47 protein-coding genes (1 of these 47 running past the window's edge) are annotated in these 57,671 nt (G+C 47.1%); 27 read left to right on the forward strand and 20 right to left on the reverse strand.

The features are described from left to right. The 4 genes from rsxC to MHM89_RS00020 all read right to left on the reverse strand — a co-directional run. The coding region (gene rsxC, locus MHM89_RS00005) for an electron transport complex subunit RsxC (protein WP_239407784.1) at window positions 1–2,530 on the reverse strand (2,530 nt) is incomplete at its 3' end. A 10-nt stretch (window positions 2,531–2,540) separates the two neighbouring features. Continuing rightward, window positions 2,541–3,095 carry an electron transport complex subunit RsxB gene (gene rsxB, locus MHM89_RS00010; protein WP_022946146.1) on the reverse strand — a complete coding sequence of 185 codons (555 nt, stop codon included), beginning with the start codon at window positions 3,093–3,095 and terminating at the stop codon, window positions 2,541–2,543. A gap of 1 nt (window position 3,096) precedes the next feature. After that, window positions 3,097–3,678, reverse strand: a complete 582-nt coding sequence (gene rsxA, locus MHM89_RS00015) for an electron transport complex subunit RsxA (RefSeq protein WP_022946147.1) — start codon at window positions 3,676–3,678, stop codon at window positions 3,097–3,099. Between the two features lie 121 nt (window positions 3,679–3,799). After that, window positions 3,800–4,828 carry a LacI family DNA-binding transcriptional regulator gene (locus MHM89_RS00020; RefSeq protein WP_022946148.1) on the reverse strand — a complete coding sequence of 343 codons (1,029 nt, stop codon included), beginning with the start codon at window positions 4,826–4,828 and terminating at the stop codon, window positions 3,800–3,802. A 487-nt stretch (window positions 4,829–5,315) separates the two neighbouring features. Between MHM89_RS00020 and pgi the strand changes: the two genes are divergently transcribed. The 5 genes from pgi (at window position 5,316) to MHM89_RS00045 (ending at window position 14,573) form a co-directional block, all read left to right on the forward strand. Continuing rightward, window positions 5,316–6,956: a glucose-6-phosphate isomerase gene (gene pgi / locus MHM89_RS00025; RefSeq protein WP_239407785.1), complete on the forward strand. Its 1,641-nt coding sequence runs from the start codon at window positions 5,316–5,318 to the stop codon at window positions 6,954–6,956. A 439-nt stretch (window positions 6,957–7,395) separates the two neighbouring features. Continuing rightward, complete coding sequence (gene zwf / locus MHM89_RS00030) at window positions 7,396–8,868, forward strand: glucose-6-phosphate dehydrogenase (RefSeq protein WP_022946149.1); 1,473 nt, start codon at window positions 7,396–7,398, stop codon at window positions 8,866–8,868. After that, a complete protein-coding gene (gene pgl / locus MHM89_RS00035) occupies window positions 8,868–9,578 on the forward strand; it encodes a 6-phosphogluconolactonase (protein WP_239384257.1) in 711 nt (236 codons plus the stop codon). The genes zwf and pgl overlap by 1 nt, the downstream gene beginning before the upstream one ends. 758 nt (window positions 9,579–10,336) lie before the next feature. Beyond that, on the forward strand, window positions 10,337–12,985 hold the full coding sequence (locus MHM89_RS00040; protein WP_022946151.1) for a TonB-dependent receptor: 2,649 nt from the start codon (window positions 10,337–10,339) through the stop codon (window positions 12,983–12,985). 67 nt (window positions 12,986–13,052) lie between these two features. Then, window positions 13,053–14,573 carry a tryptophan halogenase family protein gene (locus MHM89_RS00045; RefSeq protein ID WP_239407786.1) on the forward strand — a complete coding sequence of 507 codons (1,521 nt, stop codon included), beginning with the start codon at window positions 13,053–13,055 and terminating at the stop codon, window positions 14,571–14,573. On the opposite strand, the gene MHM89_RS00050 is transcribed toward MHM89_RS00045, so the two are convergent. Both MHM89_RS00050 and MHM89_RS00055 read right to left on the reverse strand, forming a co-directional pair. Beyond that, a complete protein-coding gene (locus MHM89_RS00050) occupies window positions 14,570–16,117 on the reverse strand; it encodes a tryptophan halogenase family protein (protein WP_239407787.1) in 1,548 nt (515 codons plus the stop codon). The genes MHM89_RS00045 and MHM89_RS00050 overlap by 4 nt on opposite strands. 17 nt (window positions 16,118–16,134) lie before the next feature. Next, on the reverse strand, window positions 16,135–16,830 hold the full coding sequence (locus tag MHM89_RS00055) for a DUF6445 family protein (RefSeq protein ID WP_239407788.1): 696 nt from the start codon (window positions 16,828–16,830) through the stop codon (window positions 16,135–16,137). Window positions 16,831–16,998: 168 nt separating this feature from the next. Between MHM89_RS00055 and MHM89_RS00060 the strand changes: the two genes are divergently transcribed. The 3 genes from MHM89_RS00060 (at window position 16,999) to hemH (ending at window position 19,641) form a co-directional block, all read left to right on the forward strand. Continuing rightward, a complete protein-coding gene (locus tag MHM89_RS00060; RefSeq protein ID WP_138549017.1) occupies window positions 16,999–17,712 on the forward strand; it encodes a SapC family protein in 714 nt (237 codons plus the stop codon). A gap of 180 nt (window positions 17,713–17,892) precedes the next feature. Next, the gene (gene adk / locus MHM89_RS00065; RefSeq protein WP_022946156.1) at window positions 17,893–18,537 is read left to right on the forward strand and encodes an adenylate kinase; all 645 of its coding nucleotides are present in this window, start codon (window positions 17,893–17,895) and stop codon (window positions 18,535–18,537) included. 99 nt (window positions 18,538–18,636) lie between these two features. Beyond that, window positions 18,637–19,641, forward strand: coding sequence for a ferrochelatase (hemH, locus tag MHM89_RS00070; protein ID WP_239407789.1), 1,005 nt, complete (start codon window positions 18,637–18,639; stop codon window positions 19,639–19,641). 52 nt (window positions 19,642–19,693) lie between these two features. Here the strand turns inward: hemH and tpx are convergent, their stop codons facing one another. Next, window positions 19,694–20,281 carry a thiol peroxidase gene (gene tpx / locus MHM89_RS00075; protein WP_022946158.1) on the reverse strand — a complete coding sequence of 196 codons (588 nt, stop codon included), beginning with the start codon at window positions 20,279–20,281 and terminating at the stop codon, window positions 19,694–19,696. A 213-nt stretch (window positions 20,282–20,494) separates the two neighbouring features. On the opposite strand from tpx, the gene MHM89_RS00080 reads away from it, so the two are divergent. After that, on the forward strand, window positions 20,495–21,499 hold the full coding sequence (locus MHM89_RS00080; protein ID WP_022946159.1) for a response regulator: 1,005 nt from the start codon (window positions 20,495–20,497) through the stop codon (window positions 21,497–21,499). 3 nt (window positions 21,500–21,502) lie between these two features. After that, window positions 21,503–22,468: a diguanylate cyclase gene (locus MHM89_RS00085; protein ID WP_022946160.1), complete on the forward strand. Its 966-nt coding sequence runs from the start codon at window positions 21,503–21,505 to the stop codon at window positions 22,466–22,468. Here MHM89_RS00085 and MHM89_RS00090 read toward each other — a convergent pair whose 3' ends face one another. The 4 genes from MHM89_RS00090 to MHM89_RS00105 all read right to left on the reverse strand — a co-directional run bounded on the left by MHM89_RS00090 (window position 22,469) and on the right by MHM89_RS00105 (window position 28,047). Then, entirely contained in the window at window positions 22,469–23,977 is a 1,509-nt protein-coding gene (locus MHM89_RS00090) for a SpoVR family protein (protein ID WP_239407790.1), read from the reverse strand. It lies immediately after the preceding gene. Window positions 23,978–23,992: 15 nt separating this feature from the next. Next, window positions 23,993–25,279, reverse strand: a complete 1,287-nt coding sequence (locus MHM89_RS00095; RefSeq protein WP_045980312.1) for a YeaH/YhbH family protein — start codon at window positions 25,277–25,279, stop codon at window positions 23,993–23,995. Window positions 25,280–25,308: 29 nt separating this feature from the next. After that, window positions 25,309–27,231, reverse strand: a complete 1,923-nt coding sequence (locus MHM89_RS00100) for a PrkA family serine protein kinase (RefSeq protein WP_022946163.1) — start codon at window positions 27,229–27,231, stop codon at window positions 25,309–25,311. A 231-nt stretch (window positions 27,232–27,462) separates the two neighbouring features. Continuing rightward, a complete protein-coding gene (locus MHM89_RS00105; protein ID WP_022946164.1) occupies window positions 27,463–28,047 on the reverse strand; it encodes a Fe-Mn family superoxide dismutase in 585 nt (194 codons plus the stop codon). 354 nt (window positions 28,048–28,401) lie between these two features. On the opposite strand from MHM89_RS00105, the gene MHM89_RS00110 reads away from it, so the two are divergent. The 5 genes from MHM89_RS00110 to MHM89_RS00130 all read left to right on the forward strand — a co-directional run bounded on the left by MHM89_RS00110 (window position 28,402) and on the right by MHM89_RS00130 (window position 36,819). Next, a complete protein-coding gene (locus MHM89_RS00110; RefSeq protein ID WP_022946165.1) occupies window positions 28,402–28,740 on the forward strand; it encodes a Grx4 family monothiol glutaredoxin in 339 nt (112 codons plus the stop codon). Window positions 28,741–28,935: 195 nt separating this feature from the next. Continuing rightward, window positions 28,936–29,850, forward strand: a complete 915-nt coding sequence (locus tag MHM89_RS00115) for a transporter substrate-binding domain-containing protein (protein ID WP_239407791.1) — start codon at window positions 28,936–28,938, stop codon at window positions 29,848–29,850. A 337-nt stretch (window positions 29,851–30,187) separates the two neighbouring features. Beyond that, complete coding sequence (gene gltB / locus MHM89_RS00120; protein WP_138549011.1) at window positions 30,188–34,645, forward strand: glutamate synthase large subunit; 4,458 nt, start codon at window positions 30,188–30,190, stop codon at window positions 34,643–34,645. 8 nt (window positions 34,646–34,653) lie between these two features. Next, a complete protein-coding gene (locus tag MHM89_RS00125; protein WP_151172491.1) occupies window positions 34,654–36,069 on the forward strand; it encodes an FAD-dependent oxidoreductase in 1,416 nt (471 codons plus the stop codon). Between the two features lie 141 nt (window positions 36,070–36,210). Then, window positions 36,211–36,819 (forward strand): LysE family translocator, encoded by a 609-nt coding sequence (locus tag MHM89_RS00130; RefSeq protein WP_045980315.1) that lies wholly within the window; start codon window positions 36,211–36,213, stop codon window positions 36,817–36,819. A gap of 91 nt (window positions 36,820–36,910) precedes the next feature. Here MHM89_RS00130 and recN read toward each other — a convergent pair whose 3' ends face one another. The 3 genes from recN to nadK form a co-directional block, all read right to left on the reverse strand. Further along, window positions 36,911–38,584 (reverse strand): DNA repair protein RecN, encoded by a 1,674-nt coding sequence (gene recN, locus MHM89_RS00135; RefSeq protein WP_239407792.1) that lies wholly within the window; start codon window positions 38,582–38,584, stop codon window positions 36,911–36,913. A gap of 69 nt (window positions 38,585–38,653) precedes the next feature. Further along, window positions 38,654–39,199: a hypothetical protein gene (locus MHM89_RS00140; protein WP_200860099.1), complete on the reverse strand. Its 546-nt coding sequence runs from the start codon at window positions 39,197–39,199 to the stop codon at window positions 38,654–38,656. A gap of 112 nt (window positions 39,200–39,311) precedes the next feature. Further along, window positions 39,312–40,196: an NAD(+) kinase gene (gene nadK, locus MHM89_RS00145; RefSeq protein ID WP_022946172.1), complete on the reverse strand. Its 885-nt coding sequence runs from the start codon at window positions 40,194–40,196 to the stop codon at window positions 39,312–39,314. 88 nt (window positions 40,197–40,284) lie between these two features. Between nadK and MHM89_RS00150 the strand changes: the two genes are divergently transcribed. Together MHM89_RS00150 and grpE are read left to right on the forward strand one after the other, a co-directional pair. Further along, a complete protein-coding gene (locus tag MHM89_RS00150) occupies window positions 40,285–41,238 on the forward strand; it encodes an HrcA family transcriptional regulator (protein ID WP_053911515.1) in 954 nt (317 codons plus the stop codon). Window positions 41,239–41,287: 49 nt separating this feature from the next. Beyond that, complete coding sequence (grpE, locus tag MHM89_RS00155) at window positions 41,288–41,875, forward strand: nucleotide exchange factor GrpE (RefSeq protein ID WP_239407793.1); 588 nt, start codon at window positions 41,288–41,290, stop codon at window positions 41,873–41,875. Window positions 41,876–41,905: 30 nt separating this feature from the next. Here the strand turns inward: grpE and MHM89_RS00160 are convergent, their stop codons facing one another. After that, window positions 41,906–43,099, reverse strand: coding sequence for a multidrug effflux MFS transporter (locus MHM89_RS00160; RefSeq protein ID WP_022946175.1), 1,194 nt, complete (start codon window positions 43,097–43,099; stop codon window positions 41,906–41,908). A gap of 246 nt (window positions 43,100–43,345) precedes the next feature. Between MHM89_RS00160 and MHM89_RS00165 the strand changes: the two genes are divergently transcribed. Genes MHM89_RS00165 through MHM89_RS00175 form a run of 3 tightly spaced genes read left to right on the forward strand, consistent with a single transcriptional unit; the run spans window position 43,346 to window position 45,129 of the window. Beyond that, complete coding sequence (locus tag MHM89_RS00165) at window positions 43,346–44,140, forward strand: M48 family metallopeptidase (protein WP_045980319.1); 795 nt, start codon at window positions 43,346–43,348, stop codon at window positions 44,138–44,140. 19 nt (window positions 44,141–44,159) lie between these two features. Beyond that, window positions 44,160–44,723, forward strand: a complete 564-nt coding sequence (locus tag MHM89_RS00170; protein ID WP_239407794.1) for a hypothetical protein — start codon at window positions 44,160–44,162, stop codon at window positions 44,721–44,723. Then, a complete protein-coding gene (locus MHM89_RS00175; RefSeq protein WP_052698287.1) occupies window positions 44,713–45,129 on the forward strand; it encodes a hypothetical protein in 417 nt (138 codons plus the stop codon). Before MHM89_RS00170 ends, MHM89_RS00175 begins: the two co-directional genes overlap by 11 nt. 83 nt (window positions 45,130–45,212) lie before the next feature. Here MHM89_RS00175 and yeiP read toward each other — a convergent pair whose 3' ends face one another. From yeiP to MHM89_RS00190, 3 genes are all read right to left on the reverse strand, one after another. Continuing rightward, a complete protein-coding gene (gene yeiP, locus MHM89_RS00180; RefSeq protein WP_045980321.1) occupies window positions 45,213–45,779 on the reverse strand; it encodes an elongation factor P-like protein YeiP in 567 nt (188 codons plus the stop codon). Window positions 45,780–45,821: 42 nt separating this feature from the next. Continuing rightward, window positions 45,822–46,616, reverse strand: coding sequence for a nucleoside-binding protein (locus MHM89_RS00185; RefSeq protein WP_239407795.1), 795 nt, complete (start codon window positions 46,614–46,616; stop codon window positions 45,822–45,824). Window positions 46,617–46,694: 78 nt separating this feature from the next. Beyond that, a complete protein-coding gene (locus MHM89_RS00190; protein WP_022946181.1) occupies window positions 46,695–48,008 on the reverse strand; it encodes a Na+/H+ antiporter NhaC family protein in 1,314 nt (437 codons plus the stop codon). Window positions 48,009–48,384: 376 nt separating this feature from the next. Between MHM89_RS00190 and dapB the strand changes: the two genes are divergently transcribed. The 6 genes from dapB to MHM89_RS00220 all read left to right on the forward strand — a co-directional run bounded on the left by dapB (window position 48,385) and on the right by MHM89_RS00220 (window position 55,785). Further along, window positions 48,385–49,191, forward strand: a complete 807-nt coding sequence (dapB, locus tag MHM89_RS00195) for a 4-hydroxy-tetrahydrodipicolinate reductase (RefSeq protein WP_235420105.1) — start codon at window positions 48,385–48,387, stop codon at window positions 49,189–49,191. Between the two features lie 209 nt (window positions 49,192–49,400). Then, window positions 49,401–50,537, forward strand: a complete 1,137-nt coding sequence (carA, locus tag MHM89_RS00200; protein ID WP_022946183.1) for a glutamine-hydrolyzing carbamoyl-phosphate synthase small subunit — start codon at window positions 49,401–49,403, stop codon at window positions 50,535–50,537. Between the two features lie 18 nt (window positions 50,538–50,555). Next, window positions 50,556–53,774 carry a carbamoyl-phosphate synthase large subunit gene (gene carB / locus MHM89_RS00205; RefSeq protein ID WP_045980325.1) on the forward strand — a complete coding sequence of 1,073 codons (3,219 nt, stop codon included), beginning with the start codon at window positions 50,556–50,558 and terminating at the stop codon, window positions 53,772–53,774. 46 nt (window positions 53,775–53,820) lie between these two features. Further along, a complete protein-coding gene (gene greA / locus MHM89_RS00210) occupies window positions 53,821–54,297 on the forward strand; it encodes a transcription elongation factor GreA (protein ID WP_022946185.1) in 477 nt (158 codons plus the stop codon). 127 nt (window positions 54,298–54,424) lie between these two features. Next, on the forward strand, window positions 54,425–55,441 hold the full coding sequence (locus MHM89_RS00215) for a S66 peptidase family protein (RefSeq protein ID WP_239407796.1): 1,017 nt from the start codon (window positions 54,425–54,427) through the stop codon (window positions 55,439–55,441). Between the two features lie 47 nt (window positions 55,442–55,488). Further along, window positions 55,489–55,785, forward strand: a complete 297-nt coding sequence (locus MHM89_RS00220) for a hypothetical protein (protein ID WP_239407797.1) — start codon at window positions 55,489–55,491, stop codon at window positions 55,783–55,785. A gap of 156 nt (window positions 55,786–55,941) precedes the next feature. Here MHM89_RS00220 and MHM89_RS00225 read toward each other — a convergent pair whose 3' ends face one another. Then, a complete protein-coding gene (locus MHM89_RS00225; protein WP_045980054.1) occupies window positions 55,942–56,241 on the reverse strand; it encodes a hypothetical protein in 300 nt (99 codons plus the stop codon). Window positions 56,242–56,375: 134 nt separating this feature from the next. On the opposite strand from MHM89_RS00225, the gene MHM89_RS00230 reads away from it, so the two are divergent. Further along, window positions 56,376–57,242: a hypothetical protein gene (locus MHM89_RS00230; RefSeq protein ID WP_239407798.1), complete on the forward strand. Its 867-nt coding sequence runs from the start codon at window positions 56,376–56,378 to the stop codon at window positions 57,240–57,242. Window positions 57,243–57,574: 332 nt separating this feature from the next. Here the strand turns inward: MHM89_RS00230 and MHM89_RS00235 are convergent, their stop codons facing one another. Then, window positions 57,575–57,671, reverse strand: partial view of an efflux RND transporter permease subunit gene (locus tag MHM89_RS00235; protein ID WP_239407799.1) — the 3' end only. It continues 3,065 nt past the right edge of the window; 97 of the gene's 3,162 nt are visible here — the last part of the coding sequence; its start codon lies beyond the right edge, outside the window; the stop codon is at window positions 57,575–57,577.

Here is a 57,671-nt window from a genome sequence, read left to right on the forward strand (position 1 = left end):
CGGCGGCCACAGCGGCTTTTTTCTTATCCTCAGGGGAGGGTGCCTCGGTCTCGCTTTCAACATTTTCAGCTGCCTCGTCGGGCTGCTGCGCAGATGCATCGGCTTTCGCCGCCTTTTTCGCTTTGGCTCGAGCTATTGCGGCGGCCACAGCGGCTTTTTTCTTATCCTCAGGGGAGGGTGCCTCGGTCTCGCTTTCAACATTTTCAGCTGCCTCGTCGGGCTGCTGCGCAGATGCATCGGCTTTCGCCGCCTTTTTCGCTTTGGCGCGAGCAATGGCAGCGGCCACAGCAGCTTTTTTGTTATCCTCTGCAGAGGATGCCTCGGTGTTGGCCTTGCTTTCGACATTTTCAGCTGCCTCGTCGGGCTGCTGCTTAGATGCATCAGCTTTCGCCGCTTTTTTCGCTTTGGCGCGAGCAATGGCAGCGGCCACAGCCGCTTTTTTGTTATCCTCAGCAGAGGATGCCTCGGTCTCGCTTTCAACATTTTCAGCTGCCCCATCGGGCTGCTGCGCAGATGCATCGGCTTCTCGGGCGGCTTTCTTGGCTTTGGCGCGAGCAATAGCAGCGGCCACAGCGGCCTTTTTGTTATCCTCAGCAGAGGATGCCTCGGTCTCGCTTTCGACATTTTCAGCTGCCTCGTTGGGCTGCTGAGTAGATGCATCGGCTTTCGCCGCTTTTTTCGCTTTGGCGCGAGCAATGGCAGCGGCCACAGCAGCCTTTTTATCTTCTGCGGCTGTGGGCTGGCTATCACTTTGTTCACTTTGCTGGGCTTTTTTCGCCTTGGCACGAGCAACAGCAGCGGCGACTGCGGCTTTTTTGTCATCCGCTGTTGCGCTTGGCGCTTGCTCAGGCTGTTGTTTTTGTGCCTTGTATGCACGAGCTTGCTCTTTTCTTTGCGCACGAGCTTGAGCAACGTCTGAGTTATCTGGCTCAGGGGCTTCACCTTGCGCTTTTTTGGCTTTGGCGCGGGCAATAGCTTCGGCGACTTTTGCCTTGTTATCACCTGGCTCTGTTTTCTTTGCTTTCACGCGAGCCAGGGCTTCAGCCACTTTTTCCTTACTTTCACTGCTTTTAGCAGCGCTTCGGCTGGGCCGTTTGTGGCGGTTGCGGCGCTCTTCTTGCTCGCGCTCTAAGCGTGCTTTTCTCGCTTCGAAGCGTTCGCGTGCACGCTCAGCTTTTACTTGCTCTATTTGTTGTTCGCGAATTTCAGCTTTTGCGACTCTGTAATACTGTACCAGCGGAATTTCACTTGGGCATACGTAGGCGCAAGCACCGCACTCAATACAATCAAATAACTTATGTTCTTCGAGTTTTTGGTACTCTTTGGTTTTGGCAAACCATTGCAGCTGCTGGGGTAATAAGCTAGCAGGGCAGGCATCTGCGCAGGCACTGCAGCGAATGCAAGCGCGCTCATCACCGGGCGCTGGCATTTCTTTGTTACTGGGAGCTAATATACAGTTGGTGGTTTTGACTACAGGTATGCGCACACTGGGCAAGGTAAAGCCCATCATTGGCCCACCCATAATCACGCGCTGCATTGGCTCAGGATTAAAACCTTGGAAAGCTAATAAATGCTTTATTTCCGTTCCCAGTAAAGCCCAGACGTTACCTTGTTGCTCAAGGGTTTCGCCCGCAAGGGTGACAACGCGTTCGATCAGCGGCTTGCCGAGCTCGACAGCTTGCTGTATCGCATATAAGGTGCCCACATTTTGTACCAGCACACCGATATCGGCGGGGATCCCTCCAGCAGGCACCTCTTTAGAGGTGAGTATCTGAATAAGCTGCTTTTCGCCGCCCGAAGGGTATTTGGTTTCAATCGCTCGGACGATAATATTGTCGTAGTCGGCGCAGGCCTGAGTCATCGCCTCAATGGCCTTTGGCTTATCATCTTCAATACCAATGATAGTCAACTCAGGGCCCAGTAAGTGCTGGATGATATGGATACCGCGCACGATTTCTTCACTGTGCGCTTGCATAAGCACATCATCGGCGCTGATATAAGGTTCACATTCGGCGCCATTAACAATCAAAATATCGATTGGCTGTTTGCTTGCGGTTTTAACATAGGTCGGAAAACCCGCACCGCCCATGCCAGAAATACCAGCATAATGAATGATGTCAACTAGTCGCTCGGCGCTAAGCTGCTGATAATTAGGGTGAGGCACAAGCTCACACCAAGTCTCTTGGCCATCGGGTTCAATAATAATACTCAGCTCAGGAATGGCTGAAGGGTGCGCCGAGGGCATAGGCGTGATATCCACTATACGCCCCGAGGTTGGTGCATGCACGGGCACTGACCAATTGGCATTGGGGCGAGTGAGAGCCTGGCCTTTTAATACCTGCTCACCTGCGTTTACTAATAACTGCCCCTCAGCACCAATGTGCTGTTTGATTGGCAGCACCAGTTTTTCGGGCAAAGGTAAGCTGTGAATAGGGAGCGAGTTCGTTTTATGTTTATGGGTAGGCGGGTGAATGCCACCAGGGCTTTGCCATAACTCACCGCGACGAATACGTGATAATAAAGAGTCCACACTACACCTCTTAATCTATCTGAGTCACGGGGATGGCATCGAGCTGCCATTTCCACGTTTGTTTACTTTGCGCTAGAGGAATCATATCTATGCAATCCACCGGGCAGGGCTCAACACACAAATCACAGCCAGTGCACTCATCTTTGAGTACGGTATGCATTTGTCGTGTTGCCCCAACAATGGCGTCAACCGGGCATGCTTGGATACACTTAGTGCAGCCAATGCATTCGTCCTCGCGAATGTAGGCAACTTTTTTCTCTGGCTCTGCTTCCTCGCCACCGGCGAGTGGCTTCGCTTCTACCCCCATTAAGTCGGCTAGCTTCTTAACAGTTGCTTCACCCCCTGGCGGGCATTTATTGACATCATCACCGTTGGCAATGGCTTCGGCATAAGGGCGACAGCCAGGGTAGCCGCATTGACCGCATTGAGTTTGTGGCAAAATGGCATCAATTTGCTCGACAACAGGATCGCTCTCAACTCGGTAGCGCACAGCAGCAAAACCGAGGATCACGCCAAAAATAAGGGCCAGTACACCCAGGGCGATTAAGGCATAAAATAAGGTCATATTAAAACGTTACCAATCCGCTGAAGCCCATAAAGGCCATCGACATAAGTCCCGCCGTTACCATAGCGATTGCTGCACCTTTGAATGGCACAGGTACATCGGCACCGGCCAAACGCTCACGCATGGCGGCGAATAAAACCAGTACCAGAGAAAAACCAACGGCAGCACCAAAGCCATATACGGCAGATTCAACAAAACTATGCTGCTCTTTGATATTTAACAGGGCAACGCCGAGTACGGCGCAGTTAGTGGTAATTAACGGCAAAAAGATACCTAACAAGCGATAGAGCGTCGGCGAAGTCTTCTGCACCACCATTTCGGTAAACTGCACCACCACGGCGATCACCAAGATGAAGCTCATAGTACGCAAAAAGGTGAGCTCTAAGGGCAGCAAAATATATTGATTAACCAGGTAGCTGGTGACGGAGGCCAGTGTCAATACAAAGGTGGTGGCCATAGACATGCCCACGGCGGTGTCCAGCTTACTTGATACGCCCATAAAGGGGCATAGGCCAAGAAACTGTACGAGCACGAAATTGTTTACCAACACGGTACTGACGAGCAGTAAGAGATATTCCGTCATAGCTACCCAAAAAACTGAAAAGAACCCGCGTATTATCCTTATTTCTCGGTCATTTCACAACAGTTGTAAGGGCTTATACGAACAATACAGCGGTGACGAGCACCGCTTTTAAGGCGTATACCTAGCTCAATGGGCCTGAGCTGTCGCGCATCACTAATGAGGGGGTAAAAGTGCGGATAATTTCTTTATCTTGATTACGGGCTCCCCGAGTCTTACTAAAAAGCAAGCGTGCGGCGTGCTGAGAGATAACATCGTTATCCTGATGCGCGGTGGTCAGCTTTGGCCAAGTTTGTTTGGAGAAGGGCGAGTCTTCAAACCCCGTGATCGATAACTCATCGGGAATAGCCATATCCATAAGGCGTGCTGCAAAGAGTGCGCCTGCTGCAATTTCATCGTTACCACCCATCACCGCACTGATATCCAAACGGTTCCCTTCTTTAAGCAGTGCTTTAGCACCATTGACGCCAGATTCAAATGAGTAATCGCCGCGATAAATTAGCTCTTCACGCACCTTGATACTATGATCTTGCAAGGCTTGCTCATAACCAGCGAGTCGTTCGGTGGTTGATTTGTGCCCTTGATCACCACAAATGAAAGCGATGTTACGGTGTCCTAAACTTATTAAGTGAGACGTAATTTCGTATGCAGCAGCGTAGTCATTTACATATATACACGGGCTAGTCTGTTCGCTATCACCACGGCCAGAGAGAATGCGCACATAATGCATACCCATCTCATCGAGCATATCAATCAATGCTTGCTGTTCTGAAAGGGGTGGGGTTAACACTAGGCCTGCGATACGCGAGCGCTTGATCATGGTTTTAAGTTCTTCTTGCATAGTGCTATCGGCATAACTGCAAGGGTGAATGACCAACTCATAACCCTCCTTTCGACAGTGAGACAACACCCCGTTTTGCATATCAATTACATAATAGGCGTTGGGGTTATCATACACTAGGCCAATGGCATAAGAGGATGTTCCTGCAAGGTTGCGGGCAGCTAGGTTAGGTTGGTAGTTTAATTCGTTTACAGCGGCCATAACGATATCGTGCGTTTTCTTGCGCACGGACGGCTCGTTATTTATTACTCGCGAAACCGTTTTCATTGATACACCAGCTAGTTTCGCGACATCATTTATCGTTACTTTCATGTTCTTTTCTTATTATGTCTGTGTTGGCACACAGGTGTTGTCATTAAGAGTAGCAGACACAGAGGTCACTATCGCGGTGGACCTGTTTTGCTTAAGCGTGCTCTATTATTTCCTTGCCGATGAAATCGCTTTGGCGTTGCTGTAGAGCATTTACATCGCTTAAAACGCATACATAGCCATGCTTCTCCATGAGTGTATCTAAAGTTAAATACAAATAGCAGAGAAAATTTTAAATTTTCCTCATGATACCGGTGTCAAAGACGAAATTATGCGCTATGATCCCTCCACTAAAATCGCAAATTAGCAGATTGACAGCGTTGTCATTTTAACTTAGTGTTAACGCCGTTAGGTTGAATTTCGTATATTTGCAGGTAAAAAAGTATCTTCGCTGACAATTCACTTTTTCACAGCGAGCCTTTCGTATTTTTATCTAGCGCTAATGATAGTAACAATAGCCCCATAAGCAAGGACTTAAAGGAAGTATAAAATGGTAGCAAGTCGTTCACAACTAGCGAGCTGGCAGAGCCTAGAAAAGCGCGCTCAGGAATTACAAAACACCCATTTAAAAACGCTTTTTGCAAACGATGATGCGCGTTTCAACACTTTCTCCGTTCAGGCTCCTGGCATTTTATTCGATTATTCTAAGCAGCTAATTAACCAGCCGGTGAAGGACGATTTACTTCGTTTGGCTGAGGACTGTGAATTAGCGCAGTGGCGCGACAAGATGTTCGCGGGTGAAAAAATTAATTTTACCGAACAGCGCGCCGTTTTGCATAGCGCGCTGCGCAACCGTGACCAATCGGCGATTATCGTTGATGGTGAAAATGTGAGCGAGCAAGTCGAGACTGAATTGGAGAAAATGCGCGCCTTTGTTGCCAAAGTGCGCTCAGGTGAGTGGCTCGGATTTAGCGGCAAGGCAATTCGCCATGTTGTGAGTATAGGCGTGGGTGGCTCAAACCTGGGTCCACAAATGGCCACTGAGGCTCTCGCAAGCTTTGCCGATGACACCCTAGACGTACATTATGTTTCCAACGCCGATGGTGTACAAATTGCGAAAGTATTGGATGCAGTTGACCCTGAAACCACACTGTTCGTTATTTCCTCAAAGACTTTTACCACCTCTGAAACCATGACCAACGCCCAAACAGCGGTGCAATGGTTACAAGATGCTACGAGCGAAGCAGATGCAATTGCTAAGCACTTCGTTGCTGTGAGCACCAATTTAGAGAAAACCTCTGCATTTGGCATTGCGCCTGAGAATGTATTTACCATGTGGGATTGGGTCGGTGGTCGATTTTCAATGTGGAGCGCAATTGGCTTACCTATCGCTTTATATTTAGGTTTCGATGCCTTTATCGAGTTGCTTGAAGGGGCATTTGAAATTGACCAACACTTTAAAAACCAGCCAATGGCGAACAACATCCCGGTGCTGATGGGGTTATTAAGTGTCTGGAATACCACTTTCTTAGACCATAAGGCGCAAGCTATTTTACCCTATGACCAAGCATTGCATATGCTCCCCGCCTATTTGCAGCAGGGGGAAATGGAAAGTAACGGTAAGTCAGTTAATTTTTCCGGTTCTCGCGTTAATTACACCACAGTCCCGTTAATTTGGGGCATGACGGGAATAAATGGTCAGCACGCGTTTTATCAATATTTACACCAAGGCACCACCATCGTTCCCGCTGATTTTATTGGCTCGATTAAGCCGCAAGTTGAAGTGGGTGAGCATCACCGCGTATTGATGTCGAACTTTTTTGCGCAGACCGAAGCCATGATGAATGGTGTCAGCGCTGAGCAAATCCGCGATGAGCTTAAAGCAAAAGGGATCAGCTCCGAGGAAATTGACCAATTGGTTGCTCACAAAGTACATCAAGGCAATCGTCCTACTTCTTCGATACTGTTAGACACAGTGGATGCGAGAGGACTTGGCCGCCTCATTGCGTTATATGAACACAAAATTTTTGTCCAAGGTATCATCCTTGAAATTTGCTCTTTTGATCAGTGGGGTGTGGAATTAGGCAAAGGATTGGCTAAAAGCATTGAAGCTGAGCTGAGCGATGGCCAAGTCGGCGATCACGATAGTTCGACAGCCGGATTAATGAATTATTATCAAAGTAAACGATAAACTGAATTTGCTGCCTAGGCAGCACAGCCGAGTAGCGCTGGAGGGCTTAGAGGGGCAGTGTGGTTTTACTGACCCTCTAAGACTCTATTTCCTTTACGGACCAGCACAAAAGAATACCTTTGAACGGGTAGCGCTGGAGTCTTTAGGGCCTGTATGTTTGTGAGAGGACGTATGGTTACCCTAAGACTCATTTATTCTAAAGCTCCGATAACACGAAAACTGTGTCGGAGCTTTGCCATTTTCATTTAGGTGGATTTGGCTGCTGACTTCGTATTCATCGATGTCAGTGTGAAAACTGTCACAGGATAGAGCCGCGAAAGGTTATACTGTCCTCATAATAACAAGTATTATTGGCTCGATAGATAGCCGATGAGAGCAGCCCCTAGGGTGTGAATCTGCATCCACACGAAATGGGCACCAAACAGGTAGAGAGTAAATCATGCTAAATCCTTTTGATATTATCATTTTTGGCGGCGGTGGCGATTTGGCCTTGCGCAAATTGCTTCCGGCGATGTATCGCGCTTATCAGGAAGGGAACCTACCACAAGGGACACGCATCCTCCCCACTGTTCGTGGCGCTGATAAACGTGACGAATATATTGATACTGCTCACAAAGCAATGAAAGAGTACTTGGCCAAAGGTGAGTACAACGCCAAAGATTGGAAGGCGTTCGCAGAGTTCTTAGTGCCAGTCGTTGTCAATGTGACCGAGGCTGACAGTCATTGGGATGAGCTAAAAACGATTTTAGATGAGCACGAAGCAGATAAATCACGTGTATTCTACTTATCATTGCCGCCAGCAGTGTATGGCACCTGCTGTGAAATTCTCTCTGCTAAAGAGTTGATTACTGATACCTCGCGTGTGGTGGTTGAAAAGCCCATCGGCTACTGTGGTAAGTCAGCAGAAGAGATTAACGCGAAAATTGCACAATTCTTCAGTGAAGAGCAGATTTTCCGTATTGACCACTATTTAGGTAAAGAGACGGTTCAAAACCTGATGGCGTTGCGCTTCTCTAACTCTTTGTTTGAGAATTTATGGGATGCCAAGTCGATTGATAATATTCAAATTAGCATCTCGGAAACGGTGGGCCTTGAAAGCCGCGCGGGCTTCTATGATAAAGCCGGCGCGCTGCGTGATATGGTGCAGAACCACTTGTTACAATTACTTTGCTTGGTGGCGATGGAGTCGCCGCATAAGCTCAATGCGAACTCCATTCGCACTGAAAAATTAAAAGTGCTTGAGGCGCTAAGGCCGTTGGTGGGTGAGCAAGTCGATGAAAATATCGTACGTGGCCAATATGTGCCAGGCGATCTCGACGGTAAACTCGTGCCGGGGTATTTAGAAGAACTGGGTGAAGGCTCAAGCGCAACAGAAACTTTTGTCGCTATCAAAGCGCATATCGATAACTGGCGTTGGGCTGGCGTGCCATTTTATTTGCGCACAGGCAAGCGTATGCATAAGCGTTGTGCGGAGATTGTTGTTGAATACAAGCCGGTCTCGCACAATGTGTATGAGCAAGATGTCGGTCCTATCCAGCCTAATCGCCTGGTGATCCGCCTGCAACCAGAGGAAAGCATCCAACTTACGCTGATGTCTAAGCGTTTGGACAATCTAGAAATGCAACTAGAGCCTGTTACGTTAAATATCGAGCTTTCAGAAACCTACTCAAAGGGTTTCCATTCAGATGCCTATAAACGCTTAATGTTGGATGCGGCGGCCAATAACCCAGCGCTATTTATTCATCGTGATGAAGTGCGTCAAGCATGGAAATGGATTGATCCTATTATCGAACGTTGGCAGGAAAAAGGGATCCCGTCCCTATACCGAGCTGGCTCATGGGGCCCAGATGATGCAGATGAGCTTTTAGCAACAAATAACCACCGTTGGTTTAATACCGGGGAGGGCGCGTAATGGCGAATATTACAGAACACTTCTTTGATTCCAAAGAGCAGATGACCGCCAGTTTGGCCGAGTCACTAGAGCAGCGCTTAACCCAAGGTTTAGCTGAGAATAGCCGTGCAGCGCTGATGGTATCTGGCGGCTCATCGCCGGCCCCCGCCTATAAGTACCTATCAAACCTTGATATTGATTGGCACAAAGTGGATGTTGCTATGGTTGATGAGCGCTGGGTTGATGCCAGCCATGAGAAAAGTAACGAGACTTTCATCAACAATACCTTGCTACAAAATAAGGCCGCGCGCGCTAACTTTATCACCATGAAAAACGCAGCCCCGACTGCTGAGCAAGGCGTTGAGGCATGTGAGCAGCACTATCAGCAAGTGCACCGCCCTTATGATGTAACCATTTTGGGCATGGGACCGGATGGTCATACTGCGTCTCTTTTCCCGCACGCGCAGGGTTTAGAAACTGGGCTTCAAGCCGAGCAACTGGTATGTGCTATTAATGCGATTGAAAGTGAGGTGACAGGAGCGATTACCGAGCGAATGACATTAACGGTGCATGCTATTGCCCAATCAAAGGTCGTGAAGTTACTTATCAGTGGTGAGCAGAAGCTTGCAACTTATAAAGCGGCTAAGCAGCAAGGAGATGTTGCAGAGATGCCACTGCGAGCAATATTGCAGCATCCCGATATTGAGCTCGAGGTGTATTGGGCTCCTTAACCGTATGACTATCAATAATGAATAACAAAAGCGCGGCAATAGCCGCGCTTTTGTTTTTTAGGGATGTAAGCTAAATGGCTGACAGTTTAGCTTTTGGTATCCTGCTAGAAGGCGCTAATCAATGGCTGCAAAATCGTGCCCCCAAGTTTTTGTAAGCAAATATAGATTTAATTGCAATGGGCACTAGACGGCAGCAGAATATTTGCATAAAATAACAATGACAGCGCTGTCATTGTTATTGATAATTAATTGTGACCCTTGAAAAGATACAAACGCTTCTGCCCGATGCTCTGTATTAAAGCGCCGCTCAACTATTATCTTTTGTATAAAAATAGTGCTATGAGAATAGTTGTTGTTAAAGTTATCCAAATGGGAGTAGAACAGGGGATACTTTAAGCATTTTAAAATTATTCTTACTTTTACAGGTACTTAGTCGCTCACTTAGCGGTAATTAGAATCAAAACTGCCCTCTTATTTACCTTAATCAGAAACCAAGTTGCCAATTAGGCTTTACTTTTGTTGTCACATTTGTGTTATATTCATCTCGATTTCACACTAGCAGAGCTAAATTCACCTCTATTAAATGTTCACTAAATCATAGAGTTAAAGATTAACTCGCGGTTTTTTTAAACAAAAAGCCAAAAAGATGTAGCGAAATTGTAATTTAGGGTGTATGGTTTGTTAGTAGATGACAGCGTTGTCATCATCACTGGGCAGAAGTGATAAAAAAATCAACAAAATGATTCAAGGGGAATCCTGTGTTAGCTAAAAATTTTAAAAAAAGCTTATTAGCAGTGAATATCGGCCTTGCTATGGGTGCTGGTTTTTCCGGCGCAGCAGTAGCGGCTGATGCACAAACTCAAGCAAAAGAAGATGTTGAAGTCATTGAAGTGCGCGGTATCCGCCGCTCATTAGAAGCGTCAATGAATACCAAACGCTTTGCTAATGCCGTGGTAGACGCGGTGTCAGCAGAAGACATTGGTGAATTTCCTGATAATAACCTTGCCGAGGCTCTAGGTCGTGTACCTGGTGTTACTGTTTCTCGTCAGTTTGGTGAAGGTTCAGCCGTCTCTATTCGTGGTGCGTCAAACTCGCTGACATTAACCACGCTAAATGGTCAGAATGTGGCCTCTACGGGTTGGTATTCACAACAAGCCATTGACCGTACCTTCAACTACTCTATGCTTCCACCAGAAATGATCGCTGATATGGAAGTGTACAAGTCATCGCAAGCAGACCTGTTAGAAGGTGGTGTTGGCGGTACTGTAATCGTAAATACCCGCAAGCCTCTAGATTTAGAGCCAATGACTATTTTTGGCAGCGTTAAAGGTTCGGGTTCTAGTCAGTCAGATGAAATTGATCCAACCGTTTCAGGGTTAGTCAGTTGGAAAAACGAAGCTGAGAATTTTGGTGCATTAATTTCTGTTGCACAATCGGACTATACACTGGAACGTCGCGGTGATGAGGCGTTACCTATTTGGGGTGGTCGTATTGCGCCAACTGCTTTTGTGCAAGAGCGTGAGCGTACAGCCTATGATATCCAGCTCCAATACGCACCAACTGATGCACTTGAGTTCGGCGTACACTATATGAATCTTGAGTTGGGTGCTGATGGCGTAAATAACCAGGTATGGATCCCACAAGATACGTCTAACTGCGAAGCGCTGAATGCCGATGGTGTGCCAGAGCGTTGTACTTCATCGCAACAGTGGTTTGATGACACAGGTTTAGGTGCAAACAGCTATTGGGACGTGCGTCCACGTAACGCAACAATGGAAACTGAACTGATTGCCGCAGACATGAAGTTCTTAGGCGATGGCTTCACGGTTGAAGTTCAAGTGGGTACATCAGAAGCCACGGGTGGTACCAATTTTGAAACCAACGTTGCTTATATTTCGGGCCTAGGCGGCTCGGTAGGCACACTTGATGGCACGGGCACGAATTGGATTTTTGATACCGAAGACCAATCTTATCCATTGCCTGCGGCTGGCGAGTACGTTGGCTGGGAAGGTTTACAGCCGGGCGCGATTGTTAATGAGCCGCGTACGGATGAAGAAACGTATGCACAGGTAGATGTAGAGTTCGAAACAGACTTTGAATACATCACGTCAATTAAAACCGGTTTACGTTGGTCCGATCACGATGTTGTTCGTGACAAAAACCGTCCAAACTTGAACTTTGATGGTGCCGCAGAGGCTGAAATCGTTGATGCTGACCGCTTCACCGATGGCCGAATTGATGCTGGCATGAGCGATATCTCTATCCCTAATGGTGATGGCGCTGAGATGATTGCTTATACTCAAGAGTTCATCGAAAGCTGGGCTCGTGAACGCTCAGGATATGCATCACTAAACGAAGAAACGGTTGCTGCCTATGTAATGGCTAATTACTCAGGTGAAAATTTCCGTGGTAACTTCGGTTTACGTTACGTGTCAACTGAAGCAACCTCGCAAGCCTATGCTTTAGCACCTGGTTTTGTCGACCCAACGCATGCATTTAATAATGGTTATTCGACAGCTTTAACAACTGAAGAGCATGACTATTCAGAGGTTTTACCTAGCTTTAACTTGGCTTATGACCTTTCTCAAGACATGATCTTACGTGTATCTGCTGCGACCGTTATTTCTCGTCCAAACTACAATGACATGTTCAGTAACGCTGCATTAGCAGGTTATGACGACAACGACGATAACAACCAGTCGGTCACCAAAGGTACTCCGTCACTGAGCCCATTTAAAGCGAACCAAGCTGATGTTGGTGTTGAGTATTACTACGCACCGTCTAGCTTAATTGCAGGTAGCTTCTTTTGGAAAGACGTTGACACCTTTACCACAAATACAGAACAACCAGGTCAAAGTATTGGTATCGTTGACCCAGGAACAAACACCGACAACTGGCGTGTAGAAACGTACACAGACGGTGACGGTGGCACCATTTATGGTGCAGAGTTCCAGTTGCAGCATACGTTTGATAACGGTTTCGGGGCTGTTGTAAACTACACTTACTCTGATTCAGATGCCAATGCAGAGAACTTCGTAGATGGCAACTCTGTATTCTCTGATGCATCAGAGCACACAGTGAATACAGTGGCGTTTTATGAGACTGACGCACTATCATTACGTGCAGCCTATACTTGGCGTTCAGAGTACATGATTCGTGAAACAGGTTTCTACGGTAGTCGTCTACACGAAGACTTTGGAACATTGGACTTAAGTGCGAGTTACGATATCAACGAGAACTTCACTATTATCGCCGATGTTACAAACCTTCTAGAGGAAGACAGCATCCAGGTTGGTAACCACCAAAACTGGACTGACACTGATAACCCTCGCTTCAGTCGTGGATACCCAGCGTATAATTATCAGGGTGAGTCGCGTTACTCTGTTGGTTTACAATTCCGCTTCTAAAGCGATATTGTTGATAAAACCCGAGCTCATGCTCGGGTTTTTTGTTTAGGCAAGTGGCAGTTTGAAAATGAAAAAGTTGAGAAAAGTCGTTATTGTCGGTGGTGGTACATCTGGTTGGTTGGCTGCAAATCACATTGGCAAGAGACTGTTAGGCAGCGATATTGAGGTGTGCTTAATTGAGTCACCTACTATTCCAACCATTGGCGTCGGTGAGGGCACTGTGCCGATGATGGTCAGTACCTTACAAAGTTTTGGTATTTCCGAGCAAACCTTTATTACCCAGTGCGATGCGACGTTTAAACAATCAATAAAGTTCATAAACTGGCTTGATAAACACCACCATGGTGAACACAACTATTATCATCACTTGTTCGAATACCCCTTTCCAAATAATCAAGATGTCACGCAAACTTGGCTCAGTGACACAACTGCCGCCTCATTTGCTGAAACCGTTTCGTTTCAACACATGCTCTGTGAGCACGGTGTCGGCCCTAAGGCGATAACTCAAGCGCAATACACTGGCCACGCCAGTTATGCCTATCACCTTAATGCGCTCAAGTTTGCCCAACTATTGAAGGACAATGCCATATCTCGGTTCAACGTGAAGTTACTGAAAACCAACGTTACAGCGGTAAAGTGCAATGATGAAGGCCATATCAGTGAGCTGCAAACTGACGATAGTGGCCAAGTCAGCGGCGATTTTTTTGTTGATTGCAGTGGCTTTTCGAGTATTTTGCATCGACGAGCCTTGGGCGTTAAATCAGTGGATGTAAGTGATCAGCTGCCGATTGATAAAGCCATTACGGCCCAAGTCCCGACCTCTGCAGATGATGCGATCCCTCCTTACACGCTGGCCACAGCACATCAGGCAGGGTGGATATGGGACATTGCCCTGACCACACGACGTGGGACCGGCTTTGTGTATGCCAGTGACTACTTAACAAAAGAGCAGGCATATACCAAATTTGAACGTTATTTAGGTCAGCCGTTGTCTGGCTTAAAAGTACGGGAAATTGACATGAAAGCGGGGTTCGCTGAGCGGGCTTGGCATAAGAATTGTGTGGCTTTAGGGCTTGCTCAAGGCTTTGTTGAGCCTTTAGAGGCAACCTCCATTCTGCTGACTGACTTTAGTGCAAAGCTGTTGGCTGAGAATTTGCCGGTGCAGCATCATGCGCTAGCGTTAGCCGCTAAGAAGTATAACGAAATTATCGATTATGCATGGCGCCGAGTCGTCGACTTTATCCAATTGCACTATTATCTTTCAGATCGTCAAGACTCTGCGTTCTGGCGGGCAATGAAGTCAACTGACAGCATGTCTGTGGTGCTCAAAGAACGTCTTGCGTTGTGGCAATACCAAGTCCCTAAAAAGTCTGACTTTAACTCTAAATATGAAGTGTTTGAGCTAGAGAACTACTTGTACATTCTTTATGGTATGCATTTTAAGCCATGCGCTCATTTAGTTGCCAAGGCTGAGCATAAAGAATTGATAGCTATGTTAGCAAGCTATGGTGAGCAGCTGCTAAAGCAGCTGCCTAAGCACCGAGCCTTGCTTAACAATATAGCCCAACATGGGCTGCAGAAAATTTAGCTTTTACACGATGCACCAAACGCTTCGAGCAATGCTCTGTTTGACAAGAGCTTGCTCGCGGCACTGCGTTTTTGTGCGGCGATTGAGGCAAATGCCTTGTCGATGATCTCCTCGTTGATTGGCGCTTTTTCAACGTAGTCAGGTAAAAACTCTAATCCATAGAGAATGTATTGCCAACTAGCGAGAGTAAACAGGTCGTATTTGTAGGGTAAGTCGCCATCGGTGATACCGTAATGCTGCCAAGCCTTGAGCTTTTCCTGCAGTGAGGCAGGAATGGTCTCGGGGTTTTTCTGCTCTCGCCAAAAGGGGGTGTCATCGCGCTTGGTAAGACAATAATGCACCTTAATGAAATCGATAATGTTGTCCCAACGGGATGTGAAAATACGATTGTATTGTTTTTCTCTCTCGAGCATCGCTTCTCGAGTTGCAGGGAAACGGGCGGCAAGAGAGCGCACTCCCGCCTCAACCATGGCTATAGCGGTTGCTTCCAAAGGCTCGACAAAGCCACTGGAAAAACCGATAGCACAGCAGTTCTTGGCCCACGATTTTTCTCGGTAGCCGGTTTTGAAGCTGATATGACGATAGCGCTTCTCACTATCATGGGCAATACCATGATAATCGCACAAGGTTTTCTCAGCCTGCTCTTTGGAGCAGTAGTGTGAATTGTAAACATAACCGGTGCCTCGGCGATTTTGTAAGGCAATATCCCAAATCCATCCGGCGTCTTGCGCCGTGGACACCGTATGGGTCGTGATAGGGGTCTCGGAATCGGCATATTCCACAGGTAACACTACGGCGGTATCAACTGTGAGATAGTGGCTCTTATCAACAAAGGGCACCTTTAAAGCTTTTGCTAACAGCAAAGAGGAGAAGCCCGTACAGTCGACAAAAAAATCAGCGTCATGCTGGCGTTGCTGCTTATCAACTAAGTGCGCGATGAAACCTTGCTCATCAAGCTCTACTTGCTCAATATCTGCAACAATATGCTCAACCTGTAACTTGTTCATTGCATGCTTTTTGAGTAACTGACCCAGCTTTGCGGCATCGAGGTGGTATGCATACTTGGCAAGCCAAGCATATTCTCCCGTCTCAGGTGTCTTAGGTGCGAGGTTTTCATCGCACAGGAATGACTGCACCGACGTCGCGTGGGCAAAATCTTGCTGCATCGTGCCTTGGTGTTTTCGGCTCACCCAATATGCGCTCAAATCAAGGCCTTTTGGTTTGGCGGGGGGATCAAAAGGGTGGTAATAGGCATGAGGTTTGTCGCTTGGGTTATACAGCCAATTTTTAAAAAGAGCACCTTGCTTAAAGCTGGCGTCACACTCAGCGATAAACTCTTTTTCAGAAAGGCCAATCTCATACAAGGTATTGACGATAGTAGGGAAAGTGCCTTCGCCAACGCCAATTGTGGGGATAGTGTCTGACTCAATAATACTGACTTTAATATCTCGTCCGGTTCGCTTAAAACTACTGGCTAAGTAGGCTGCGCTAAGCCAGCCAGAAGTGCCACCGCCAACGACAATAACACGTGATAAATCTTTCATTCTTATTCCTTTATTTTTTATTCTAAGTAGAAAAAGGAAGCGACACTCAGGCGACCATTATCTATATCATCCTGCTGATTATGTTGTCCCTTTAAATCAGCGCTGTGCAATATATTGCCCTGATAAATAATGATTCTATTGAATTTCGCCGGCACACTCAGTACTCGCTCGAAAAGGTCAGAGTCGCCCTGAATATAACCATCAAAACTATGTGCATGATGCTGAATTGATTTAAGCATGTTTTTGACAGCGTTGTCATCACTAAACTTCGCCATCCCCGTTGGCCGGTAGGAGTAAAAGGAGGTGCCGCCATGTTGCTCAGAGCATAAATAGTGCACGGTTGCATAGTCTTTATTATCTAAGCTATCGATATGGGGGGCTTTTTGAAAGAGCGAAAGTTGAGACTCTTTCACCGTGGTCAGAGATAACTCGTTTCTGTAAATATCTACTTTACCGTCAAGTTGCAACACTTCTCTGTCGCGCAGACTATTGAGTAATTCTGATAGCGCGCGTTTATAGGGCAAAGGCATTTTGTCGCGTTTACCTGGATAAAAGGAGCGGTCCGTTCCCGGAGGGTTAAAGTATGCGGTGGTTTTGGCATAGTGAATGACTTGTTCAGGGTTAGCTAAGAAGTCATCAACGACGACCACGCTTTCATTGGTTGCAGGAATTGCAATGACGTTCGCTTGGTAATCTAAATTCAGTGTATACATTGGTTTTAGCTTGTAACGGGTTAGACAGCATTATGTTAGCCAAAATCAATTGGAGTCAAATGCGATGTTCCGTTGCCACAAAATTTTCACTTCCTTTTTCCTAGTAAAACCGCTAGCCTTAGTGCCACTAGATAAGTAACAAATACGTAAAATTAATGGAGCAGTAATATGGCGGAGCAACAAGTGCAGCCTTTGCATAACGAAAAACATGCCAACACAAAAATCAAAAATGGCATTAACCTAGAATTTTTGAAAACTCAGCACCTCGTTCCTGTAGTTGCTCACGAGTTTGGTCGTGTTGCTAACGAATTTCCGATGGCATTCGTAAAAAATAATGAAACGGGTAAATTCCAAGCGGTAGCGATTTTTGGACTTGAACCAGGTGAAAACCTATTTGTAGATGGCGATCAGTGGGTAGCAGGTTTTGCCCCATTAGCTGTGACTCGCTATCCGCTAGGTCTTGTTAAGCACCCAGAAGAAGAGCAGTACGGTGTAGTTATCGATGAAGCTAGCCCGTTGGTAGGCGAGGAAGACGGTAATGCGCTGTTTGAAAATGGCGAAGAAACTGAATACCTGAAGCGTCGTAAAGATGCACTTGTGTCGTTCATTGAATTCTCAGGTGTGACTGAAACCTTCACTCAGTATCTTGCAGATAAAGAGCTATTGATACCACAAACGCTGACTGTGGATATCAAAGGCGAAAAGAAAGATATCTCAGGTATCTATCTAATTGATGAGAAAAAGTTAAATGAGCTAAGCGACGAAGCTTTCCTAGAGCTTCGCAAGCGCGGTTACTTAGCGCCTATTTATTCGTTCCTAACGTCTACTCACCAAGTGGGCCGTTTGGCGCGTTTAAAAGCTCAGCGTGATGCTGACGCATAAATCGCATAAAGAGTGAAAAAGCCCAGCAATTGCTGGGCTTTTTTGTACCTGCTTGTTCAGTTATTACACGAATATGAAAATTGGACCAAAGTTTTATCTCTTTACCCTTGAGTAACGTCGGCCCATGTGAAAAAATTTGAGTTTATTTTGTAACCCCAACTCAGACACGAGGAATCAATTATGCGCATCATCCTATTAGGCGCACCCGGTGCAGGTAAAGGCACGCAAGCTCAGTTTTTAATGGACAAATACAACATTCCGCAAATCTCTACCGGCGATATGTTGCGCGCAGCTATTAAAGAGGGCACACCGCTTGGCTTAGAAGCGAAAAAGGTGATGGATGCCGGACAACTTGTGTCTGACGAGATTATTATTGGTCTTGTAAAAGAGCGTGTCGCCAAGGCTGATTGTGAAAACGGTTTCTTGCTAGATGGTTTCCCACGTACCATCCCTCAAGCCGATGCAATGAAAGAAAATGGCATCGATGTCGATCACGTGATTGAGTTCGATGTGGCTGATGAAGTGATTGTTGAGCGTATGGGCGGACGTCGTGTTCACCCAGGTTCTGGTCGTGTTTATCATGTGGTTTACAATCCACCCAAGGTGGATGGCAAAGATGATGTCACCGGTGAAGATTTGATCATCCGTGACGACGATACTGAAGAAACAGTACGCAAACGTCTTGCTATATATCACGAGCAAACTAAGCCGTTAGTTGATTATTATCAAAAAGAAGCGGCTGCTGGCAACACTCAGTACCATAAACTCGATGGTACCCAAGCTGTTGAAGCAGTCAGCCAGCAGTTAGCCGAACTGCTAGGCTAACCCCGCACTAAAAAAACCGCCTGAAGGCGGTTTTTTTGATCTTAGCGATTGTTTTCAAAGTATAATCACTTTTAATTTAGCGTTTAGGACTTCATTGCTATGTCACTTGCTTTATCGCAAAGCGCCAGCCGTTACGGGGTGCTGTTAGTTAATCTTGGTACCCCTGATGCGCCCACGTCAAAAGCCGTTCGTGTTTATTTGCGCGAGTTTTTATCCGACACTCGCGTCGTTGAGATACCGCCAGCTGTGTGGTTTTTTATTCTCAATGGCATCATTCTTCCTATTCGCTCGCCCAAGGTGGCTAAAGCATACGCATCAATATGGCAGGAGCAAGGCTCGCCGCTGCGCGCAATTACGGAGCAACAAAGCATTGCCTTACGGCAGCACTTAGAACAAGGGACGGGAGAGGCCATACATGTCGACTATGCCATGACCTATGGCAACCCCAGCATCGCTAGCCGTATTAAAGATATGCAGGCGCGTGGCATTGACAAGATAGCGGTGTTGCCACTGTATCCACAGTACTCTGCGACAACCACGGCTGCGGTATTCGACAAGCTGATGGCGCATCTAAAAACCGTGCGTAACTTACCGGAAATTCGTTTCCTTAAGCACTACTACGAGAAGCCTAGCTATATTAATGCATTGGCGCAATCTATTGCCGATTACCGCGCTCAGCATGGCGAGGCGGATAAACTGATTTTCTCTTTTCATGGCATCCCTAAGCGCTGTGTTAAAAAAGGCGATCCTTACTTTGAGCATTGTCAGGCTACGGCGCAAAATACAGCAGCCAAGTTGGGGCTCAGTGATGAGCAATGGATGATGACCTTCCAATCGCGTTTTGGTGCTGAAGAGTGGTTAAAACCCTATACCGATGAAACTTTGGAAGCGTTGCCAGAGCAAGGGGTGAAAACAGTGCAGGTGGTTTGCCCGGCTTTTGCTGCAGACTGCTTAGAAACTTTGGAAGAGATTTCCGTGGAAAACGCCGAAGTGTTTAAAGGGGCGGGAGGCGAGAGCCTAGACTACATTCCCGCGCTTAATGATAGCGAGGCTCATATCGCCTTACTGGCTGAGCTAGCCCAGCAGCAATTGCAGAATTGGTAATACGAAAGGCGCCACACAAGGCGCCTTTTTACTATCACCAATAAAACTGAGTCTATAAGCTATTCAGTGCTCTGATCGCATGATCGTAATTAGGCTCTTTGGATAGGTCGCTAACAAGTTGTTTGTAGATGACTTTGTGGTCTTTATCCAACACCAATACGGCACGGCTAAGCAAGCCCATATCTTTGATAAGTAAACCATACTGCTCACCGAAATCTCGCCATACTGCATCAGAGAGAGTCTCTAGCTTGTCAATTCCCTCTGCGGCGCAATAACGTTTTTGCGCAAAAGGTAAATCAGTGCTGACAGTTAACATAGCGACTTGAGGGAATTCGCTGGCCACTTTTTCATTGAAGTGCTTTGTTTGAATACTGCACACGCCAGTGTCTAAGCTCGGAACTACGCTCAATAGAACCGCTTTGCCTTGGTAGTCATTTAAGCTGCGTGGTTCAAATTGGGCATTCACGGTACGAAAATCCGGTGCGGCATCACCCACTTTGACTCCTTTGCCTAACAGGGTGACGGGCTTTCCTTGGGCTGTGACTTTACCAGCATCAATGGTATTGATAGTCTCGCTTTGCTGAGCTAGCGCTACAGTGCTGCAGGTCAACAGGGTGCACAGTGCTAATTTCTTAAACATAACGCTCTCTTTTCTATTTTCTGCAAAATCCTATGAACTATTATATCTATACGCCAGTACAAAAGGATATAGCGGCGGTGGATATTTAAATTGTGTTTATTGTTATCTTTTATTAACATTAATACAGGCTAGTTTGCGATCAACAACAATAACAACGCATTCCGATACGACTAACCACCATTCAACGATCATGCGAGTGAGGTACTGCCTGTCATGAAAACACCAGTGTTAATTTGTGATGACTCCACAGTTGCTCGCAGGCAGTTAGCCCGATCCCTACCCGAAGATTGGGAAATAAAACTGGAATACGCCGTCAACGGCGAAGACTGCCTAGACAAATTGCAGTCGTTTTCACCGGAAATCTTGTTTCTAGACCTCAACATGCCAGGCATGGATGGTTATCAAGTCTTGCAGGCCATCAAAGAGCGTAATATTCAGGTGCTCGTTGTGGTGGTCTCTGGTGATATCCAACCGACAGCGCACGAGCGTGTCCTTGCGCTTGGTGCGATTGATTTCATTGCCAAACCGTGCGATGCCAGCAAGTTAGAGCAAATTATTGATCAGCACGGCATAAAAGATAAGGCGGCACGCCAACGTTTAGCCTTGCAGCTCGGGGAACAGCTTGACCCGGATATTCGTGACATTTATCAAGAGATCACCAATGTGGCGATGGGGCAGGCGGGTGACTTGCTCGCGCGGCTACTTAATGTATTCGTGAAGCTGCCTATTCCTAACGTAAACGTACTTGAAGTGAATGAGCTGGCAATGGCACTTCGCTCAATCGACCAAAATGCGGCAACTTCAGGCATCTGTCAGGGCTTTATTGGTGGGGGGATCTCGGGCGAGGCGTTGTTATTGCTTAATGACTCCAGCTTTAAAGAAATTGCTTCACTGATGAATTACGAGGGAGAGATCACCGATGCGGTCGAGCTCGAATTATTAATGGATGTCAGCAATATTTTAGTGGGCTCGGTACTTACCGGCTTAGCGAAGCAGCTTGATGTGGGTTTTTCCCAAGGCCACCCAGTGGTGCTCGGTCAGCATCGTGAAGTTGAAGAATTGGTCTCGGCCAACCGCTCGCGTTGGCAACGTACATTGGCGATAGAAATCAGCTATGGAATCGAGGACCACGATATAAATTGCGACCTCATGTTGTTGTTCACAGAAGATTCCCTGAAAACTCTCAAATACAAAGTCGAATACCTATTGGAAGATTAATTTATGCCTGCAGCTGATTTTAATATGCACGAAATACACTGGCTCATGGATATGTTTAATACCGTGGATGTGGGCCTTGTGGTATTGGATCGCAAATACCGGGTGTGCATATGGAATGGCTTTATGGAGAATCACTCTGGGCTGCTGCCTAGTGCAGTGAAAGACAAAGACTTATTCGACTTGTTCCCCAGCATTGATGAGAAGTGGTTTCGAACCAAAACCGAGTCAGTGTTTGTACTGAAAAATCGCTCATTCACTATTTGGGAGCAAAAGCCCTATATTTTTCGCTTTAAGAACTACCGTCCGATCACTGGTAAAGCGAATCATATGTACCAAAATGCGACTTTCATCCCGTTAACCAGTACCACCGGAGATGTGACTCACGTATGCATCATCATTTATGATGTAACCGACGAGGCTGTGAATAAAATCGAATTGGAAGAAGCCAATCGTATGCTTGAGCAAATCAGTCGCACTGACGGGTTAACGCAATTACCTAATCGCAGCTTTTGGGAAGAAAGTCTGCAAAAAGAGTTTAAGCGTGTGAGTCGCTCACAAGGGCATGATAGCTTGTTAATGCTAGATATCGATCACTTCAAAAATATTAACGACAGTCATGGCCATGCGGCAGGAGATGAGGCGTTAAGACACATAGCCAATATTATAAGCAACACCTTACGCGAAAGTGATATGGCTGGGCGTTATGGCGGTGAAGAGTTTGCTATTACTTTATATGATACAGATGCAGAAGGCGCCAAAGTATTTGCCGAGCGCTTGCGGGCACAGGTTGAAAGTTCGCAAGTGGTTGTTGACGAGGAAGTCATTAAAATGACTATCAGTGTAGGGATAGCTCAATACGACAGCGCTTTTGAGCAACATGAGCAGTGGGTCGCCGCAGCAGACAAAGCGCTGTACAAGTCGAAACAAGAAGGGCGAAACCGCATTTCTATCGCTAACAACGGCGCTTAATTAAGCGTCGCTGTTTTGCGCTGCAGGGCACTGACTAAGCAGTTGGGTGCTGCCATCTTGTTGCTCTTGCTCTAACCTCACCGCAAACCCCCATAACCGGTATAGGTGCTTCATCACCTCATCGCTTGAGTCCGCTAAAGGAATCGATTGATGTGGTACATAACGTAAAGTTAAAGAACGATCCCCTCTAATATCAACATCATAGATCTGAATATTAGGCTCATGATTACTGAGGTTGTACTGCGCTGATAGGGTTTCCCTAATTACTTGGTAACCCGCTTCATCGTGAATAGCCCCGACTTCCAAGTGAGGTTGTTGAGCATCATCAACGATGGAGAACAGTTTGAACTCCCGCATCATACGAGGAGAAAGGAATTGGCTGATGAAGCTCTCATCTTTGAAGTTTTGCATGGCAAAGTGCAGGGTCTCCAGCCAGTCACTGCCAGCATACTCCGGAAACCATTGTTTATCCTCATCCGTTGGATTTTCGCAGATTCGGCGAATATCCGTCATCATATTAAACCCTAAGGCGTAAGGGTTAATTCCCGAGTAGTAGTTACTGTTGTAGGGAGGTTGATACACCACATTAGTGTGGCTTTGCAGTACTTCGAGCATAAAGCCGTCGGTGACCTTTCCTTCATCATACAGGTGATTAAGTATGGTGTAATGCCAAAAAGTAGCCCAGCCTTCATTCATTACTTGGGTCTGTTTTTGTGGATAAAAGTACTGCGAGATTTTGCGAACAATACGCACAATTTCTCGTTGCCACGGTTCCAGTAAAGGCGCATTTTTTTCAATGAAATAAAGAATATTTTCTTGCGGCTCACGAGGAAAACGCTCGCGCTTTTGTTTGCTGTGCGACTCTGCCTCTGGAATTGTGCGCCATAACTCATTAACCTGAGACTGTAAGTAGTCTGCTCGCTCTTTCTGTCGTCTCTTTTCTTCGAACAAAGAGATTTGCTGTGGCCTTTTATAGCGATCTACACCGTAATTCATTAGCGCATGGCAGGAGTCGAGAATATTCTCCACTTCATCAATACCGTATTTTTGCTCGCATTCGGCAATGTAGTTTTTGGCAAAGAGTAAATAGTCAATAATGGAACCAGCATCCGTCCAGGTTTTAAACAGATAGTTACCCTTAAAAAATGAGTTGTGGCCATAGCAGGCATGAGCCATGACTAGGGCCTGCATCGGCATGGTGTTTTCTTCCATCAGGTATGCGATACAAGGGTTCGAGTTAATCACAATCTCATAGGCCAGTCCCATTTGTCCGCGCTTATAGTTTTGCTCAGTTTGGATAAATTTCTTACCGTACGACCAATGGTTGTAGCCAATAGGCATACCGACACTGGAGTACGCATCCATCATTTGCTCAGCGGTGATCACTTCAATTTGGTTCGGGTAAGTATCAAGCTTATAGTGTTGTGCAACGCGTTTTATTTCGTCGCGGTATTGCTCAAGCAAATCAAAGGTCCAATCTGGACCATCACTTAATGGCTTTCGAGTCATAATCGCCCCTCATTACTAGGCGCTACGCGCCGTTTTGTTGGCGTTTTTCTTAAATAGCTCTCGGAAAATAGGATAAATATCATCAACAGCACGAATGTGCTCTATGGCAAAGTTGCCGAATTGAGCCGCGAGTTGCTCATATTCTCGCCACAAGCTTTGGTGTGCACGATTGGTGATTTCGACATAGGCATAGTATCGCACCATGGGTAAGATTTTGTTGCTCAGCAAATCGGCGCATTGCGGTGAATCATCTGCCCAATTGTCGCCATCGGACGCCTGCGCTGCGTAGATATTCCATTCACTGGATGCGTATCGCTCACTCACTATTTGATGCATCAGTTTTAATGCGCTGGAGACGATGGTGCCGCCAGTCTCTTGCGAGTAAAAAAACTCTTGTTCGTCGACCTCCTTGGCTTGAGTATGATGGCGGATATACACCACCTCAATGTTTTCATAGCTGCGGGTAAGAAATAGGTAGAGAAGAATATAAAAGCGTTTCGCCATGTCTTTGGTGGCTTGATCCATCGAACCAGAGACATCCATAAGGCAAAACATAACGGCCTTAGAAGTGGGGTGCGGACGCTTTTCGTAGTTGCGAAAGCGTAAGTCGTAATTATCAATAAAAGGCACCGCAGATATCTTTCGCTCAAGCACTTCTATCTGCTCAAGGAGCGCGTTAATTTTGGTTTGCTCTGGTACAGGGGCATGCTCAAGTTCAATCAATTGCGCTTTTAGTTCAGCGAGCTCGCGTCGCTTTGCTGCGGTCATCGCCACTCTTCGGGCAAGTGAGCCTTGTAAAGAACGAACAATATCAATATTGCTTGGCATGCCATCGCTGCAAAAACCAGCGCGGTGCGTTTTCATTTGTACCAGCTTATCGACACTGGTTTCTTGTAAGTTCGGTAGTTCTAAATCTTCAAATAATAAGTCTAGATACTCATCCTTTGAAATTGAGAATACAAATTCATCTTGCCCTTCGCCTTGATCGCTGGCTTCGCCCTCACCAGCGCCGCCGCCTTGACCCTGCGGCGGGCGTTTTATTTTATCGCCTTTATTAAATTGGTCGTTGCCCGGGTGCACCTGCTCACGATGCCCCCCGCGACCTTGATGAAAAAAAGGCTCCTTGATGTCTTTGGCGGGGATAGAAATGCTTTCCCCGCTAGAGACATCAGTAACACTGCGTTTATTTATAGCGTCTGAAACGGCTTCTTTAATTTGCTTTTTATAGCGGCGAATAAAGCGCTGTCTATTTAACGTGCTTTTATTCTTGCCGTTCAGGCGCCTGTCGATAAAGTGCGCCATAAAACCTCCCTCAACTCACTACGTGCTGGTTACTGCGATTTGCGAACGCGCAAATACCACTCAGACAGTAAGCGCACTTGTTTCTGGGTGTAGCCTTTTTCAACCATTCGGTTAACGAAGTCTTCGTGTTTTTTCTGATCCTCTGCTGATGTCTTGGTATTAAATGAGATAACCGGCAGTAAGTCCTCGGTGTTGGAGAACATTTTTTTCTCAATCACTGTGCGCAGTTTCTCGTAGCTAGTCCAAAGCGGATTCTTACCGTTGTTGTGAGCGCGCGCTCTTAAAACAAAATTAACGATCTCATTGCGGAAGTCTTTGGGGTTAGAAATACCCGCAGGTTTTTCGATCTTCTCCAGCTCAGCATTGAGTGCGGCGCGGTCGAATAGCTGCCCGGTGTCAGGGTCGCGGTATTCTTGATCTTGGATCCAAAAGTCGGCATAGGTGACGTAGCGATCGAAGATATTTTGCCCGTACTCGGAGTACGACTCTAAATAAGCTGTTTGTAGCTCTTTACCGATAAATTCGACATATTGAGGGATCAGGTAGCCTTTTAAGTGCGACAAGTAACGTTCTTGCACTTCAGCGCTGTATTGCTCCCGCTCTATCTGCTGTTCCAATACATAGAAAAGATGGACCGGATTGGCAGCCACTTCACTGTGATCAAAGTTAAACACGCGCGACAAGATTTTAAATGCAAAACGGGTTGATAGCCCTGTCATGCCCTCGTCGACGCCGGCATAGTCGCGGTACTCTTGGTAGGATTTGGCTTTGGGGTCGGTATCTTTCAAGCTTTCACCATCGTAGACCCGCATTTTTGAGTAAATGCTGGAGTTTTCAGGCTCTTTTAGCCGCGATAACACCGAGAACTTCGCTAAGGTTTCTAAAGTGCCTGGAGCACACGGAGCGTCGCTTAGCTCGCTGTTGTGTAGTAACTTATCGTAAATTTTTACCTCTTCAGTGACACGTAAGCAATACGGCACTTTCACGATGTAAACCCTGTCTAAAAAGGCTTCATTATTCTTATTATTTTTAAACGTTTGCCACTCTGATTCATTTGAGTGGGCCAAAATAATGCCATTAAAGGGCAGGGCGGAAATCCCTTCAGTACCGTTGTAGTTGCCTTCTTGGGTGGCAGTTAGCAGCGGATGCAGTACTTTAATGGGCGCTTTGAACATTTCGACGAATTCCATCAAGCCTTGGTTGGCAAGACATAAAGCGCCTGAGTACGCGTACGCATCTGGATCGTTTTGCGCGTAATGTTCAAGTTTACGAATATCAACTTTACCCACTAGGGCGGAGATATCTTGGTTGTTTTCATCACCAGGCTCAGTTTTGGCAATGGCCACTTGATTTAAAATAGAGGGGTAGCGCTTTACCACCTTAAATTGGCTGATGTCACCATTGTATTCTTTTAATCTTTTCGCCGCCCAAGGCGACATGATGGTACGCAAATAACGCTTTTTAATGCCGTATTCTTTTTCTAGCAGTTCGCCGTCTTCAATGGCATTAAAAAGGCTCAGGGGGTGATCATTCACCGGTGAGCCTTTAAGACAGTAAATAGGCACTTGTTGCATCAAGTACTTAAGCTTTTCAGCAATCGATGATTTACCACCGCCTACAGGGCCAAGCAAGTATAATACTTGTTTACACTCCTCTAGGCCTTGTGCGGCGTGTTTTAGGTAGGAAACAATCTGCTCAATGGCATCTTCCATACCATAAAACTCATTGAAGGCGGGGTATCTTGGTACAACTCGGTTAGAGAAAAGCCGACTTAACACCGCATCTTGCGATGTATCGACCATTTCTGGCTCGCCTATGGCTGTTAGCAGGCGCTCTGGTGCCGTGACATAGGCTGTCTTGTCTTTTTTGCACAGCTCTAGAAACTCGCTAATGCTGTACTCTTCTTCCTGGGATGCTTCAAATCGTGATTGATAATGCTCGAAAATTGTCATACCGACCTCCAAGTTACCCGAAGCTGAGATGAAAGGGTGGAAAGATGCGACTCGGTACTTAAAGCGTAGACAGTAAAGTGAAATTTTGCGAAATATATTAGGAATTTAGTTATTCATATTTAGCGCTATGAACAGCCAAAAAAAAGCCGCATGAGCATGGTGCGCACACGGCTTTTATCAACTTAGAACAAGCAGGTGAAAAAATTTCACCTATTTATATCAGCGGTTAAACTAAGCGCTGAAGTTCTGGTTTGCGAAGTCCCAGTTTACTAGCGACCAGAAACCTTTAAGGTAATCTGGACGTACATTGCGGTAGTCAATGTAGTAAGCATGTTCCCAAAGGTCAACGGTCAGAATTGGAGTTACGCCTTGCTCAGTTAGAGGCGTAGCTGCATTTGAGGTGTTAACGATATCCAATGAACCGTCTGCCGTTTTAACTAGCCAAGTCCAGCTTGAACCGAAGTTGTTTACTGCTTTGTCATTGAATGCTTCTTGGAACGCTTCAAAAGAGCCCCATTTAGCGTTAATCGCATCGGCTACAGCGCCGGTTGGTGCACCACCACCGTTTGGAGAAAGGCTGTGCCAGTAGAACGTGTGGTTCCAGATCTGAGCAGCATTATTGAAAACACCGCCTTCAGATGAGCATACGATTTCTTCGAGAGATTTACCTTCGAAATCAGTACCAGCAATAAGGCCATTTAGCTTTTGCACGTAGGTGTTGTGGTGTTTACCGTGGTGATACTCAAGCGTCTCTTGAGAGATATGTGGCTCTAATGCATTGATTTCGTATGGTAGTGACGGTAGTTCAAATGCCATGTTTTTCTCCATCTATCATTATTTGAAAAAAGGGCAAGCAGCTGCGCGCGGACTGCGCAAAGTGTACTGAATGCCATTATAGTGGTACTATAATTCCTGAGTATTTTACTCAAGTTTTAGCAAACAGCAACGCCAAAACGGCGACAAGTGCCTGATCCTGCGTTTACAGTAAACGTCTTATACGACGATTTTGCTACATCAGAGCAAAAAATATCGTGGTTGCCTTCATCACCGTCATGCTACGGTATCAACAGCGCGCTGTTTGCTTTAAAATTACTGCTAACGATAGACATTGTGGTCAAAGTGATGGATTTCAACACTTACCGTCACATTTAACAGAAATTGAGGTTGTACATGGAAACCGTTGAAAAGATTAAACAGCAAATTGCTGAAAATCCCATTCTGCTTTATATGAAAGGCTCTCCAAAACTACCAAGCTGTGGCTTTTCTTCTCAAGCAGCGCAAGCGATGATTTCTTGCGGCGAGCAGTTTGCTTACGTTGATATCCTACAAAACCCGGATATTCGTGCTGAGTTACCAAAATATGCGAACTGGCCAACTTTTCCGCAGTTATGGGTGGAAGGTGAGTTAGTCGGTGGTTGCGACATTATTATTGAGATGTTCCAACGCGGCGAGTTGCAGCCTCTCATTGAGCAAACAGCGGCAAAGTACAAAGACGCTGATAGCGAATAAGAGTAAAAAAAGCCAGGTTCTCCTGGCTTTTTTATTATCAGTCAAAGCCCTGTTGAGCGGCTTTACTGATACCATCGAGCAGCAACGCATTTCTCACTAAAAAAGCAATTTTTCGAATCCCTCGGTAAAAACTTTCTATCTGCACATCTTCGGTTAAACTTTGTTATTAATAGCAGTTTACTGGGCGTGCCTTGTATGTTCATGCTTTATATTCGTATGACCGTTTTAATTTTGGCAGTGGCCTTACTCCCCGCTAGCTACTCCTACGCGCAGCGTCAATCTATTACGATTGACTATCAAGTAAATGATGTAACTATGAGTTACACAGGCTTTTGGCGCGGCAGCACCTTTATTGTTGATGCAGGGTTCAAGCGTAATGTGATTGTCGCGACGCTTGATTGGCCTCCTTACTTGGGGCGTAATCAATGTCAGGGTGGCTGGCTATTGCATTATATGGCGGCGTTGCTATTGCAGGCTGGGTATAATCCTGAGTTCAGGTTTTTGCCTTGGGCTCGAGCGGTGCGCATGACTGAATTGGGTCATGCGGACATTTTAGCTCCAGAGTATGAAATAGAATCATCCGCGCCCTCAGACGTCATCCCTGGCAGCACGCGGCTTAATCACCTCGCATTGTCCTTAGCATTAGCGCATGCACCGGTGCATTATGTGGCTGCAGCAGACAGTGCTATCACCCAGGCCCCGCAAATATCGGAATTGCCCAATTACTCTCTTGGTATCGTTCGTGGCTATCAAAATGCCCCCCAGGTAGATCAAGTGATCGACAGTGGCCAAGTCATTGTTCAACAAGCTATAGATGATGCGCAAAACCTTAACTTAGTGGTTAACGGGCGCGTTAACCTCATTATTGGCGATCCCTTAGTATTACATACCGTTGCCAGTGCAAACGGTATTGACCGCGCTGCCTATCGAGTATTGCAACCAAGCATAACCAATCAGCCATTGTATTTTGCGCTATCGAAAACGCGGCCACAGTGGCAAGTGTTGATGCAAGATATCAATCAAACCATTCCTGTTGCCAATGCTCAGCAATTGCGCCAACAGCTTACTGAGCGTATTGACGAGCACTGTGCAGCTCAGGGCACATATTAAGGTGAATTTTTATTCGTAACATGAATAATTATTCACGCTTGTCCCATCTTTACGTTAACGTAAACGTCCGTTTTTAAGGTCGCTATTTACACGATTTGTAAATATGACACTGGTGTCATATAAAAAATAACGAGTATAAATAGTAAAAATACCTCTATACCCCCTTGCTTCGCATATGTTTACAAAGCGTGAAAAATATTCAAGAATGTGAATATGTATTCATAATTTCATTGACACTCTGTTTGCAAAGCGTTAGCGTTGACGGTCTGCTAGGCCGCCTGTGAGGGTTGCTTGCAACGCGGTTAGCACGCAGTAGCAAGGGGAGAGGAGTCCGCAAATGTTATATGACTCAGCATTAGAAAAAGATAATTGTGGCTTTGGCTTGATAGCCCAAGTCAATGGGCAAGCCAGCCATAAGTTGATTCGCACCGCGATCACGGGTCTTGCCCGTATGGAACACCGGGGTGGTATTTCTGCAGACGGTAAAACCGGTGATGGTTGTGGCTTGCTGATGCAAAAGCCAGACAGCTTTTTTCGAGCTGTAGCCAAAGAAAACAACTGGTTACTGGGCAAGAACTATGCTGTGGGAATGGTTTTTCTAAGCCAAGATCCGGTTCAAGCCGAAGCGGCAAAACGCGTTATCACCAAAGAATTAGAACAAGAAACACTGACCCTACAAGGGTGGCGTGAAGTGCCGACCGATACCAGTTACTTAGGCGATATTGCCTTAAAGCAATTGCCACAGTTTATGCAGGTTTTTGTCAGCGCCCCGGAAGGATGGCGACCAAAAGATTTGGAACGTCGGCTGTACATTGCCCGCCGACGTATCGAAAAACAGCTAGAACAGGATAAGGATTTTTACATTGCTAGCCTGTCTGGGCTAGTCACCGTATATAAAGGCTTGATGATGCCAGAGGATTTGCCAAATTTTTATCTCGATTTGGCAGATATCCGCATGACCTCGGCAATTTGTGTTTTTCACCAACGTTTTTCCACCAATACCCAGCCGCGATGGCCTCTAGCACAGCCGTTCCGCTATTTGGCTCATAACGGTGAAATCAACACCATAACGGGCAATCGACAATGGGCTCGGGCCCGTGCTTATAAGTTTTCCTCGCCACTGCTGCCTGATTTGCAAAGTGCCGCCCCTTTTGTCAACGAGAGTGGCTCAGACTCCTCAAGCTTGGACAACATGCTGGAGTTGTTTTTAGCTGGGGGGATGGACCTGTTCCGCGCGATGCGCATGTTAGTGCCACCGGCATGGCAAAAGAACCGAGCGATGGATGATGATCTGCGCGCATTTTATGATTTCAACTCTATGCATATGGAGCCTTGGGATGGACCTGCGGGCATTGTGATGTCCGATGGTCGCTTTGCGGCATGTAACCTCGACCGTAACGGCTTGCGACCTGCTCGCTATGTGGTGACTCAAGACGGGTTTATCACCTTGGCTTCAGAGGTCGGGATTTGGGATTATGCGGCTGATGAGGTGGTGGAGAAGGGCCGTGTTGGTCCCGGTGAACTGATGGTGGTTGATACCCTGCATGGCAAGGTATGGCACTCAGGGGAAATCGATCAAGACCTCAAAGCAAGGCACCCTTACAAACAATGGCTGGAGCAAAACGTTAAGCGCCTCACGCCTTTTGAGAAGCTGACCGACAAAGAAGCCGGTAACCGTTCGTTTGACGCTGATACGCTACTGATCTACCAGAAAATGTTTGCGTACACCAATGAGGAGTTGGACCAGGTCATTCGGGTGATGGGTGAAAATGGCCAAGAAGCCACCGGTTCAATGGGCGATGACACGCCATTTGCGGTACTTTCTGAAGGCCATCGCTCCTTATATGATTATTTTCGACAAAAGTTTGCTCAGGTCACGAATCCGCCTATCGATCCACTGCGCGAAAACCATGTCATGTCACTAACGACCTGCATTGGCCGTGAGCAAAATGTTTTCAATGAAACCACAGGACACGCTAAGCGCTTGCAATTTGATTCGCCAGTGCTGATGTACTCGGATATGGTGCAGCTGCGCAGTGCCAATGATGAGCATTATAGCCACAGCCAAGTGGACCTAAACTACACCAGTGATGAGACCTTAGAGCAGGCGTTGGAACGCGTTTGTGACGAGGCGCAGCGTAAGGCTGAAGAAGGCGCGGTGATGGTGATTTTAACCGACCGCCATATTACCCAAGACAGCCTGCCTATTCCGGCGGCAATGGCCGTTGGCGCGGTTCAGCAACGTTTAGTGAATAACAACTTGCGTTGTGACACTAACATAATTATCGAAACTGCAAGCGCACGCGATCCTCATCATTTCGCGGTGTTACTTGGTTTTGGTGCAACTGCTATTTACCCTTACCTTGCCTATGAGTCGCTGGTGGCAATGAGCGATAACAAGGTGATCGACAAGAGCTACCGCGAAGTGACGCTGTCTTATCGCAATGCTATCAACAAAGGGTTGTTTAAGATTATGTCGAAAATGGGGATCAGTACCATTTCGTCATACCGGTGCTCTATGTTGTTCGAAGCGGTGGGGCTATCCGATAAAGTGGTCGAGCTATGCTTTAAAGGCGTGGCGAGTCGTATCGCTGGTGCCTGTTTTGCGGATTTTGAGCATGACCAAGGCAAGTTGCGCAAACTGGCATTTAGTGCACGTAAACTGCTCTCCCATGGTGGGCTGTTAAAATACGTTCATGGCGGCGAATATCACGCTTATAACCCCGATGTGATCCAAACACTGCAAACCGCAGTGCGCTCAGGAGACTATGCGGACTATCAACGTTATGCGGCCCTGGTAAACAATCGTCCCATCACTAATTTGCGCGATATGCTCGCGCTGCGCAGTGATACTAAGGCCATTAGTGTCGATGATGTTGAGCCGGCAGAGGCGCTTTACCAGCGCTTTGATTCTGCCGCCATGAGTATCGGCGCTTTATCGCCAGAAGCGCATGAAGCTCTAGCAATTGCGATGAACCGCTTAGGTGGGTGTTCTAACTCGGGCGAGGGTGGCGAGGACAAGCTGCGCTTTGGTACCGAGAAAAATTCACGTATTAAACAAGTGGCATCAGGACGCTTTGGCGTCACTCCGCACTATCTGCGCAGTGCTGATGTTATCCAAATCAAAGTCGCCCAAGGCGCTAAGCCCGGCGAGGGAGGCCAGCTGCCCGGTGAGAAGGTCACACCTTATATCGCAAAACTTCGGTATTCGGTACCAGGTGTGACCTTAATTTCACCTCCACCACACCACGATATTTACTCTATTGAGGATTTGGCGCAGCTGATATTCGACCTCAAGCAGGTGAATCCAAGTGCGATGATCTCGGTTAAGTTAGTGTCAGAGCCAGGGGTCGGCACCATTGCTACCGGTGTGGCCAAAGCTTATGCCGACCTTATCACCATAGCCGGGTACGACGGTGGCACCGGGGCCAGCCCACTGACATCAGTAAAGTATGCGGGTAGCCCGTGGGAGTTGGGGTTAGCGGAAACGCAGCAAGCCTTAGTCGAAAATGGCTTGCGTCACCGCATTCGCTTGCAAACAGACGGCGGTTTAAAAACCGGCCTAGATATCATTAAGGCGGCCATCCTCGGCGCTGAAAGCTTTGGTTTTGGCACCGGACCTATGGTGGCTCTGGGATGTAAATACCTGCGTATTTGTCACCTCAATAACTGCGCAACCGGTGTAGCGACGCAAGACGAGACATTACGGGCCAAGCATTATCATGGCTTGCCTGAGATGGCGATGAACTACTTTAAGTTTATTGCCCAAGAAGCGCGAGAAATCATGGCATCGCTCGGCGTCACGCGGCTAGTGGATTTAATTGGTCGCACCGAATTACTCGAAGCCATTGAGGGCAAAACGCCGAAACAGCAAAAAGTCGACCTCAGTCATTTATTGGAGAAGCCCAATAATATCAGCGGTGAGACCCTATACTGCTCGGTGCACAATACTTCGCATTATACGGGGCGCTTGAATGAGGAGCTGCTCGATAAAGCCAAGGAGGCCATTGATAACTTATCGGGTTTAAATTTGGTGAGCCGCATTAATAACACCGATCGTTCCATTGGTGGCATGCTTTCCGGCTATATTGCCTCGAAGCACGGTAACCAGGGTATGGCCGCTGATCCAATTCGTCTTGAGCTACATGGCACTGCCGGGCAATCCTTTGGTGTGTTTAATGCCGGTGGTCTCGAGATGACCCTTATTGGCGATGCCAATGATTATGTCGGTAAAGGCATGGCCGGTGGGCGCTTAGTTGTTCGCCCACCAATGGGCTCATGTTTCCAATCACACCAAGCGGCAATTATTGGCAATACCTGCCTATATGGTGCAACTGGGGGTCATTTATATGCTGCTGGTTGTGCTGGCGAGCGCTTTGGTGTGCGTAACTCCGGCGTCACCGCTGTGGTTGAAGGCTTAGGAGATAATGGCTGCGAATACATGACCGGCGGCGTCGTATGTGTGCTTGGTAAGGTTGGGGTCAACTTTGGTGCAGGGATGACAGGTGGTTTTGCCTATGTACTCGACGAAGCCCAAGACTTTGATAAACGCATCAACCCAGAGCTGGTGGAAATTGTCGAACTGGATAACTTAGTAACACATCATGAGCACCTCCGTGGATTGATAGCTGAACACTTAGAACTCACCGGTTCGCAGCGAGCCGAGGCTATTCTTGCTAGCTTTGATCTGTATCTACCGCTGTTTAAGTTGGTGAAACCAAGATCCAGTGATGTGCAGAGTTTATTGGGCCACCGCGCCCGCAGTAGCGCGGAGTTGCGCGTACAGGCGCAATAGGAGGAAGTATGAGTCAGAATGTTTATCAATTTATTGACGTGCAGCGCGTGGACCCAAGGAAAAAGCCGATTTCCACACGCAAGCAGCAGTTTGTCGAGATTTACGAACCATTTTCGCAAAACCAAGTCGACTCTCAGGCGGATCGCTGCTTGGATTGCGGCAACCCATATTGCGAGTGGCAGTGCCCGGTCCATAATTACATCCCGCAGTGGCTAAAGCTGATCCGCACTGGGCGTATACTCGAGGCAGCTGAGCTGTCTCACCGCACCAATAGCCTGCCAGAGGTGTGTGGTCGGGTATGCCCGCAAGACCGTCTTTGTGAAGGCGCTTGTACGCTCAATGAAGACTTTGGCGCGGTGACAATAGGAAATATAGAAAAATACATCACCGATACCGCGTTTGCTATGGGCTGGAAGCCTGATATGAAGCACGTGGTGTGGACCGATAAAAAAGTCGCCATTATTGGTGCTGGCCCCGCTGGCTTGGGGTGTGCTGATGTGTTGGTACGCAATGGCGTTAAGCCGGTGGTATTTGACCGTCATCCGGAAATCGGGGGGTTGCTAACCTTTGGCATTCCTTCTTTCAAGCTTGAAAAAGAAGTAATGCAGCGTCGTCGTGAAATCTTCACCGAGATGGGAGTGGAGTTTCAACTGAATACCGAAATAGGCAAAGATATTGAATTGCAAAGTATTATTGATCAATACGATGCAGTCTTTTTAGGTGTTGGCACATACCAAAGCATGCGCGGCAATTTAGCCAATGAGGATGCCGAAGGCGTCTATGACGCATTACCATTTTTAATTGGTAATACGAATCGCGTGATGGGCTATGACGAAAGCCAAACGCCTTTTGTTGATATGCAAGGCAAGCGCGTTGTCGTGCTCGGCGGTGGAGACACCGCGATGGATTGTGTGCGTACCTCGGTGCGTCAACAGGCAAACCATGTGATCTGTGCCTATCGTCGCGATGAAGAAAATATGCCGGGCTCAAAGCGCGAGGTGAAAAACGCCAAAGAAGAAGGCGTGGAATTCATGTTCAACGTTCAACCTAAAGGTATTGAGGTGAATGAACAAGGCATCGTCACCGGTGTGAAAATGATAAAAACCCAACTCACAGAGGCGGATGAAAATGGTCGGCGCCGCGCCGAAGAAGTCGCGGGCTCTGAACATGTCGTGGCCGCTGACGCCGTGCTCATGGCTTTTGGCTTCAAACCCCACAAGATGGAGTGGTTATCGCCGTTTGGTGTCGAAATCAATAGTTGGGGTGGGATCACTGCGCCCGAGCAAGGCGAATATACTCACCAAACGACTAATCCAAAGATTTTCGCTGGCGGTGACGCGGTACGAGGTTCAGATCTGGTCGTCACCGCGATCTTTGAAGGTCGAAACGCCGCCGAGGGCATCATGGACTACCTCGAGGTATAAAGTTCTTTTCTGGGAAAATCAAAGCGGGCCCTTGTTGGCCCGTTTTTTTATAGCTAACAGTGACTGAAAAAGGATAAGCTAAAAACCGCTCAACCGGTTTTTCATCCGTAAGTGCAAATTATGACAGGGAGGTAATGAGCTATGGAATATGTGTTAGCGGTGACTCTGTTTGCCATTTCGGCTTCCATCACTCCAGGACCCAACAATATTTTAGTGATGACTTCTGGCGTTAACTTTGGCGTTAAGCGCAGTCTGCCGTTACTGACAGGCATTTGCGTGGGCTTTGCTGTTATGTTGTTGCTTGTCGGCCTAGGATTTTCTTATGTATTTAGCAGATACCCAAGCCTGCACTTTGTCATAAAGTGTTTAGGTGTTCTTTATTTACTCTACCTTGCGTTCGTTATTGCTTTTTCATCCGCTGCCATTGAGGGGAAGGAGCAGCATCGACCTTTATCATTTATCAACGGTGCGTTATTTCAATGGGTTAATGGTAAAGCTTGGGTTGTTGCTAGCGGCGCTATTGCCGCTTTTACGAGTGTTGGAGGGGAGTTTAGTGGCGACAATATTGTTATCGTTCTGACTTTCTTATTGGTGTCATTTCCCTGCGTTGGCGTGTGGCTAATGTTCGGTTCAATGCTTAAAAATCTACTCAACACCGCAAACAGACGTCGCTGGTTTAACCTGACGATGGCTTTGTTACTGGTGTTATCGGTGATACCTGTGCTCAAGGAAATAGTAACAGCACTTTAGTGCACAGCCTCAATCCATAAGACCGTACACTGGCTAATGTCGAGTTGTTAGCGCTCTGAGCGCTCATATAGAGTTAATCGAGTGTAATCCCTCACCCGTGTGCGGCAATCAACTCTTTGGCGTTAGCCAGAGTTGCTTTACTAATGTTGTCCCCTGCTAATAACCGTGCAATTTCATCGACTCGTCCTTGCTTATTCAACGGCTGCATCTGTGTATAGGTCTCATCATTGGCCACTTCTTTGGCGACAAAAAACTGGTTCATAGCACTGGAAGCCACTTGCGGTAAATGGGTCACACAGATTACTTGTGTTGATTCACCCAAACGACGTAATAACTTACCTACCGCAGCGGCTGTCGGGCCAGAAATACCCACATCCACTTCATCAAAAATAAGAGTAGGCGTGGTAACCCGTTGAGCGATAATTACTTGAATCGCTAAACTGATGCGCGATAACTCGCCTCCGGATGCTACTTTGCTAAGCGTCTGTAAGGGCTGGCCTGGGTTGGTACTGACCATAAACTCTATGCGATCTTGGCCTAGCTTACTGGGGGTTCGTTCGTTGTCGTAATCAAGCTCAATGGCAAAGCGGCCATTTTCCATCGATAATTCATGCATACTGGCGCCAATTAACTCGCCCAGTTGCTCAGCCGCGTGTTTGCGGCTGTCTGAAAGCGCTAAGCTGTGCTGCTGATAAGCAGCCAGTGCCGAGGCTATTTCTTCGTCTAATTGGGCTAAACGTTGGTCATCAACGCAAATAGCTTCTAACTCAGCCTTAATATGCTGATGGTGCTCTACTAAGGCTTCGGGTTCAACCATGTGCTTTCTTGCCAGAGTTACTGCGGTGCCAAGACGCTCATCTAGATACTGTAAGCGCTGTGGATCCAGCTCGGCGCCATCGCAATAAGCGCGTAACTCGCGGCTAGCCTCTTCCACTTGCACACACGCATCATTGAGCATAGTCGCTACGCCCTCGAGCGCGTTATCAATGTTGGCCAGTTCGGCAATAGCAGCGGCGCTTTGTTGCAATGCACCGTTAATGGTTTGTTCTTCGCCCTCATACAAGGCATAAAGCTGTTGTTGTGAGCCTTCTAGTAACTGCTGTGAATGACTGAGTTTGTGATGCTCAACTTCAATGTCAGCGTATTCACCCTCATTGAGGGAGAACTCATCAAGCTCAGCAACTTGATATTCAAGCAGTTGCTTCTGTGCTTGTTGTTGGGCGTGCTTAGCTTCTAGCTGCTGGCGTTCACGATGGAGATTGGTATAAGTATGATGTGCGCTGGCCACTTGCTCAAGTAGTGCACCGTGGCCTGCGTATTCGTCTAGCAAATGCAGCTGCTGGTCGCTTTTTAACAACAGTTGATGAGCATGTTGGCCGTGGATGGAAAGTAAATATTGGCCCAACTCCTTTAGCTGTCCAGCGGTGACGGCAATGCCATTAACGTAACTTTTACTACGGCCATTTTTAGCAACCACGCGACGCAGCAAACACTCGTCATCATCGCCCTCTAACATATGCTCTTGCAAATACTGTTGTGCTTTAGGCAGCTGGCTAATATCAAACCGCGCGCTAATATCGGCTTGCTTTGCCCCTGGGCGCACTGCGCCAGCGTCAGCGCGTTCACCTAAACACAGCGACAGCGCATCAATAGCAATGGATTTACCGGCCCCTGTTTCACCGGTTATGGCGGTCATGCCACTGCGCCATTGGGTTTCCAATTCGCTTACAATGGCAAAATTAGTAATTTTTAATCCACACAGCATACTGTTCATCCATCCAGTTATTTATAACTGTTAATCTATACAGTGTTTGTGGTTTTTGCAAATTAAATTTTAAACAGTTTCGTGCTGAGCTGATGAGTGCTCTTGCTGCTCATCGACGTCGTCCTCAGTCTCATCAGGCTCGTCTTTAAGCTGCTCGTGGTCACTGAGATCGCTGGAGGTAAGCTGCGTCAGCAGGGTAGGGAGGATGTCATGGTAAAACGCAGCATTAAACTCGATACCGCGTGTGGGTAATTCACTAATAAAGTATTGAATCCGCTCTGCTAGAGTATCTATGTCGTTACGCACATAAGACTTAGCTAACTCGCTGTCCAACGTCTGCAGCACACGTTCACTGATGTATTCTAAATACGTGAGGTTATCCTCATTGTGCCCTTGAACAACGAAGAAGTTGCTGCAGATAGCATTGAGTTGCGGCACATGTTTGGGACGTAGAATGCGAGCTTCTTCATACTCATGCAGATGGCTTTGAAAGCGTTGTTGAACTTGCTTGACCCGAGCGTTAAACATACGCCGTTGAGCCTCTCGCGCTTTCTCACGGTTGCGCTCAATGACCATGTACACACCAAGCAAGGTAATAAGTAAAATAAGTGTCAAGATGACGACGAAAACCATGAGGATACGAGTGGGAACCGAAAACAACGAATGCCCTATTCTTATGTAAATAGGGCCTAATTGCAATAAAAACTGAACGCTAAGTTAACGCTGGCTAATACAAGCGTGAACCCCAGTTTAGCTTTTGCCTCAACACGTTATAGTACGAATAGTCAGTTGGATGGACTAGCCGCAAAGGCTTTTCAGCCTTTTTAATAACAACCTCATCACCAGGGAGCAGGGCCAGTACCACGTGACTATCACAACTCACTTGCAGGCTATCGGTATTACTAGGACTGAGTTGCAAACGCACCACACTGTCGCCATCAACGACGAGCGGGCGGCTGGAGAGGGTGTGTGGGAACATAGGTACTAGCGACATGGCATTTAGACCTGGCGTGAGTATGGGCCCGCCACCAGAAAGTGAATAGGCGGTAGAACCCGTGGGCGTGGACACTATCAGGCCATCTGATTTTTGCGAAAAGACAAAATCATCGTTGATAAAACACTCAAATTCAATCATATGAGCCACTTTATCGGCGTGCAGTACCGCCTCATTCATGGCTGAGTTGGCACTTTTTAGCTCGGCATGGCGAAACACTTCGACTTCCAATAAAAAGCGTTTTTCTTCGATATACTGACCGCTGAGAACCTGCTCTAAAGAGGCTTCAAAGCTATCGGGGTTTAAATCGGTTAGAAAGCCTAAGTTACCTCGGTTTACGCCGATCACCCCAACATCAAAGCGGGCAAGCACCCGAGCGGCACCGAGCATGTTACCATCACCGCCGACAACAATCGCCAAGTCGGCCCGTTCACCCAACTCCACTAAGTCCACCAAAGTGGCTTCTTTCGCGTCTTCAAGTTGGCCGCCATAGTGGCGCTCGACCAAAACCTTGTAGCCTAGTGCTTGCAAAAAGGTATAGAGGCGTTGTAATGTCAGCGCCGCGCCTTCATGATTGGCTTTACCAATTAAGCCTATGGTTTTAAAAGATGCGCTCATAAATGTGCCAAGACCGAACTAACTCCTTATAGAGTAACGCAAAAGTCAGGGTGTTGAAACTGAGGCAAAGAGCCTAAATTATAACTATATGAAATTATCACCACGTGACGAGCAGATTTTCTCTGCTGTAATGAGCTTGTATTGCGACGGCGAAGGTAATCCTGTCGCCTCGACCCGCATTGCTAAGCAAAAAGGCATGGCGGTGTGCAGTGCCACCGTGCGCAATGCCATGTCTCGACTTGAAAAGCTCGGTTTACTGTACTCACCTCATACCTCTGCGGGGCGTATTCCCACTGAGCAGGGGTTTGCGTTTTGGTTTGACAGCTATTTCGACCTCGACCAACTCGGCTTGTATTGGCAGCCCCCGCAGGACAAACTAATTGAGTTTGCGCATCACCTCGCGCGACGCTTTAAAGTGTGCGTCTGTGTCGGCCTACCACAGGTAACGACGCAAGTTGTATTTCGAGTTGAAGTACTTGATTTTGACCGCAAACATTGGCTGGTGCTGCTGCTTGACCGGCACGGGCAAAGCCATAACATTCTTATTACTAAGCCCGTCGAAGCCAATGACGACATTCGCTATCAGTTTGCAACTTGGCTGAATTCGGTGTTTGCCCAGCAAAACCTGCTCGAGGGGATCCACCGCATGAAAGCAATGAGTCGCACTGCACCGCATTATTGTCATGGTTCGCTGGCTCAGTGGACGCGAGAGCTGGGTAATAAGTTGGGCACTGATAACAGCATAGTGGTGGGCGAGAATAACCTCTACGCTCACAGCCAGCACGACCAAGAATATGCTATTGGAGTGCGCTTTTTACATGCGGTTGAAGATAAGCTGGCCTTTCGCAATGGCGTGTCGGTGCTACTAGGTAACAGTGTGCCGATGCCGGGATTCGATGACTTCTTAATATTGAGTTTGGCGTACTTTGCGAATCACGAATACCAAAGCCGGTTTTGTGTGATTGCCCCGAAATCAGCAGAGATCGAAGCAATTATTCAAGAATTTGCGCAAATCGAAGAAGTGGACCTTGAAACCACTTAAACCATCCCCATAATGAAACGCAGTTAAGCAGTTTTTGGAGAACAGATAAATGTCCGAGCAAACACAGGCGAAAGAAAACGAACAGGACAACCCGCAAGAAGCGGTGGATCAAGAGCAGGCGAGTGAGCAACAAGCTCAAGGTGATGATAACAGCGCAGAAGCTGAAATCGCTGCGCTTCACGCAGAATTAGAAGCGGCGAAGCAAACGATAGAAGATCAAAAAGATAGCGTTGTTCGCGCTGCTGCCGAAGTGGAAAACATTCGTCGTCGTGCGGCTCAAGATGTCGACAAGGCGCACAAGTTTGCACTGGAAAAGTTTGCCGGTGATCTGCTTCCTGTGCTCGATAACCTTGAACGCGCCATTGAGTTCGCTGATAAAGACAACGAGGCTATTAAGCCTATGCTCGAAGGCGTTGAAATGACAGCGAAAAGCTTTGTCGAAGCGCTGGGCAAATTTAACGTTGAAGTGGTTGAGCCACAAGGCGAAACATTCAACCCTGATTTACATCAGGCAATGAGTATGCAACCCAGTGAAGACGTAGCACCTAATACTGTGCTTGCAGTGATGCAAAAGGGCTACACACTCAACGGTCGTCTATTGCGCCCGGCTATGGTGATGGTGTCAAAGGCACCGTAATAGCCTTTAGATAATGCTTTAAATGCCCGCTTAGCGGGCATTTTTTTTGTGATGCCAAAACTGGGTAAGCAGAATCAGTACTAGGGCACTGAACATCATACTTGAAAATGGCACCGCATTTTCAGGATGGATCAGGGCGAGAATTGGCCCTACCAGCGCGCCGCTACCAAAACGCAAGGTACCAATCACGGCGGTTGCCGTGCCGGAGTTGCGTTCGAATTCCATTAAAATAAGGGCATCAGCATTGCTGGCAATGATACCCAAACTCATCATTAATGGCGCAATACTAAAGACGATAAAGTACAGTGACTGCTGCATTAGGCTCACTGTGAGTAAGGTGCCGCCGGCAATAAAAGCCAGAGCTAAGCCGATAAACAACATGCGCCGAGAACCCACTTTTGGCACCACACGGGTATTGACGAAGTTGCCTATCATCAGCGCTATTACGTTAAAGGCAAATAACACCCCAAATAATTGCTCTGACACTTCAAAGTAATCTAAATAGATAAACGGCACCGAGGTCAAAAAGCAAAAGAAAGCGAATGACGCCAACATTGAGGAGAGTATATCTGCCCGGGCTTTTGGTTCGCTCAGTACTACCGAGTAGCTTTCAAAAAACAGCCTCAAGCCACGCTTTTCGCTGCGATAAATGGGAATGTCGATCAGGTGCATTTGCACCCATACGAGAATGAATACGGCATAGCCCGCTAACGTTAAGAAAATCACTTGCCACTGCGCAAGGCCGAGGATCAGCGAGCCAATACTCGGGGCAATGAGCGGTGCAATCATCATAATCATCGACACATAGCTCATGCCTTTAGCGGTATTTTGCTGATATATATGACGAATAATGCCAGGCACCACAACGGTAGCAGCGGCGCCGGTAAAGGCCTGCGCAGCCCGTAATGCCCAAAAAAGATGGATGTCTTGGCAAAATGCCAATGCCAATGAGCACAGCGCAAATAGCCCAAGGCCAATGCGGGCAAGGCGACGACGGCCCATTTGATCGGCTATGGGGCCAAAAAACAGCATACCTAACGCATAACCACCTAAGTACACACTCAGTGAAATTTGCACTTGTGGCATGGTCGCGCCTAAATCAGCGGCAATTTGCACCATCGCCGGCAGATACATATCCACCGCAAGCGGGGTAATAGCAACAATACTGGCTAACAGCGGCAGTAATAAACGCCGACTAGGCGTTCTTATATCGTCTGTGGACATAGAATTCAGTCTTCAATTTGATAGTGTGGAGAAACCAAGGCTGGCTTGATACTTTTAACGTATTGGGGTTCAGCGCAGACGGATAAAACACCTTGGTTTGTTCACTATATCACCCGCTGCCAGTAGGTAACAGCCAAATGTTATTAAGATAATGTTAATTATAAAGTTTTATACTTTTGCGTAGAGCTAGGCGAGCCCCATCACACTTTGCTATGCTAACCTCATTCGGTAAATAGGGAACAAATCATGAAACATGCTTTAATCGCGCTGGCGCTTGTCGCCGCGCTTGGTGGATGCAAAACATCGCCCACAGGGCGCACCCAAGTGGCTTTATATTCAGACAGTGAGATGAGCCAACTCGGCGGTGCTAGCTTTGAACAAATGAAAAAAGAACAGAAGATCAACAAAGATCCGGCCACCAATGCCTATGTGCAGTGTGTGGCTGATGCGGTGATCACCGTTCTACCGCAGCAATACGCGCAACAAGAGTGGGAAGTGGTGGTGTTTGATGAACCCTCGGCGAATGCCTTCGCATTACCAGGTGGCTACATTGGTGTGCACACCGGTCTATTAGATGTCGCGCAGAATCAAGATCAACTCGCGACGGTGTTGGGTCATGAGGTGGGGCACGTGATTGCTGAGCACTCAAATGAACGCGTTTCGCAAAGCCAACTACTGCAAACGGGTATGCAGTTAGGCGCCGTGGCACTGGATATGAGCGAGGTGAGCTATCGCAATGAGATTATGCAGGCCTTGGGTCTAGGAGCCCAATTTGGTGTGGTGTTGCCTTTTAGTCGTACTCATGAAAGCGAAGCCGATGAAATTGGTCTTGAGTTGATGGCCAAAGCAGGCTTTGAGCCCCAACAGTCAGTGGCATTGTGGCAGAATATGGCCAAGCAAGGTGGCGCTCGTCAGCCAGAATTTTTATCAACCCACCCAGCGCCATCAAGTCGCATTACGCAGTTGCAAAAGCAAATGACCAATGCACAAAGCTTGTATAGCAGTGCTCAAAAACAAGGCAAGCGCCCGCAATGCCGTTAGTCGCTCGGTAAGCACTTAAATGCTCAGCGCCTATAAAAAACTTAAGCAAAGGCCGCCAGTATTTATCCCACTGTTACTGGCGCTTGTGCTTGTTATTGATAGTTTGATTAGCGCGCCGGTATTTGCCATACAGTGGCACAGTCCCATGCTGATGTATCGTATCGGTGTGGTGTTTAGCTCGGTTAAGTTAGTACTGGCTGGTGGTTTGAGCGCATATTTGTGGTGGGCGATAGAAAAGCGCAGCTACAGGCCTTTGGCTACTATCGCCGCGCAAGCAGTCATGCTAATGAGTGCCTTACATGGCATTTTACTGCTTGTGGGTATGCAGAGTGTGATCGATAAATCAAAGCACTATGAGCAGATTGGCCCTTATGTGTTGGCGCAACAGCACAATGATAACGAGCCTGGCTACATGCAGGTGCTCTATGTATATTGCCCTAAAGCACTGGGTTTTTACCGCTTAAAAGAGGTTCAGCGCCAGCCCGGGCCTCCTGCGATGCTGTTAGTCCAGCGAGATAAACAATGGTTTGTGCAAGGCACTGACCATGCACTGCCATCACCTGGAGAAATCTGTGGCCAATAATTACTTAGTGACACTATTGATAGCCGTGGCGAGTTATAGCGGCTTTAGCGATGCCAAGGGCAGTGATAGCGCTTTGCATCTAGACCCTAGTTTGCCAACAAGCTTAGCGCTGGCTTTTGCCAACGATAACAATATTGAGCCGGATATCAGTGCTTTCAAAGTCTTAAATGTGGTGCCTATGAGCAGTCGCTCTGGGCGTCGTGTGGCGATGCTGACCATTGAAAACACCGAAAGCGGCCAACGCAGTTTGAATCATCAGCAGGTCATGGGGCTTTTTGCAGATGGTATGCGGCGCTCACCAGAGGCTTTTAAGCAATTATTTACGGGGCGACAACGTTTGTCTATTACCGTTGATTTTGCGCAGTATGACCACCCGCTGCTTCAGGTGTATACACGTAACGAATAGCCAGTGTGAAACGCAGTATGATGCTTACAGCACGCTTGGTAAGGAAGAGGTAAGCGAGCGCTTACCTCTACAATAAATCAGCGCTAAGCGCGGCTGATAAATTTGCTCTCAGCGGTGTTAATTTTAATCTTATCACCACTGGAAATGTGTTCAGGCACTTGTACTACCAGCCCTGTACTCAAGGTTGCCGGTTTGGTGCGTGCACTGGCCGACGCCCCTTTAATTGATGGAGAGGTGTCTTCAATCACTAATTCAACGCTAGTTGGTAGGTCGATGGACACTGGGCGTCCTTCAACTAACACCACCTGTAAACCTTTGGTCGACTCGTCAATAAACAGTAGCTGTTCAGCAATGCTGTCTTTGTTGAGGTGATAGGGGGTGTAATCCTCTTCATCCATAAACACATGCTCATCACCGTCAACATACGAAAACATCGCAGCACGACGCTGTAAATCGGCAAAATTAAGCATGTCTTCGGCTTTGAACGTTTCATCCACCTTGGTGCCATCAACCACATCATACATACGCATGCGGTATAGGCTTCCACCGGCGCGGCCTTGAGGCACAGAGCGCTCAATGTCGCGTACAATCATCACCCGACCTTGATACTCAATAGCCGCGTGTTTTTTTATCTCACTTGCCTTGGGCATTATTATTATTCCTCGATTATCTAAGAGCTGTAAGTTACCTGATCAAAAGGTCCAAGCCAAGTGAATTTGCGGAACCGACTCAGAGGTATTGGTGCCCAGTTTATTGTGCCAATATTGCCATTCGATACCTAGCATCAAGGTGCGTTCTTTGGCGTTAAGCGCGTGGCCCAAATCCCACTGCAGGATTGGTTGTGCTAGTACCCAGTTTTGTACTTTTTCGCCAAACTCGTTAGTGCGGCCATCAATGTACTCAACGTGGCCGGTAAAGTAGAACTTTTGCTCGCCGAGGCTAAAAGGTGTGCCCCAGGCAATATCCAGCATCCAACTGTCGCTTTCGGTTGGCGCGCCACCGGCACTAACGCCATCGCTATCATCAATATAAGCTGTGACTAAGGTAGAGAAAAAGTCAAAGCCATCTACCTGCCAGTCGAGTTTCACCCCGGGTAGGTATTTCAGTACCTTGGCATCGCCTGCGGCATTAAAGCCCATCACAAAACCGACATCCTTGAGAGGACCGGCACTAATATTTTCGCCAGAGATTTTTGATAGGCTGAAATTCGAGTACCACTCACCGTAGAAATCACTGTCTTGGTAGCCATCATCAAGGTCATCATGAATAACATCGATAAAAAAGAAGTTATCGCCGTAATCGTAAGCCGACGCGTGTTGCAAAGACACGACGCTGGTATCTGCTTTTTGGCCTGAGAAAGGATTTTTAAAGTCGCCATAATTCACGTGCAGTTGAGTCTGACTCCAATTGGCTGCGAACGCTGGCATGCTCAGCAAGCTACAGCCTGTCAATGCACAGGCGACAAGGTTACGTGTATTGATTTTCATAACAAGATGTTTCTAAAAGGAAAGTCAACGCAATTATAGCAGATGATGGCGAACAACCACCATCTGCATGGCGTTGATTTAACCGCGATGGCGCCGCAGTATGATGGTAATAATTGCCGTAACAGCCAAGATGAAGCAGTAATAAGCCGAGGTTGATACCTGCCATGGACTAATGCTAAACGTTGCACCTAGTAACAGAGCTTGGGCGCCGTAAGGCAATGAGCCTTGTAGTACACAGGCGAAAATATCCAGTAAACTGGCCGAGCGTTTTGCTGCAATGTCGCCATCGTCTGCGAGCTTTTTAGCCACTGGGCCTGCGACAATAATGGAGACCGTGTTATTGGCAATACACAAATTCGATGTCATCACCAGCAGCGCAATACCAATTTGGTCAGCCACCTTGCGATTGAAACGGGCAATGATTTTGGTCAACGCTTGAATTTTATTGGCAAGGTAATCCAGCCCGCCACCTCGGCGAATAAACTCCGACAGGCCACCGATGAACATGGATAACAAGAAAATCTCTTGCATGTCACTGAAACCCTGATAAACGTCTTTTACAAAGGCTCCGCCTTGGTAGTCGCCTGTAAAGCCCATTATTGCTGCGAAGATTATGCCGCTAAAGAGCACGACAAAGACATTCAGTCCCATCACCGCAAGCACAAGAATAAAGAAATACGGCAACACTAAGAGCCAGTCAAACTCCGCTACTTCTACCTGTTGTGGCGGTGGTGTGAGCATGACCAATAATGTAATAGTTAAAATGGCGGCAGGCAGGGCGATTTTTAAATTCTCACGGAATTTGTCTTTCATCTCGCAGCCTTGGGTGCGTGTAGCCGCAATGGTGGTATCAGATATGATCGATAAGTTATCGCCAAACATGGCCCCGGAGACGATAGTACCCGCCATAAGTGCAGGGTCGATGCCTGTTTTCGCCGAGACGGCAAGGGCGATTGGGCCGATGGCGCCAATGGTGCCCATAGACGTGCCCATGGCCGTCGATACTATCGCGGCTATTAAGAACAGCCCAGGTAATAACATACTTGCAGGAATAAAAGACAGACCAGCATTGACCACAGCATCAACGCCACCAGTGGCTCCAGCAACAGCGGAAAATGCGCCAGCCAATAGATAAATCAAACACATGGTGATGATGTTGCTATGCCCAGCACCACGAATAAAGGTTTCCACCGAGGCATTAATACTTTGTTTTGTTATCAAAAAGGCGATAACGATGGCTGGTAGAATCGCGACTGGGGCAGGGAGTTGGTAAAACGCATAATCGACACCTTGCGATTGCAAATACAATCCAGTGCCCAAAAATAGCGCGACAAAAATAAGCAGTGGAAGCAACGACAGTTTTGCCGTTGTTGCGTTGTAAGTAGGCTGCATGAATACCTCAAAAAATGATCGCCAACAGCCAAAAGTTCTTCTTTTAGCTGTATTTCTTTCGCATGATTTGTCCATCAAACCCTGCGTGCGCCCGCAAGCCAAAGACCAAATCGGCGCGTAATTTTGGGCAGTTTATACGTATGGACGGCTAAAGTCTACGGCGTTCATTGTGGTTGTTGTTATTTTACCCAGTAGTAACACAAAAAATTAACTTTATCGAGCGCTTAGCCATAATTAGCGGGCTTACCCTGGGCTTAAAATGAAATCGCACACGACATGGCCGCAGGGCATTGTTTTGAATCTTTCTCACTCGCGCACCCTGTGCATCTGCGTTAGCATAGAGGCTATCAGTATTTCATTGATTGAAGGAAAATATATGTCTGCTCGTGTAGGGGTACTCGGTGCCAATGGCCGAATGGGGCAAGTGTTATTAGCTGCAACCAATAATGATGGTGACACGCAGCTCGCAGGCGCTTATGTACGCGCGCACTCACAACTGCTCGGTGTCAATGTTAACAATGTAGTTAAAGACCTAAGCGAACACGCTGAGGGCTTAGCTTTTAGCGCCTTCGATGAGCAAAGTCAGTGTGACGTGCTGATTGATTTCACCCTTCCTGCTGGCATGCTGGCCCACCTTGATATCGCCGTTGCTAAAGGCACGCCGATGGTGATTGGTACCACCGGGCTTGATGAGCAACAAATGCAGCGTTTGTATGATGCCAGCGAGCATATCCCCATTGTTTTTGCCCGTAACTTTAGCGTCGGTATTAATTTATTACTTAATTTGGTGCAAACGGCAGCGCAGAAAATGGGTGATGACGCCGACATAGAGGTTTTCGAAGCTCACCACCGCCATAAGATTGATGCACCATCAGGGACCGCATTAGCCCTTGGTGAAGCCATTGCCGAAGCCAAACAATGGCAACACGATGACATCGCTGTGTATGACCGCTCACAAAGTGAGCAGGCCAAATCTCAAAAGGAAATTGGCTATTCGGTGCTACGAGGTGGCGATATAGTTGGTGAACATACGGCTTACTTTGCATTAATGGGTGAAAGGCTTGAATTAACACACAAAGCAAGCTCAAGAATGACGTTCGCGCAAGGAGCTGTGAGGGCTGCGAAGTGGGTGCAAAATAAGCAACCTGGCTTTTATACTATGCAAGATGTGCTCGAACTATAGAACTTTAAGGGTGTTTTTACGAGTTTCGGGAGTTTTTCATTGAATAGGTGCTGTTTTTTATATTTACAAACTTTTAATTAGATCTTTCTCCGACTCTCGTGTAGAATATCGTCAATTTGCCAAAATTTCATAATGCGTATAACCAAGCGCTGCAAACGGGTAGTAAATCGGTCATTTTTACTCCCGTTTTTTACTGTTAGGAGGTTAACTTGACTAAATCCGCTCTGTTAGTCCTAGAAGACGGCACAGTGTTTCGCGGTACTGCGATCGGCGCTGACGGCATGTCAGTGGGTGAAGTAGTATTCAACACGTCGATGACTGGTTACCAAGAAATCTTGACTGATCCGTCATATGCCGAACAAATCGTTACCCTGACTTACCCGCATATCGGGAACACGGGTACTAACAGCGAAGACGAAGAAGCGGCACGTATCTGGGCTAAAGGCCTAGTTATCCGCGATTTGCCACTGCTAGCGAGTAATTTCCGCAACCAACAATCGCTCGACGATTACCTAAAAGAACGTAACATTTTAGGCATCGCCGATATCGATACCCGTAAGTTGACTCGTATCCTTCGTGATAAAGGGGCGCAAAACGGGTGTATCATCGCGGGCGATGAGGTTGATGAGAATAAAGCCCTGGAAGCGGCGCAAGCCTTCCCTGGGTTGAAAGGCATGGATTTAGCCAAAGAAGTCTGTACCAGCGAGCCATTCGAGTGGCGCGAAACGAGCTGGACACTGGGCGAGGGCTTTAAAACCCTAAGCGCTGAGGATGAAAAGTTTCATGTGGTTGCCTACGACTTTGGCGTTAAGCGCAACATTCTCAGGATGTTGGTGGATAGAGGCTGTAAGCTCACGGTGGTGCCGGCACAAACCTCGGCAGAAGAGGTGTTAAAGCTTAATCCCGATGGCATTTTCCTCTCTAACGGCCCCGGCGATCCAGAACCTTGTACTTACGCCATTGACGCCATTAAAACCTTCCTTGATAAAAACATCCCTATTTTCGGCATTTGCCTTGGTCACCAATTATTAGCACTGGCTTCAGGTGCAAGCACTGCAAAAATGAAATTTGGCCACCACGGTGGTAACCACCCGGTAAAAGACCTTGACCGTGGGGTAGTGATGATCACTGCGCAAAACCATGGCTTCGCGGCGGATGAAGCAAGCTTGCCAGAGAACCTTAGAGCGACACATAAATCGTTGTTTGATGGCACCTTACAAGGTATCCACCGCACCGATAAGCCTGCGTTTAGTTTCCAAGGCCACCCAGAAGCTAGCCCAGGCCCCCATGACGCAGCCCCGTTGTTCGATCACTTTATCGAACTGATGCAAGCGCAATCTAACTAATTTAAGACCGGAGTAATAATGCCAAAACGTACTGACATAAAAAGCATTCTTATCTTAGGCGCAGGCCCGATCGTTATCGGTCAAGCTTGCGAATTTGACTACTCGGGTGCTCAAGCCTGTAAAGCGCTTAAAGAGGAGGGTTACCGGGTAATCCTTGTTAACTCTAACCCTGCTACGATTATGACCGACCCAGAAATGGCCGATGCCACCTACATCGAGCCTATTCACTGGGAAGTAGTAGAGAAAATCATCGCCAAAGAGAAGCCCGATGCGGTGCTGCCAACAATGGGCGGACAAACCGCATTGAACTGTGCACTTGAGCTGGATAAGCACGGCGTGCTTGCCAAATATGACGTTGAGCTTATCGGTGCCACGGCGGATGCCATTGATAAAGCGGAAAACCGCGAACGTTTTGACGCCGCGATGAAAAATATTGGCCTTGAGTGTCCGCGTGCGGAAATTGCGCGCTCTATGGATGAAGCCCACGATGTGCTTTCGCGCATTGGCTTTCCATGTATTATTCGTCCGTCATTTACCATGGGCGGCACCGGCGGCGGTGTGGCTTACAACATGGAAGAGTTCGACGAAATCTGTACGCGAGGTCTTGACCTATCGCCGACCAATGAGCTGTTGATTGACGAAAGCTTACTGGGCTGGAAAGAGTACGAAATGGAAGTCGTGCGGGACAAAAATGATAACTGCATCATTGTCTGCTCAATTGAAAACTTCGACCCTATGGGCGTACACACCGGTGACTCAATCACTGTAGCGCCGGCACAAACACTGACCGACAAAGAATACCAAATCATGCGTAACGCCTCGATGGCGGTACTGCGTGAAATCGGCGTAGAAACCGGTGGCTCTAACGTACAATTCGGCGTTAATCCAGATAACGGCCGCGTGGTCATTATTGAAATGAACCCTCGAGTGTCACGCTCATCGGCATTGGCTTCAAAAGCGACTGGTTTCCCGATTGCAAAAATCGCTGCCAAACTGGCTGTGGGTTATACCCTGGACGAGCTGCAAAATGATATCACCGGTGGCAAAACTCCGGCGTCATTCGAGCCGTCTATTGACTACGTTGTTACGAAAATTCCACGCTTTAACTTTGAAAAGTTTGCCGGCTCTAATGACCGCCTAACCACACAGATGAAGTCAGTGGGTGAGGTAATGGCTATTGGTCGTAATCAGCAAGAGTCACTGCACAAGGCACTGCGTGGATTAGAAGTAGGTGCGACCGGCTTTAACCCGGTATTGCCTATTGGTGAAAAAGGCGCGATTGAGAAAATCACTCGCGAGCTACGTGAGCCGGGCGCTGAGCGTATCTGGTACATCGCCGATGCGATGCGCCATGGTATGAGCGTGGAAGATGTATTTAATTTAACCAAGATTGACCGCTGGTATCTGGTGCAAATTGAAGACATCATCAAAGACGAAGAAAAAGTCAAAGAAGGCGGCCTAGCTGGTCTTACTGGCGACTTCTTACGCGCTTTAAAACGTAAAGGTTTTGCCGATGCGCGTATTGCTGAACTTGCCGGTGTGTCGGAAAAAGAAATCCGTAAAAAGCGTCAGCAGCTGGATATTCTGCCCGTATACAAGCGCGTGGATACCTGTGCAGCTGAGTTTAGCTCAGACACTGCCTACATGTACTCAAGCTATGATGAAGAGTGTGAAGCGGCGCCTTCAGACAAAGACAAAATCATGGTTATCGGTGGTGGTCCAAACCGTATTGGTCAAGGTATCGAATTCGACTACTGCTGTGTGCACGCAGCACTGGCGATGCGTGAAGACGGTTATGAGACCATCATGGTGAACTGTAACCCTGAGACAGTGTCAACAGACTACGATACCTCAGATCGCCTATACTTCGAGCCAATCACCCTTGAAGATGTTCTGGAAATTGCGCGTGTTGAAAAGCCAAAAGGCGTTATCGTGCAATACGGTGGACAAACGCCATTGAAACTGGCGCGTGCTTTAGAAGCGAACGGTGTGCCAATCATTGGTACTTCACCGGATGCCATTGACCGTGCAGAAGACCGTGAGCGTTTCCAGCAAATGGTTGAGCGTTTGAACCTGCTGCAACCTGAAAATGCCACCGTCACGTCGCAAGAAGAGGCGATTGCCAAATCAAAAGAAATTGGCTTCCCGCTGGTGGTTCGTCCCTCTTATGTACTGGGTGGCCGAGCGATGGAAATCGTTTATGATGAAGACGACCTACGCCGCTACATGAATGAAGCGGTATCGGTGTCTAATGAAGCCCCAGTGCTTTTGGACCACTTCCTTGATGATGCCATTGAGGTTGACGTAGACGCGGTGTGTGATGGTGAAACCGTTATTATCGGCGGTATTATGGAGCACATCGAGCAAGCAGGGGTACACTCTGGTGACTCGGCATGTTCTCTACCTGCCCATACACTGAGCCAAGACATTCAAGATGTTATGCGTGAGCAAGTGCGCAACATGGCGCTTGAGCTGGGCGTAATTGGTCTTATGAATACTCAGTTCGCAGTTAAAGACGGTGAAGTTTACCTGATTGAAGTGAACCCTCGTGCCGCGCGTACAATTCCGTTCGTATCAAAGGCGACGGGCGTGCCACTAGCTAAGGTAGCGGCGCGTTGTATGGCTGGTCAAAGCCTAGCGAGCCAAGGCATCAGCAAAGAGACCATTCCACCTTATTACAGTGTCAAAGAGGTGGTGTTACCCTTTGCTAAATTCCAAGGTGTTGACCCAATTCGTGGCCCAGAGATGCGTTCTACCGGTGAAGTGATGGGCGTTGGTGATACTTTCGCCGAAGCCTTTGCAAAAGCGCAGCTTGGAGCAGGTAATGCTTTACCACGCGGTGGTCGCGCGTTACTATCAGTACGTAATGGTGACAAAGCGCGAGCTATTGAGCTTGCTAAAACCATGACTGAACTAGGCTTTGAACTAGACGCAACCTCAGGGACAGCGCAAGCGCTTGAAGATGCGGGCATCGCAGTTCGCCGTGTAAACAAGGTATTTGAGGGCCGTCCTCATATCCTTGACCGCATTAAAAACGGCGAGTATAGCTACATCGTAAACACCACCGAAGGTCGCCAAGCGATTGAGGATTCCAAAGTGTTACGTCGTGGCGCCTTGATGCACAAGACAAACTACACCACCACCTTGAATGCTGCGTTTGCCAACTGTACGGCTAACTCAGCAGACGATCGTGGCCACGTAGCGTCAGTTCAAGAGTTACACCAACGAGTAAACTAAGCGCTTGGCCGCAGTGTTGCTGCGGCCTACCGTAAGTGGGAAAACTATGCAAAAAATTCCAATGACCGCACGCGGTGCAGAGCTATTGCGTGAAGAGTTAAACGAATTAAAGACAGTAACGCGTCCAAAGATCATCGCTGATATCGCCGAAGCGCGTGAACACGGAGATTTGAAAGAAAACGCCGAGTATCACGCTGCCCGTGAGCAACAAGGGTTCTGTGAAGGTCGTATTCAAGAAATTGAAGCGAAACTGTCGAATGCGCAAATTATCGACGTCACTAAAATGCCGAACAACGGCAAAGTGATTTTCGGCACCACGGTCACCATATTAAATGTGGATACCGACGAAGAAGTACGTTATCGCATTGTTGGTGACGACGAAGCGGATATTAAAAATAACCTGATTTCGGTTAATTCACCCATTGCTCGCGGTCTTGTCGGCAAACAACTCGACGACAGCGTGAACATTGAAACACCTAATGGTGCGGTGGAATACGAAATTATCGAAGTTGAATACCTCTAAACGAGCGTATTCATTCTAAAAAGCCCGCGCCTTGACGCGGGCTTTTTTATGGCAGTGATGCACTTGCGCCGGGAAACCGTGTACTGCGCATCATAGCCTGCGCAAATGACTCAACAAGGAAGCTCCCATGCGTTATCCTGCACCGTTAAAACCCGGTGATACTATCGCCGTTCCCGCGATCTCCTCGGGGGTCGATGCGCCTTTTTGGCCACGTTTGGATTATGTACTGGAGGGCCTTAAACAACGCGGCTTTCAAGTACGAGAGGGCGACTCGCTACGAAAACAAGGGTTAGTGAGTGCCTCTCCTGAAGCGCGCGCCAATGAGCTGATGACACTGCTATTGGATGAGACGGTGGCTGCAATTATGCCGCCTTGGGGTGGGGATTTCGCTTTAGATTTATTGCCCCACTTGGATTTTGATGCCTTAGCCAATGCCGCACCTAAGTGGTTAACAGGGTTTTCCGATATCAGCACCATTAGCGCCGTATTAAGCTATCGCTGCCAGTGGGCAACCATGCACTGCGCTAATTTAATGCAATTAGGCATCAATGACCGCAGTGCTCAGGTTGAGCAAGTATTTACGGCGCTGAACTTGAGCTTGGGCCAGCAATTGCAACAACGCAGTAGCCAATGTTATCAGGCGACACACCCCAACTACCGCACGCATCCCAACGCCGTATTTAAGGGAGATATTCCAACTCACACGCGCATGTTATCAGGGTCGCACTCAGCGCAGTTTGCTGGGCGTTTAATCGGTGGCTGCGCCGATACATTGTTTCCTTTGTTATGTAGCTCGCTGTTAGACCTAAAGCAGTGGCGAGCACATAACAATCAAGGTGTGATTTTGTATTTGGAAAATGCCGAGCTGAGCCCGGCACAATTTGCTCGGGGCTTATTGGCGGTGCGCGCCACTGGAGGCTTAGAGAATCTCTGTGGCATTATTCTCGGGCGTTCATTGTGCCTAGGGCAGGGAGATTTTAGCTACTATGATGCCCTCGATTACGCCCTCCAAGGGGTGGCGTGTCCGGTTGTTATCGATGCTGATATTGGTCATGTTGCGCCCAACTGGGTCATGGTTAATGGTGCCGATACTGAATGTGAATTTAAACAGGGTGAACTTAGCCTAGTGCAGCACTATCGCTAACAGCGCGATATACAAAGGCTGATATATAATTTTTAAGGAGCTAATAAATGCAAAAGGACAAAGCGATGGCGCAGTGGTGTTTAGAGGAGCAACGCCGTCAACAACAACACTTAGCCACGTTTAATAATTTGCGCCCTACATGGAAAAGCTGGGTGGCGCGTTTGCTTAGCAATTTGCTGGTTGTGATGCTATTACAAGCCATGTATCCAGAGGTGCTGAGCGAACCAGTACTTTATGTGCTGGTGATTTTGATATTCGCTCAGGGCTTTGACATGCACAATCAACACAAGCGCATTAATAAACGTATCGATGCGCTGTATTCATTGTTGTCGCACAAGGACTAAGCTTTATATCGGTAATTTCATTTTGCACTAATACAATGGAAATAGGCTGGCTAGTCAGCTTGGTACAAGAAGCGCACCTTTATACATAACTCGTTTTTGCTCCAAAACGAGTTAACGTGAATGCTCTGATGGTGGCTTTGGGCGAAGTACGGACACTCATTCCCTAGCTAATCTAGGGAGGGCTTTTCTAATTCCTGCCAAGATGTTGCTCCAACCAATACGCTTTTTCCAAAGCTTTCCGTCGACTAAAACTTTATAACAATCGATCCGATCAGTTTTATACAGTTCAAGTTTATGAGTAATGGGTTCACCACTATCGTAATCGGTGATTTCGATTATTCTTCTTAGTTCAGGAATGTTTTGTGGCTCTACAAAGCTTTCTTGTTCTATAGCAAATTTTCGATTAGTGTATGATTTACGATAATTTTTTGAAGCTTTATTAGTTTGTCTATACATAGGTAATCTCCTACCTTACAAGGTAGCATACCTTACAAGGTCTCACTAATAAGCTGTTATAGCGCTTGATGAGCAAATAGATCTACCCTCATTAATGATGATAAAGTGCACGGTTTCGTAACTAGGTGATTGTAATGAAAGAAAAAATGAAATCTCGTGAGTGGCTTTACATAATTTTTATAATTATTCTCCTCCAATTTATTGTACAAGCTGCAGCTTGGTTGTACGGTGGCAATAGTGGTGCTCTTGGTTACATCTCATTTGCAGGTACTGTTGTCTCAATTATTCTTGCAGTTTTGGCTATTGTTTATTCATATATTCAATCTTTGTCACAACAAAATTCAGCTACACAAATCAGTAGTCAAGTTGAAAAACTCATGTCAGTTACAGAGAGAATGGACTTAAGTAAAAACGATTTAAGTCTTACTCTAGACCACCTAAAAAAAGTCAGTGAAAAAATAGATATTACTATTGATCACCAACATCAAATAAAAGAGCAGGTTGAGTCTTTGACTTCTGAGTTCAATGAAATCGACTTTGAAAATCTACTGGGTAGTGACCGAATGGTCAGAAAGTATGCCGCGGCCCAAAAGAATAGTGATGACTATTATGACAAACCATTTTCTGGTGGGTATGTAGGCTTATCGTATACTTGTATATTTCTTTATTACGCAGAAAAACATAAATTTGAAATCGGTAATGTTGTCAGTGATTTTATTATGCAGGTGTTTAGTGAGTTTATTGATTTCGAAGCAGATTCGGATAGAAAATCATTTTTTGAGTTTCAGGAAGGCAACTTTGTTGCTACTTATCAGCTATTAGCATCAATGGATTTTATATATTTGCTTGGTAGTGGAGACGATGCCTTATTTGCTCTAAACGATAAGTTTAAGTCTGCTTGTGAAGAGTTTATTGAATTTGCTTTGAGTGAAGATGATGAAGATGATGAAGACTCAACTCAGTTGCTAAAACGCATCATCGAATGTTGCCAAGATTTTTAGGGTAAACGCGCTATAACAAAGCATTTAAGAGTGATTCCCAACGCATAGCATTTTTTATTCCATCGTTGGGTTTTGTGTTTACGGTGGCATGGTTAAGTTTCGTGGTAGCGTTGCTCACACCTTAATGCGGCGTTACCGAATAAATACTCTAACGTGTTTCTGTCCAATAATGATTTAGAGTAGCTGTTTGCTTCTCGCTCTTAACAGCCTTGAAGCAAAAATCTGTATTGTTACTGGCCCGCAGCGATTAGCTTATAACCCCTCAAATAAATGGCTAGCTCAAAAAAAAAGCCCCGCGATGCGGGGCTTTATGGTTGGGTTAGTAACAATGCTTAATTATGTTGTGCAGCCGGTTTATCACCTACTTCGGTGCCTGGATCAGGGCGAGAGAACCATTTGCGCATCAGACGCTTGGCATCTTCCAGCGCC

This window comes from Pseudoalteromonas sp. CNC9-20, from assembly GCF_022347875.1.
Lineage (GTDB): Bacteria > Pseudomonadota > Gammaproteobacteria > Enterobacterales > Alteromonadaceae > Pseudoalteromonas > Pseudoalteromonas ruthenica.

Excerpts from the sequence above, each read along its gene's own strand:
- MHM89_RS00045 (WP_239407786.1), top strand. The coding sequence starts at position 13,053 with ATGAAAAAGTTGAGAAAAGTCGTTATTGTCGGTGGTGGTACATCTGGT.
- MHM89_RS00125 (WP_151172491.1), top strand. The coding sequence starts at position 34,654 with ATGAGTCAGAATGTTTATCAATTTATTGACGTGCAGCGCGTGGACCCA.
- rsxB (WP_022946146.1), bottom strand. The coding sequence starts at position 3,095 with ATGACCTTATTTTATGCCTTAATCGCCCTGGGTGTACTGGCCCTTATT.
- carB (WP_045980325.1), top strand. The coding sequence starts at position 50,556 with ATGCCAAAACGTACTGACATAAAAAGCATTCTTATCTTAGGCGCAGGC.
- MHM89_RS00185 (WP_239407795.1), bottom strand. The coding sequence starts at position 46,616 with ATGAAAATCAATACACGTAACCTTGTCGCCTGTGCATTGACAGGCTGT.
- MHM89_RS00100 (WP_022946163.1), bottom strand. The coding sequence starts at position 27,231 with ATGACAATTTTCGAGCATTATCAATCACGATTTGAAGCATCCCAGGAA.
- MHM89_RS00165 (WP_045980319.1), top strand. The coding sequence starts at position 43,346 with ATGAAACATGCTTTAATCGCGCTGGCGCTTGTCGCCGCGCTTGGTGGA.
- MHM89_RS00115 (WP_239407791.1), top strand. The coding sequence starts at position 28,936 with ATGTTCATGCTTTATATTCGTATGACCGTTTTAATTTTGGCAGTGGCC.
- tpx (WP_022946158.1), bottom strand. The coding sequence starts at position 20,281 with ATGTTTAAGAAATTAGCACTGTGCACCCTGTTGACCTGCAGCACTGTA.
- MHM89_RS00090 (WP_239407790.1), bottom strand. The coding sequence starts at position 23,977 with ATGACTCGAAAGCCATTAAGTGATGGTCCAGATTGGACCTTTGATTTG.
- MHM89_RS00160 (WP_022946175.1), bottom strand. The coding sequence starts at position 43,099 with ATGTCCACAGACGATATAAGAACGCCTAGTCGGCGTTTATTACTGCCG.
- MHM89_RS00150 (WP_053911515.1), top strand. The coding sequence starts at position 40,285 with ATGAAATTATCACCACGTGACGAGCAGATTTTCTCTGCTGTAATGAGC.
- dapB (WP_235420105.1), top strand. The coding sequence starts at position 48,385 with ATGTCTGCTCGTGTAGGGGTACTCGGTGCCAATGGCCGAATGGGGCAA.
- zwf (WP_022946149.1), top strand. The coding sequence starts at position 7,396 with ATGCTAAATCCTTTTGATATTATCATTTTTGGCGGCGGTGGCGATTTG.
- gltB (WP_138549011.1), top strand. The coding sequence starts at position 30,188 with ATGTTATATGACTCAGCATTAGAAAAAGATAATTGTGGCTTTGGCTTG.
- MHM89_RS00020 (WP_022946148.1), bottom strand. The coding sequence starts at position 4,828 with ATGAAAGTAACGATAAATGATGTCGCGAAACTAGCTGGTGTATCAATG.
- MHM89_RS00055 (WP_239407788.1), bottom strand. The coding sequence starts at position 16,830 with ATGTATACACTGAATTTAGATTACCAAGCGAACGTCATTGCAATTCCT.
- pgi (WP_239407785.1), top strand. The coding sequence starts at position 5,316 with ATGGTAGCAAGTCGTTCACAACTAGCGAGCTGGCAGAGCCTAGAAAAG.
- nadK (WP_022946172.1), bottom strand. The coding sequence starts at position 40,196 with ATGAGCGCATCTTTTAAAACCATAGGCTTAATTGGTAAAGCCAATCAT.
- MHM89_RS00220 (WP_239407797.1), top strand. The coding sequence starts at position 55,489 with ATGCAAAAGGACAAAGCGATGGCGCAGTGGTGTTTAGAGGAGCAACGC.
- MHM89_RS00215 (WP_239407796.1), top strand. The coding sequence starts at position 54,425 with ATGCGTTATCCTGCACCGTTAAAACCCGGTGATACTATCGCCGTTCCC.
- greA (WP_022946185.1), top strand. The coding sequence starts at position 53,821 with ATGCAAAAAATTCCAATGACCGCACGCGGTGCAGAGCTATTGCGTGAA.
- MHM89_RS00110 (WP_022946165.1), top strand. The coding sequence starts at position 28,402 with ATGGAAACCGTTGAAAAGATTAAACAGCAAATTGCTGAAAATCCCATT.
- MHM89_RS00170 (WP_239407794.1), top strand. The coding sequence starts at position 44,160 with ATGCTCAGCGCCTATAAAAAACTTAAGCAAAGGCCGCCAGTATTTATC.
- MHM89_RS00230 (WP_239407798.1), top strand. The coding sequence starts at position 56,376 with ATGAAAGAAAAAATGAAATCTCGTGAGTGGCTTTACATAATTTTTATA.
- MHM89_RS00105 (WP_022946164.1), bottom strand. The coding sequence starts at position 28,047 with ATGGCATTTGAACTACCGTCACTACCATACGAAATCAATGCATTAGAG.
- hemH (WP_239407789.1), top strand. The coding sequence starts at position 18,637 with ATGTCACTTGCTTTATCGCAAAGCGCCAGCCGTTACGGGGTGCTGTTA.
- rsxA (WP_022946147.1), bottom strand. The coding sequence starts at position 3,678 with ATGACGGAATATCTCTTACTGCTCGTCAGTACCGTGTTGGTAAACAAT.
- yeiP (WP_045980321.1), bottom strand. The coding sequence starts at position 45,779 with ATGCCCAAGGCAAGTGAGATAAAAAAACACGCGGCTATTGAGTATCAA.
- MHM89_RS00060 (WP_138549017.1), top strand. The coding sequence starts at position 16,999 with ATGGCGGAGCAACAAGTGCAGCCTTTGCATAACGAAAAACATGCCAAC.
- MHM89_RS00080 (WP_022946159.1), top strand. The coding sequence starts at position 20,495 with ATGAAAACACCAGTGTTAATTTGTGATGACTCCACAGTTGCTCGCAGG.
- MHM89_RS00190 (WP_022946181.1), bottom strand. The coding sequence starts at position 48,008 with ATGCAGCCTACTTACAACGCAACAACGGCAAAACTGTCGTTGCTTCCA.
- MHM89_RS00085 (WP_022946160.1), top strand. The coding sequence starts at position 21,503 with ATGCCTGCAGCTGATTTTAATATGCACGAAATACACTGGCTCATGGAT.
- MHM89_RS00095 (WP_045980312.1), bottom strand. The coding sequence starts at position 25,279 with ATGGCGCACTTTATCGACAGGCGCCTGAACGGCAAGAATAAAAGCACG.
- recN (WP_239407792.1), bottom strand. The coding sequence starts at position 38,584 with ATGCTGTGTGGATTAAAAATTACTAATTTTGCCATTGTAAGCGAATTG.
- pgl (WP_239384257.1), top strand. The coding sequence starts at position 8,868 with ATGGCGAATATTACAGAACACTTCTTTGATTCCAAAGAGCAGATGACC.
- MHM89_RS00130 (WP_045980315.1), top strand. The coding sequence starts at position 36,211 with ATGGAATATGTGTTAGCGGTGACTCTGTTTGCCATTTCGGCTTCCATC.
- grpE (WP_239407793.1), top strand. The coding sequence starts at position 41,288 with ATGTCCGAGCAAACACAGGCGAAAGAAAACGAACAGGACAACCCGCAA.
- MHM89_RS00050 (WP_239407787.1), bottom strand. The coding sequence starts at position 16,117 with ATGAAAGATTTATCACGTGTTATTGTCGTTGGCGGTGGCACTTCTGGC.
- MHM89_RS00225 (WP_045980054.1), bottom strand. The coding sequence starts at position 56,241 with ATGTATAGACAAACTAATAAAGCTTCAAAAAATTATCGTAAATCATAC.
- adk (WP_022946156.1), top strand. The coding sequence starts at position 17,893 with ATGCGCATCATCCTATTAGGCGCACCCGGTGCAGGTAAAGGCACGCAA.